The sequence below is a fragment of the Actinoallomurus sp. NPDC050550 genome, from assembly GCF_040655075.1.
Classification (GTDB): domain Bacteria; phylum Actinomycetota; class Actinomycetes; order Streptosporangiales; family Streptosporangiaceae; genus Actinoallomurus.
Genome location: NZ_JBFAJC010000002.1, coordinates 223,774 through 280,508, shown reverse-complemented (window position 1 = coordinate 280,508; position 56,735 = coordinate 223,774). Strand labels below are relative to the sequence as shown.

The 56,735-nt window shown below is 70.8% G+C and carries 50 protein-coding genes and 3 pseudogenes (2 of these 53 only partly in view); 20 read left to right on the top strand and 33 right to left on the bottom strand.

Features of this window, described 5'->3' with window-relative positions; translation table 11 throughout:
- Nucleotides 1-662 carry the 5' portion of a response regulator transcription factor gene (locus AB0I04_RS03630; protein WP_360878335.1) on the bottom strand. Its footprint begins 28 nt before the window's first position, so the window shows 662 of its 690 coding nt (coding positions 1-662); the start codon lies at nt 660-662; its stop codon lies beyond the left edge, outside the window.
- Nucleotides 659-1,900 (bottom strand): sensor histidine kinase, encoded by a 1,242-nt coding sequence (locus tag AB0I04_RS03625; protein ID WP_360878332.1) that lies wholly within the window; start codon nt 1,898-1,900, stop codon nt 659-661. Before AB0I04_RS03625 ends, AB0I04_RS03630 begins: the two co-directional genes overlap by 4 nt.
- Before the next feature lie 223 nt (nt 1,901-2,123).
- Here AB0I04_RS03625 and AB0I04_RS03620 point away from each other — a divergent pair, with 223 nt between their 5' ends.
- Nucleotides 2,124-3,524 carry an FAD-binding oxidoreductase gene (locus tag AB0I04_RS03620; RefSeq protein ID WP_360878329.1) on the top strand — a complete coding sequence of 467 codons (1,401 nt, stop codon included), beginning with the start codon at nt 2,124-2,126 and terminating at the stop codon, nt 3,522-3,524.
- Between the two features lie 186 nt (nt 3,525-3,710).
- Here AB0I04_RS03620 and dnaE read toward each other — a convergent pair whose 3' ends face one another.
- The 4 genes and pseudogenes from dnaE to AB0I04_RS03600 form a co-directional block, all read right to left on the bottom strand.
- Nucleotides 3,711-7,235: a DNA polymerase III subunit alpha gene (dnaE, locus tag AB0I04_RS03615; protein WP_360878326.1), complete on the bottom strand. Its 3,525-nt coding sequence runs from the start codon at nt 7,233-7,235 to the stop codon at nt 3,711-3,713.
- Nucleotides 7,236-7,713: 478 nt separating this feature from the next.
- Nucleotides 7,714-8,898: a transposase gene (locus AB0I04_RS03610; RefSeq protein ID WP_360878323.1), complete on the bottom strand. Its 1,185-nt coding sequence runs from the start codon at nt 8,896-8,898 to the stop codon at nt 7,714-7,716.
- Between the two features lie 535 nt (nt 8,899-9,433).
- On the bottom strand, nt 9,434-9,739 hold the full coding sequence (locus AB0I04_RS03605) for a chorismate mutase (RefSeq protein ID WP_360878819.1): 306 nt from the start codon (nt 9,737-9,739) through the stop codon (nt 9,434-9,436).
- A 117-nt stretch (nt 9,740-9,856) separates the two neighbouring features.
- Nucleotides 9,857-10,285 (bottom strand): annotated as a pseudogene (locus tag AB0I04_RS03600) (hypothetical protein); the annotation flags it as partial.
- Nucleotides 10,286-10,684: 399 nt separating this feature from the next.
- Between AB0I04_RS03600 and AB0I04_RS03595 the strand changes: the two are divergent.
- Both AB0I04_RS03595 and AB0I04_RS03590 read left to right on the top strand, forming a co-directional pair.
- On the top strand, nt 10,685-11,698 hold the full coding sequence (locus tag AB0I04_RS03595; RefSeq protein WP_360878320.1) for a sigma-70 family RNA polymerase sigma factor: 1,014 nt from the start codon (nt 10,685-10,687) through the stop codon (nt 11,696-11,698).
- Entirely contained in the window at nt 11,695-12,513 is an 819-nt protein-coding gene (locus tag AB0I04_RS03590; RefSeq protein WP_360878317.1) for an AraC family transcriptional regulator, read from the top strand. The genes AB0I04_RS03595 and AB0I04_RS03590 overlap by 4 nt, the downstream gene beginning before the upstream one ends.
- Nucleotides 12,514-12,673: 160 nt before the next feature.
- On the opposite strand, the gene AB0I04_RS03585 is transcribed toward AB0I04_RS03590, so the two are convergent.
- The 3 genes from AB0I04_RS03585 to AB0I04_RS03575 are packed head-to-tail and all read right to left on the bottom strand — an operon-like array spanning nt 12,674 to nt 14,420.
- Nucleotides 12,674-13,507 carry a helix-turn-helix transcriptional regulator gene (locus tag AB0I04_RS03585; RefSeq protein WP_360878314.1) on the bottom strand — a complete coding sequence of 278 codons (834 nt, stop codon included), beginning with the start codon at nt 13,505-13,507 and terminating at the stop codon, nt 12,674-12,676.
- 6 nt (nt 13,508-13,513) lie between these two features.
- Nucleotides 13,514-14,041: a DUF6879 family protein gene (locus AB0I04_RS03580; protein ID WP_360878311.1), complete on the bottom strand. Its 528-nt coding sequence runs from the start codon at nt 14,039-14,041 to the stop codon at nt 13,514-13,516.
- Nucleotides 14,022-14,420: a hypothetical protein gene (locus AB0I04_RS03575; RefSeq protein WP_360878308.1), complete on the bottom strand. Its 399-nt coding sequence runs from the start codon at nt 14,418-14,420 to the stop codon at nt 14,022-14,024. Before AB0I04_RS03575 ends, AB0I04_RS03580 begins: the two co-directional genes overlap by 20 nt.
- 175 nt (nt 14,421-14,595) lie before the next feature.
- Between AB0I04_RS03575 and AB0I04_RS03570 the strand changes: the two genes are divergently transcribed.
- The 8 genes from AB0I04_RS03570 (at nt 14,596) to AB0I04_RS03535 (ending at nt 22,714) form a co-directional block, all read left to right on the top strand.
- Nucleotides 14,596-14,955 carry a hypothetical protein gene (locus tag AB0I04_RS03570; protein ID WP_360878305.1) on the top strand — a complete coding sequence of 120 codons (360 nt, stop codon included), beginning with the start codon at nt 14,596-14,598 and terminating at the stop codon, nt 14,953-14,955.
- A gap of 552 nt (nt 14,956-15,507) precedes the next feature.
- Nucleotides 15,508-16,752, top strand: a complete 1,245-nt coding sequence (gene fxlM, locus AB0I04_RS03565) for a methyltransferase, FxLD system (protein ID WP_360878302.1) — start codon at nt 15,508-15,510, stop codon at nt 16,750-16,752.
- Complete coding sequence (gene fxlA / locus AB0I04_RS03560) at nt 16,752-16,871, top strand: FxLD family lanthipeptide (protein WP_360878300.1); 120 nt, start codon at nt 16,752-16,754, stop codon at nt 16,869-16,871. Before fxlM ends, fxlA begins: the two co-directional genes overlap by 1 nt.
- Before the next feature lie 82 nt (nt 16,872-16,953).
- Complete coding sequence (locus AB0I04_RS03555; protein ID WP_360878297.1) at nt 16,954-19,698, top strand: lantibiotic dehydratase; 2,745 nt, start codon at nt 16,954-16,956, stop codon at nt 19,696-19,698.
- Nucleotides 19,695-20,771, top strand: coding sequence for a lanthionine synthetase C family protein (locus AB0I04_RS03550; protein ID WP_360878294.1), 1,077 nt, complete (start codon nt 19,695-19,697; stop codon nt 20,769-20,771). The genes AB0I04_RS03555 and AB0I04_RS03550 overlap by 4 nt, the downstream gene beginning before the upstream one ends.
- Before the next feature lie 14 nt (nt 20,772-20,785).
- On the top strand, nt 20,786-21,607 hold the full coding sequence (locus AB0I04_RS03545; protein ID WP_360878291.1) for a thiopeptide-type bacteriocin biosynthesis protein: 822 nt from the start codon (nt 20,786-20,788) through the stop codon (nt 21,605-21,607).
- Between the two features lie 71 nt (nt 21,608-21,678).
- Nucleotides 21,679-22,389 (top strand): AzlC family ABC transporter permease, encoded by a 711-nt coding sequence (locus AB0I04_RS03540; RefSeq protein WP_360878288.1) that lies wholly within the window; start codon nt 21,679-21,681, stop codon nt 22,387-22,389.
- A 13-nt stretch (nt 22,390-22,402) separates the two neighbouring features.
- Nucleotides 22,403-22,714, top strand: a complete 312-nt coding sequence (locus AB0I04_RS03535) for an AzlD domain-containing protein (RefSeq protein ID WP_360878285.1) — start codon at nt 22,403-22,405, stop codon at nt 22,712-22,714.
- Between the two features lie 154 nt (nt 22,715-22,868).
- Here the strand turns inward: AB0I04_RS03535 and AB0I04_RS03530 are convergent, their stop codons facing one another.
- From AB0I04_RS03530 to AB0I04_RS03510, 5 genes are read right to left on the bottom strand one after another with little or no spacing between them, the layout of a single operon-like run.
- Nucleotides 22,869-23,870: a Xaa-Pro peptidase family protein gene (locus tag AB0I04_RS03530; protein WP_360878282.1), complete on the bottom strand. Its 1,002-nt coding sequence runs from the start codon at nt 23,868-23,870 to the stop codon at nt 22,869-22,871.
- The gene (locus AB0I04_RS03525; RefSeq protein ID WP_360878279.1) at nt 23,867-24,832 is read right to left on the bottom strand and encodes an ABC transporter ATP-binding protein; all 966 of its coding nucleotides are present in this window, start codon (nt 24,830-24,832) and stop codon (nt 23,867-23,869) included. Before AB0I04_RS03525 ends, AB0I04_RS03530 begins: the two co-directional genes overlap by 4 nt.
- Nucleotides 24,829-25,605 carry an ABC transporter ATP-binding protein gene (locus tag AB0I04_RS03520; RefSeq protein WP_360878276.1) on the bottom strand — a complete coding sequence of 259 codons (777 nt, stop codon included), beginning with the start codon at nt 25,603-25,605 and terminating at the stop codon, nt 24,829-24,831. Before AB0I04_RS03520 ends, AB0I04_RS03525 begins: the two co-directional genes overlap by 4 nt.
- On the bottom strand, nt 25,602-26,447 hold the full coding sequence (locus tag AB0I04_RS03515; protein ID WP_360878273.1) for an ABC transporter permease: 846 nt from the start codon (nt 26,445-26,447) through the stop codon (nt 25,602-25,604). Before AB0I04_RS03515 ends, AB0I04_RS03520 begins: the two co-directional genes overlap by 4 nt.
- Complete coding sequence (locus tag AB0I04_RS03510) at nt 26,444-27,469, bottom strand: ABC transporter permease (RefSeq protein ID WP_360878270.1); 1,026 nt, start codon at nt 27,467-27,469, stop codon at nt 26,444-26,446. Before AB0I04_RS03510 ends, AB0I04_RS03515 begins: the two co-directional genes overlap by 4 nt.
- 155 nt (nt 27,470-27,624) lie before the next feature.
- Between AB0I04_RS03510 and AB0I04_RS03505 the strand changes: the two are divergent.
- Nucleotides 27,625-28,821, top strand: a pseudogene (locus tag AB0I04_RS03505) (RNA-guided endonuclease TnpB family protein).
- A 54-nt stretch (nt 28,822-28,875) separates the two neighbouring features.
- Here the strand turns inward: AB0I04_RS03505 and AB0I04_RS03500 are convergent.
- Entirely contained in the window at nt 28,876-30,468 is a 1,593-nt protein-coding gene (locus tag AB0I04_RS03500; protein ID WP_360878267.1) for an ABC transporter substrate-binding protein, read from the bottom strand.
- Between the two features lie 143 nt (nt 30,469-30,611).
- On the opposite strand from AB0I04_RS03500, the gene AB0I04_RS03495 reads away from it, so the two are divergent.
- A complete protein-coding gene (locus AB0I04_RS03495; RefSeq protein ID WP_360878264.1) occupies nt 30,612-31,268 on the top strand; it encodes an Lrp/AsnC family transcriptional regulator in 657 nt (218 codons plus the stop codon).
- 36 nt (nt 31,269-31,304) lie between these two features.
- On the opposite strand, the gene AB0I04_RS03490 is transcribed toward AB0I04_RS03495, so the two are convergent.
- The 3 genes from AB0I04_RS03490 to AB0I04_RS03480 form a co-directional block, all read right to left on the bottom strand.
- Complete coding sequence (locus AB0I04_RS03490) at nt 31,305-31,655, bottom strand: hypothetical protein (RefSeq protein ID WP_360878817.1); 351 nt, start codon at nt 31,653-31,655, stop codon at nt 31,305-31,307.
- Between the two features lie 245 nt (nt 31,656-31,900).
- Nucleotides 31,901-32,512, bottom strand: a complete 612-nt coding sequence (dhaL, locus tag AB0I04_RS03485) for a dihydroxyacetone kinase subunit DhaL (RefSeq protein WP_360878261.1) — start codon at nt 32,510-32,512, stop codon at nt 31,901-31,903.
- 17 nt (nt 32,513-32,529) lie between these two features.
- A complete protein-coding gene (locus AB0I04_RS03480; RefSeq protein ID WP_360878258.1) occupies nt 32,530-33,534 on the bottom strand; it encodes a dihydroxyacetone kinase subunit DhaK in 1,005 nt (334 codons plus the stop codon).
- Between the two features lie 158 nt (nt 33,535-33,692).
- Here AB0I04_RS03480 and AB0I04_RS03475 point away from each other — a divergent pair, with 158 nt between their 5' ends.
- Nucleotides 33,693-34,466: an IclR family transcriptional regulator gene (locus AB0I04_RS03475; RefSeq protein WP_360878255.1), complete on the top strand. Its 774-nt coding sequence runs from the start codon at nt 33,693-33,695 to the stop codon at nt 34,464-34,466.
- Nucleotides 34,467-34,629: 163 nt separating this feature from the next.
- Here AB0I04_RS03475 and AB0I04_RS03470 read toward each other — a convergent pair whose 3' ends face one another.
- From AB0I04_RS03470 to AB0I04_RS03460, 3 genes are read right to left on the bottom strand one after another with little or no spacing between them, the layout of a single operon-like run.
- Nucleotides 34,630-35,559, bottom strand: coding sequence for an RluA family pseudouridine synthase (locus AB0I04_RS03470; RefSeq protein WP_360878252.1), 930 nt, complete (start codon nt 35,557-35,559; stop codon nt 34,630-34,632).
- The gene (gene lspA, locus AB0I04_RS03465) at nt 35,559-36,437 is read right to left on the bottom strand and encodes a signal peptidase II (protein ID WP_360878250.1); all 879 of its coding nucleotides are present in this window, start codon (nt 36,435-36,437) and stop codon (nt 35,559-35,561) included. Before lspA ends, AB0I04_RS03470 begins: the two co-directional genes overlap by 1 nt.
- Nucleotides 36,438-36,445: 8 nt before the next feature.
- Entirely contained in the window at nt 36,446-36,856 is a 411-nt protein-coding gene (locus AB0I04_RS03460) for a TraR/DksA C4-type zinc finger protein (protein ID WP_360878814.1), read from the bottom strand.
- A 612-nt stretch (nt 36,857-37,468) separates the two neighbouring features.
- Here AB0I04_RS03460 and ileS point away from each other — a divergent pair.
- The gene (gene ileS / locus AB0I04_RS03455) at nt 37,469-40,654 is read left to right on the top strand and encodes an isoleucine--tRNA ligase (RefSeq protein WP_360878247.1); all 3,186 of its coding nucleotides are present in this window, start codon (nt 37,469-37,471) and stop codon (nt 40,652-40,654) included.
- A 155-nt stretch (nt 40,655-40,809) separates the two neighbouring features.
- Here the strand turns inward: ileS and AB0I04_RS03450 are convergent, their stop codons facing one another.
- On the bottom strand, nt 40,810-42,201 hold the full coding sequence (locus tag AB0I04_RS03450; protein WP_360878244.1) for an amidohydrolase family protein: 1,392 nt from the start codon (nt 42,199-42,201) through the stop codon (nt 40,810-40,812).
- Between AB0I04_RS03450 and AB0I04_RS03445 the strand changes: the two genes are divergently transcribed.
- Entirely contained in the window at nt 42,191-42,469 is a 279-nt protein-coding gene (locus AB0I04_RS03445; protein WP_360878241.1) for a hypothetical protein, read from the top strand. The two genes, AB0I04_RS03450 and AB0I04_RS03445, sit on opposite strands and share 11 nt — an antisense overlap.
- Nucleotides 42,466-42,765, top strand: coding sequence for an Atu4866 domain-containing protein (locus AB0I04_RS03440; protein ID WP_360878238.1), 300 nt, complete (start codon nt 42,466-42,468; stop codon nt 42,763-42,765). The genes AB0I04_RS03445 and AB0I04_RS03440 overlap by 4 nt, the downstream gene beginning before the upstream one ends.
- A gap of 42 nt (nt 42,766-42,807) precedes the next feature.
- On the opposite strand, the gene AB0I04_RS03435 is transcribed toward AB0I04_RS03440, so the two are convergent.
- From AB0I04_RS03435 to AB0I04_RS03425, 3 genes are all read right to left on the bottom strand, one after another.
- Nucleotides 42,808-43,716 carry a helix-turn-helix transcriptional regulator gene (locus AB0I04_RS03435; RefSeq protein ID WP_360878235.1) on the bottom strand — a complete coding sequence of 303 codons (909 nt, stop codon included), beginning with the start codon at nt 43,714-43,716 and terminating at the stop codon, nt 42,808-42,810.
- Between the two features lie 89 nt (nt 43,717-43,805).
- Nucleotides 43,806-45,734: a 1-deoxy-D-xylulose-5-phosphate synthase gene (gene dxs, locus AB0I04_RS03430; protein ID WP_360878232.1), complete on the bottom strand. Its 1,929-nt coding sequence runs from the start codon at nt 45,732-45,734 to the stop codon at nt 43,806-43,808.
- Between the two features lie 62 nt (nt 45,735-45,796).
- Nucleotides 45,797-46,462, bottom strand: coding sequence for a GntR family transcriptional regulator (locus AB0I04_RS03425; RefSeq protein ID WP_360878230.1), 666 nt, complete (start codon nt 46,460-46,462; stop codon nt 45,797-45,799).
- 305 nt (nt 46,463-46,767) lie between these two features.
- Here AB0I04_RS03425 and AB0I04_RS03420 point away from each other — a divergent pair, with 305 nt between their 5' ends.
- From AB0I04_RS03420 to AB0I04_RS03410, 3 genes and pseudogenes are all read left to right on the top strand, one after another.
- Nucleotides 46,768-47,334: a PadR family transcriptional regulator gene (locus tag AB0I04_RS03420; RefSeq protein WP_360878227.1), complete on the top strand. Its 567-nt coding sequence runs from the start codon at nt 46,768-46,770 to the stop codon at nt 47,332-47,334.
- Nucleotides 47,335-47,336: 2 nt separating this feature from the next.
- A complete protein-coding gene (locus AB0I04_RS03415) occupies nt 47,337-48,116 on the top strand; it encodes an SGNH/GDSL hydrolase family protein (RefSeq protein WP_360878224.1) in 780 nt (259 codons plus the stop codon).
- Between the two features lie 287 nt (nt 48,117-48,403).
- Nucleotides 48,404-48,946, top strand: a pseudogene (locus AB0I04_RS03410) (DUF1707 domain-containing protein); the annotation flags it as partial.
- A 628-nt stretch (nt 48,947-49,574) separates the two neighbouring features.
- On the opposite strand, the gene AB0I04_RS03405 reads toward AB0I04_RS03410, so the two are convergent.
- The 8 genes from AB0I04_RS03405 to murC form a co-directional block, all read right to left on the bottom strand.
- The gene (locus tag AB0I04_RS03405; protein WP_360878221.1) at nt 49,575-51,227 is read right to left on the bottom strand and encodes a hypothetical protein; all 1,653 of its coding nucleotides are present in this window, start codon (nt 51,225-51,227) and stop codon (nt 49,575-49,577) included.
- Nucleotides 51,228-51,321: 94 nt separating this feature from the next.
- Nucleotides 51,322-52,260 (bottom strand): DivIVA domain-containing protein, encoded by a 939-nt coding sequence (locus tag AB0I04_RS03400; RefSeq protein WP_360878219.1) that lies wholly within the window; start codon nt 52,258-52,260, stop codon nt 51,322-51,324.
- Between the two features lie 50 nt (nt 52,261-52,310).
- Nucleotides 52,311-52,592, bottom strand: coding sequence for a YggT family protein (locus AB0I04_RS03395; RefSeq protein ID WP_360878811.1), 282 nt, complete (start codon nt 52,590-52,592; stop codon nt 52,311-52,313).
- 21 nt (nt 52,593-52,613) lie between these two features.
- On the bottom strand, nt 52,614-53,132 hold the full coding sequence (gene sepF, locus AB0I04_RS03390; RefSeq protein WP_360878216.1) for a cell division protein SepF: 519 nt from the start codon (nt 53,130-53,132) through the stop codon (nt 52,614-52,616).
- A 101-nt stretch (nt 53,133-53,233) separates the two neighbouring features.
- The gene (locus tag AB0I04_RS03385) at nt 53,234-53,932 is read right to left on the bottom strand and encodes a YggS family pyridoxal phosphate-dependent enzyme (protein ID WP_360878213.1); all 699 of its coding nucleotides are present in this window, start codon (nt 53,930-53,932) and stop codon (nt 53,234-53,236) included.
- 2 nt (nt 53,933-53,934) lie between these two features.
- Nucleotides 53,935-55,380, bottom strand: a complete 1,446-nt coding sequence (ftsZ, locus tag AB0I04_RS03380; RefSeq protein WP_360878210.1) for a cell division protein FtsZ — start codon at nt 55,378-55,380, stop codon at nt 53,935-53,937.
- 323 nt (nt 55,381-55,703) lie between these two features.
- A complete protein-coding gene (locus tag AB0I04_RS03375) occupies nt 55,704-56,528 on the bottom strand; it encodes an FtsQ-type POTRA domain-containing protein (protein WP_360878207.1) in 825 nt (274 codons plus the stop codon).
- Between the two features lie 140 nt (nt 56,529-56,668).
- A protein-coding gene (gene murC, locus AB0I04_RS03370) for a UDP-N-acetylmuramate--L-alanine ligase (RefSeq protein WP_360878204.1) crosses the window boundary here: on the bottom strand, nt 56,669-56,735 show its final stretch. Its footprint extends 1,331 nt past the window's final position; only the last 67 of its 1,398 coding nucleotides appear in the window; its start codon lies off the right edge, out of view — the gene reads right to left on this strand; it ends in the stop codon at nt 56,669-56,671.

The window sequence follows — 56,735 nt, the reverse complement described above, 5'->3', positions numbered from 1 at the left end:
GCGGCGTCGCCGGCTGTCACGAGGCCGGACTCGTAGGCCAGGACGACGAGCTGGGCGCGGTCACGCGTGCGCAGCTTGGTCATGGCGCGGCTGACATGCGTCTTCGCCGTGGTCGGGCTGATCACCATGTGCGCGGCGATCTCGTCGTTGGACAGGCCGCGGGCGACCAGCGCCGTCACCTCCCGCTCCCGGTTGGTGAGGGCGGCGAGCGCGTCCGGCGTGGAGATGCGCGGGCGCCGGGATACGAACTCCCTGATCAGCCTGCGGGTGATGGCCGGTGCGAGCAGCGCGTCGCCGCGAGCGGCGACGCGGACGCCGTGCAGCAGGTCGGCCGGTTCGGTGTCCTTGACGAGGAAGCCGCACGCGCCCGCGCGCAGCGCGTCGAAGACGTACTCGTCGAACCCGTAGTTGGTCAGCATCACGACGTGGACGCCGGCCAGGCGCTCGTCGGCCGTGATCCGGCGGGTTGCCTGGATGCCGTCGACCACGGGCATCTGAACGTCGACGAGGGCGACATCGGGCCCGTGCCGGAGGGCGAGTGCGACGGCCTCTTCGCCGTTCGCCGCCTCGCCGACGACCTCGATGTCGTCCTCGGCCTGGAGAAGGGCGCGGAATCCCGCACGGATGAGCGCCTGGTCGTCGGCGAGCAGCACCCGGATCACGGCGCCTCCCGCCGGACCCCGGCGGCACTCCCGGCCCCGGTGCCGGCGGCGACGGGCGTTGGCCCGGAAGCGGCGCCGTCCGCCGGGTGTTCAGGCGGCTCGCTCAGGGGGAGCTCGGCGCGTACGGTGAATCCCCCTTCCGGGCGGGGCGCGGCGCTGAGCCGCCCCGCGAGGGCGGTGACCCGTTCCCGCATGCCGGTCAGGCCGACGCCGGGCGTCGGGGTCGTCCCGGGCCGGGCCGTGCCGTCGTCGTCGATCTGGACGGTGAGCGTGTCCGCGCCGTAGTCGAGGCACACCGACGCGGACGCGGCGCCGGCGTGCCGGGCGACGTTGGTCAGCGCCTCCTGCACGATGCGGTACGCCGCGCGGTCGACGGCGGATGGAAGTTCGCGGGTCCGGCCCACGATGGTCAGGTCGGCCTGCAGGCCGGCGGAGCAGGCGCGCCGCAGGAGCTGCGGCAGCCGGTCCAGTCCGCTGCCGTTGGTCTCGCCGTCGGACTCGCGCAGCACCTCGAGCGTCGCTCGCAGCTCGCGCATCGCCTCGCCACTGGCCTCCTGGATGGCCAGCAGCGCCTCTGGGACGTCCTCGCCGCGTTTGCGGGCGAGGTGGATCGCCACGCCGACCTGGACCTTCACGATGGAGATGCTGTGGGTGAGCGAGTCATGCAGTTCGCGGGCGATGCGCAGGCGTTCCTCGCCGGCGCGGCGCAGCGCCATCTCCTCCCGGGTGCGCTCGGCCTCCGCCGCCCGCTGCTGTGCCTCGCGAACGTAGGCGTCCCACTGCCGGATGGCCCCGCCCATCATCACGCTGGCGACCAGCCAGCCGGCGAGCAGGAACCGGTCCTGGAGCACCTGCCGGAATGGTTCCCCGTGGTGCAGCGTCAGGTCCGTGATCACGACGATGACGAGGGCGACCATGGGCGCCGGGGCGGCGGCCCGGTGTCCGGCGCGGGACGCGGTGAACAGTGCCACCATCACCGGCTCGGCGGCTGCGATGCCCGGATATCCGCGGACGAGGTAGACGAGAACGCACGTGGTGGTGACGAGGAGGACGGCGACCGGCCACCGGCGGCGTACGAAGAGCGCGGCCGACCCGGACAGTAGGAGCAGGTAGCCGAGGGCGTCCAGGCCGGTACGCCCGGGAGGCGCGATCGCGGCGCCGATCAGGGCGACGGCGGCCACGGCGGTCGAGACGATCAGATCGGAGGCCGGCGGACGCAGCCGGTGCTGGATCCCCATTCGGGCAGCTTAAACCGCGGACGTCGCCCCGCGGCTCCTCCGAGAAGCGGAGCCGCGCGCTACTCCCCCGGGAGTACGTGGGCCGTCGCTGCGCCGCATGGGGCAGCGCGAGTGCCGTCCCCCGGCCGACGACGGCGGGGCGGCTGGGCGGCGAGCATCGGAGACGACCGATGACGGCCGCCGTCACGCCGGTGACGGCCGACACTCCCGGGGAGCGAACGACATGACGTTGACTGCGACGACCGCGGAACGCATCGCGCGCACGCTGCGTGAGGCCTTCGCCGGACCGGTGCACCTGCCCGGCGACGCGGCGTACGACGAGGCGCGGACGGCCTGGAACCTCCGGGTCGACCCGCACCCGCTGATCGTCGCCGAGGCGACCTGTCCCGACGACGTACGCGCCGCGGTCGTCACCGCACGCGAGCACGGCCTGCCGTTCGCCGTCCAGGCCACCGGGCACGGCACGATCGTGCCCGCCGACGGCGGCCTCCTGCTCAAGACGTCACGGATGGCGGACGTCCGGGTCCACCCGTACCGGGGCGTCGCCCGGGTCGGCCCCGGCGCGCGCTGGTCGGACGTGATCGCCGCCGCCGCGCCGTACGGCCTCGTGCCGGTGTCGGGCAGCCCGTTCGTCGGCGTGACGGGGTACACGCTCGGTGGCGGGGCGGGGTGGCCGTCCCGCAAATTCGGTTTCGCCGCCGACGGCCTGGTGCGAGCCGACGTGGTCACCGCCGAGGGCGAGCACGTCACGGCGGACGCGGACCACCACGCCGACCTGCTCTGGGCGCTGCGCGGCGGAGGCGGGAACTTCGGCGTGGTCACCGCGCTGGAGGTGCGGTTGCACCGCGTCGGCCGGGTGTTCGCGGGCCTCTCCCTCTACGACGCCGAGCGTGCCGCCGACACGCTCGCCCGCTACCGGGAGTGGGCGGCCGATGAGCCCGACGAGCTGAACACCGCCGTGGTGCTGATGCGGATGCCGGACGCTCCGGGGCTCCCCGACGCGGTACGCGGCCGGCCGGTCGTCGGCGTCCGGGTGTTCCACCTGGGCGCGTACGAGGAGGCCGAGCTGCGACTCGATCCGCTGCTGGAGGCGGCGGGGCCGCCGCTGGTCGACGGTTTCCGGGCGATGACGTTCGGGGAGGCGAGCACGGCGATCTCCGGGTCGCCGCCGCCTCCGATGGCGGTCCGCCAGCACATCGACCTGTTCCGCGACCTCCCCGGCGCGGTGCTCGAAGCGCTGCCGGACGCGGTGTTCGGCGGAACGCCGGCACCGGCGGTCGAGGTCCGGCACTGGGCCGGCGCGATGGCGCGGCCCGCGCCGGACGCCGGGCCGGTGGGCCACCGCGACGTGCCGTTCTCGGTGCTCGCGAGCGCACCGTACGGGCCCGGCGGCACCGGGTACGGCGACCCGGCCGAGCGGTCCCGCGTCGACGCGGCCGTCGACGGCCTGGCCGGCCGGCTGCGGCCGCACGCCACCGGCGGGTCCTTCCTGAACTTCCTGGCCGACCCGGACCGGACCGCGACCGCGTACACGCCAGAGAACCACGCGCGCCTGGCCCGGGTGAAGAAGACCTGGGACCCGGACGACCTCTTCCGCCCGGGCCACCACATCCCCCCACTGTGACGAAGCCACGCAACGGCCCGGACGGCCTGTCGCGCCCCCGCTGTGACGCGCGGCATGGGACCCGGACGACCTGTCGCGCCCCGGCTGTGACGCGCGGCGTGGGACCCGGACGGCCTGTTGCGTCCGGGCCACCGCCCCCCGCCGTGACGAGGCCGCGGGGGCCCGCCGCTGGGGCGGGCCGGCCGATCAGACCAGGCAGGTGGGGCCGAGGAGCTGCTTGAGGTCGCCCATCAGCGCCGGGGAGGCCGTGACCCGGAGCCTGTCGTCGAGACGGACGACGGTGGTCCGGGGGCCGTTCTGCAACTGCAGGTGGACCTCGGTCTGACCGGGGTGGGCGCCCAGCACCTCCCTCAGGCTCTGCACGACCGGCGGGGTCACCCGGGTCACCGGCATCGAGACGGTGAGCGGCCTACCGGAGTCGCTCACCGTGAGGTCCGGCTGGGTGACCTCCATGGCGATCAGCTTCGGGGTGTCCTCGCGCTTGTCGAGGCGTGCCTTGACGACGAGGATGGCGTCCTCGGCCAGCAGCGTCGAGCACAGCTGGTACGCCGACGGGAAGATCATCAGCTCGATCGCGCCCTCGAGGTCCTCGAGGGTGGTCAGCGCCCAGGAGTCGCCCTTCTTGGTGACCTTGCGCTGCAGGCCCGACACCAGGCCGCCGACGGTGACGATCTGGCCGTCCGCCCGCTCGTCGGCGGTGAGGGCGGCGATCGAGCAGTCGACGTTCGCGGACAGGATGTGCTCGATGCCGAGCAGCGGGTGGTCGGAGACGTAGAGGCCGAGCATCTCCCGCTCGAAGGCGAGCAGGGTGGTCTTGTCCCACTCCCCGTCCGGGATGGCGATGTCGAACGTCGTGTCCACCGCGTCTTCGCCCCCGCCGAACAGGGAGTCCTGCCCGATCGCCTCGTTGCGCTTGATGTCGATGATCGCGTCGATGGCCTGCTCGTGGACCATGACCAGGCTCTTCCGCTCGTGCCCGCGGCTGTCGAAGGCGCCCGCCTTGACCAGGGACTCGACGACCCGCTTGTTGCAGACCTGCGGCGGCACCTTGCGCAGGAAGTCCTGGAAGTCGGTGAAGCGGCCCTTCTCGTTGCGGGCCTTGACGATCGCGTCGACGACGTTCTCGCCGACGTTGCGGATCGCGGACAGGCCGAACAGGATCTCGGTGTCGCCCTTCGGCGTGAAGTCGGAGTCGGACTCGTTGACGTCGGGCGTGAGCACCTTGATGCCCATGCGGCGGCACTCGTTGAGGTAGAGCGCGCTCTTGTCCTTGTCGTCCTTGACCGAGGTGAGCAGCGCCGCCATGTACTCGGCGGGGTAGTTGGACTTGAGGTAGGCCGTCCAGTACGAGACCAGACCGTACCCGGCGGTGTGCGCCTTGTTGAAGGCGTAGTCGGAGAAGGGCAGCAGGATGTCCCACAGCGCCTTGATCGCCGCGGCGGGGTAACCGCGCTCCTGCATGCCGGACTCGAAGGTGGCGTACTGCTTGTCCAGCTCCGACTTCTTCTTCTTGCCCATCGCGCGGCGGAGCAGGTCCGCCTGGCCGAGGCTGTAGCCCGCGACCTTCTGCGCGATGGCCATGACCTGCTCCTGATAGACGATCAGGCCGTAGGTCGTGTCGAGGATGTCCTTGAGCGGTTCTTCCAGCTTCTCGTGGATCGGGGTGATCGGCTGCTGGCCGTTCTTGCGGAGCGCGTAGTTGGTGTGGGAGTTCGCGCCCATCGGGCCGGGGCGGTACAGCGCGAGGGCCGCGGAGATGTCCTCGAAGTTGTCGGGGCGCATCAGCCGCAGCAGCGAACGCATGCCGCCGCCGTCCAGCTGGAAGATGCCGAGCGTGTCGCCGCGGGCCAGCAGCTCGTACGCCTTCTTGTTGTCCAGCGGAAGCTTCAGCAGGTCGAGCTCGACGCCCTTGTTGGCCTTGATGGCCTTCAGCGCGTCCTGCATGATCGTCAGGTTGCGCAGGCCCAGGAAGTCCATCTTCAGCAGGCCGAGCGTCTCGCAGGTCGGGTAGTCGAACTGCGTGATGATCACGCCGTCGGAGTCACGGCGCATGATCGGGATGTGGTCGGTCAGCGGCTCCGCCGACATGATCACACCGGCGGCGTGCACGCCGGTCTGGCGGATCAGGCCCTCGAGGCCCTGCGCCAGATCCATGATCTGCTTGACGTCGGTCTCTTCCTCGTACAGCTTGCGCAGCTCGCCGGCCTCGCCGTACCGCGGGTGCTTGTCGTCGAAGATCCCCGACAGCGGGATGTCCTTGCCCATGACGGCGGGCGGGAACGCCTTGGAGATGCGGTCGCCCAGGGCGTACGGGAAGCCGAGGACGCGACCCGCGTCCTTGATCGCAGCCTTCGCCTTAATGGTGCCGAAGGTGGCGATCATGGAGACCTTGTCGGCGCCCCACTTCTCGGTGACGTAGCGGATGGCGTCGGCCCGCCCACGCTCGTCGAAGTCGACGTCGATATCGGGCATGGACACGCGGTCGGGGTTGAGGAACCGCTCGAAGATCAGTCCGTGCGGGAGCGGGTCCAGGTCGGTGATGCCCATCGCGTACGCGACGAGCGACCCGGCCGCCGAGCCACGGCCCGGGCCGACCGCGATGCCGTTGTTCTTCGACCACATGATGAAGTCGGCGACGACGAGGAAGTACGACGGGAACCCCATCTGGCAGATGACGTCCATCTCGTACTCGGCCTGCTTGCGGTGCTCCTCGTCGATGCCTTCGGGAAAGCGCCGCTCCATGCCCCGCCAGACCTCTTTGCGGAACCACGACTCCTCGCTCTCGCCCTCCGGCACCGGGAAGCGCGGCATGAGATTGCGGAACTCGAACATGCCGGACGCATCGACGCGCTCGGCGACGAGGAGGGTGTTGCGGCAGCCCTCGGCCCAGATGTCGGAGGTGTCGATCGCCCGCATCTCGTCGGCGGTCTTGAGGTAGTAGCCGGAGCCGTCGAACTTGAAGCGGCCCGGATCGGACAGCTGCTTGCCGGTCTGGATGCACAGCAGCGCGTCGTGGGCGGACGCCTCGGACTCGCGCGTGTAGTGGGAGTCGTTGGTGACGACGGGCGGGATGCCGAGCTTCTTGCTGATCTCGATGAGCCCGTCGCGGACCCGGCGCTCGATGTCGAGACCGTGGTCCATGACCTCCAGGAAGTAGTTGTCCTTGCCGAACAGCTCCTGGTACTTGGCGGCGGCCTCCAGGGCCTTGTCGAAGTGGCCGAGGCGCAGCCGGGTCTGGACCTCGCCGGAGGGGCAGCCGGTGGTGGCCATCAGGCCGGCCGAGTGCTCGGCCAGCAGCTCGAAGTCCATCCGGGCCCACTTGCGGATGAACCCCTCGGTGTAGGCGCGGCTCGTCAGCTTGAACAGGTTGTGCAGGCCCTCGGCGTTGCGCGCCCAGATCGTCTTGTGGGTGTAGTGGCCGCCACCGGAGACGTCGTCGCCCTTCTGGCTGGGCTCGCCCCAGCGCACCGGCTGCTTGTGGAACCGGGATTCCGGGGCGACGTAGGCCTCGATGCCCACGATGGGGGTCACCCCGGCGGCGGTGGCCTGTTTGTAGAAGTCGTACGCACCGTGGGTGTTGCCGTGGTCGGTCATCGCGACGGCCGGCATCTTCTGCCGCTCGACCTCGGCGAACATCTCCTTGAGACGGGCCGCTCCGTCGAGCATGGAGTACTCGGTGTGCACATGCAGATGCACGAACGAGTCACTCATGCGCGATGCGCCTCCTTCAGGCATGCGACGCCCCGCGCACCTACGGCGCGCGCCGCGTCGGAAGTCGTCGTCTGGGGGTGAGAGCCGGCCGGAAGCCGGGTCCCCTGAGCCTAACGGTGCCACCGGGACCGCCGGGGCTCGACACTCCGGATGTCCGGTTTATACCTGTTTTCGGTCGGCGACGCCTCTCCCCTTCGGGCGACGCGCACCCGTACGCGGCCGGCGGGCCGGTCGGCGACGGCTGCCTCACCTATCAGGGTCTACCTCATTTTCAGCGGGGAATCGACCGACTTCGTGTCGCGGCTCGACCACGCTCCGCGAGCTTTGAAGGTCGGTGGCCGTATTGCGATTTTGGGGGAGCGACAAACCACTGCAGTTCGGAGTGTGTGTCGACAGCAGTCAGCTTCTCGGTCCTCAAAGGACCGAGCATGCAGCTGGAGCCTCACTGGCTGGGAGGTGATCCGCCGCGTCTTGGCCGTCAGCTTCGCAGGCTGGTGGCCGGGACGTGTGACGTCCGCCCCGCATCCCACGCGTCCTGGCCCCTTCGGGCCAGAACACGGGAAGCGTTCCGGTCCGCGTGCGCAACGACGCCGCAGCCCCGGCAGATGAACAACGCTTGAGAAACCCGATTGAGCCGGTCGACATGCCCGCACTCGGCACACTGCTGGGAAGAGTAGGCGGAGTCGACGAACACGACCGGGACACCGGCTCGGCGTGCCTTGTAGACGATGAAGTCTGCGAGCTGGGCGAAGGCCCAGGAGTGCAGCGCGACCCGTTGGGGCTTGCGGAGCCGTACCCGGTCACGGATCCCCGTCAACTGTTCGAGGGAGATGCCGCGTCCGGTGCGTTCAGCCTCGGTCACGATCGTCTTGGAAACACAGTGATTGATGTCTTTGGCCCGCCGCGATTCCTTCCGGCGCTGCTTCCTCAACAGGCGTTTGGCGGACTTGGTGCCCTTCTTCTGCAGCTTGGCCCGCAGCGCGAGCTGCCGCCTGCGGTAGCGGCTCACTTTGCGTCCGGCGGCCCGGTAACCGGTGGAGGTGGTCGCGATGTTGACGATGCCCAGATCCACCCCGATGAACCCATCTGGCTCACCGGTCTCGGCCTCGGGCACCTCACAGGTGGCGACCAGGTAGAACACGCCGTCGCGTTCGACCAGATCCGACTCACCCTTACGGTCGGCGATCAGCTGCTTGAGCGCGCTCGGTGAACAAGCGAACCGCACGCCCTTCAACCGGCCCGCCATCGTCCAAATGCTCACCGTCTGGGCGTCGTACTGCCAGCTGAGACACCGATCGTCGTACGGCTGCGCGGCCTGAGGTCGGAAGGTGATCGGCTTGGACTCGGCCTTGACCCGCCGCTTGGAGCCCTTCTTGCCCAGGTTCCCGGCCCGCAGGTTGGCGTGCAGGCTGGTGTAGGCGTCCCGGACCTTCTTGATCACATGCTGCGCCGCCTGCGCACCCAGACCACGCTTCCTGAGCTCGGCGTAGGTGTGCTTACGCAGTTCGTACTCACGGGGCACCCCGCGCTCGAACGCCACACCAGACACCCAGCACGCGGCCTCGTTGACCGTGCGCAGGGTGTGCTTGAGCGCCGCCGCCTGCACAGGCGTCGGTGCCAGCTTGACCTGGACCACGACCTTCACGAGTCGTGACGATATCATCGCTTTACGTCACCGAATTGAAGAACTGAGCCCCCGCTATTCGCAGAGGACTCAAGAACTCCCTGGCGACACTCCCACGTACCCGCGGGGCGGCCTCCTCCGCCCCCTCTCCGTCCCCACTTCGCCTCCTCGTACGAGCGCGTCCGCTGCCGATCATCAAGGCACCGACCAGGAGCACTCCGCCTGAGCGGAGCGGGCGGCCTTCCAGAACGCTGTTGCGGCGCTGCGCGCCGCAGAGGTCGGGATGCGATTCCTCCCGGGCCTGAAGGCCCGGGGTTCCTCGCAAGAACATGCTGAATCACCAGGACACGACGTCCGAGGACGAGAACGCCGGTTACGCCCACTCCCTGGGCAACCGGCAGGTCGAGATGATCGCCATTGGCGGGGCGATCGGCGTCGGCCTGTTCCTCGGGGCGGGCGACATCATGAACGCGGTCGTCCTCACCGCCGTCCTGTCCTCCTGCGACTCCCGGCCATTGTCACCAGCCGACGCATCCGACCGCGGCCATGGTCGCCGGCCGAGGTCCATCAGCGCTCAGGCCGGGGAGAGGTCGCGTTCCTCGGACGCCTCGAGACCGGCCTCGATGACGGCCGTCATGATCCGGGCGAGCCGGTCGGCGCCCAGCCGGGGGGCGCGCCGCGCCATGGCCTCGACGATCTCGCGTTCGCGTCGCGGGTCCCGGCCGGCGAATCCGCCGACCGGCTTGAGCCGCTGCACGGTCGCCGCGAGTTCGGCGCGGCGCTCCAGCAGTGTCGCCAGCGCCGCGTCGATCCGGTCGATCGCCGCGCGCGCGTCGGGGATCGTCTCCGGCTCCTCGTCACGGACGAGCGGCCCGAGCAGGGCCGCCTTGGCGCGCACCTCGGCCACCAGGTCCGGCTCGGCGTCCTCGCCGAGGAACAGCCCGCACGCACCCACCGACAGCGCCGCGACCGCGAGGTACGGGGCGGCGGAGACGTCCACGAACACCGGACGGCGGCGCCCGGCCTCCCGGACCAGCTCCAGATCGATGGTGGCGTGCGGCAGGTGCGTGCGGGTGCCGGTCTCGCAGAGGACGACGTCGCGGTTGCCCTCGGCCACGCAGTACTCGGCCGCCGACAGCCACTCCTCCAGCGTGGCGGCCGTGGCCCGCTGCACGACGACGGGGAGCCCGGTACGGGCCGCCGCTCGCAGGAGCTGGAAGTCCTGCATCCAGGCCCCGCCGACCATGACGCCGTCGGCGTGCGTCACGACGGCCGGGAGGTCGCGCGCGGAGAACGGCTCCACCAGCAGCGGCCCCCGGTACGAGCGGCGCACCCTCGTCAGCTCGCCGGCCGCGTCCACGCGACCGTGCAGGCGGCGCAGGCTGACCACGGCGACGTCCGGCGCGGCGGCAGGGCCGGCGATCATCACGGGCTGGTCCGGATCGTGCAGGTCCATCGGTCTCTCCCTCCGGGCGGGCCCGGAGCCGAGCCGCCCACTCACGCTGGAAAACGCGAAAGGCAGAGCCCTTGGGGCTCTGCCTCGGCCGGCTCGGGGGTCGTCGCTCAGGTCACGTCGACCGGCTCACCCGAAGCCGGCTGCATAAACGCGAAATAGCGACGATCCACGTGCCCAGGGTAACCGCGACGATTCCCTGCATGCCACCCTGCGGGACCCTTGTCTCGGTCAATGAGACGAGAGCCGCTCTGTTGGAACGTTCACCTCCGGTCATGCTCCAGGTCACGGCCGTTCTGTCAGCGGTGTGCCGTATACAAGGAAAACGGCCTGCGGACGGTCGCCGGTCGCCCGGCACGATGAGGGGGCACCATGAGCACGGACAACGCCGTCAAGGAAGACTTCCTGCGCGAGGCGGCTCCGTACCGCCGTGAGCTGCTGGCGCACTGCTACCGCATGCTCGGCTCCGTGCACGACGCCGAGGACCAGGTCCAGGAGACCTACATCCGGGCCTGGCGCTCGTACGACTCCTTCGAGGGCCGGTCGTCGCTGCGCACGTGGCTGCACCGGATCGCCACCCGCACCTGCCTCACCGCCCTGGAGAGCCGAGGTCGCCGGCCCCTCCCGACCGGGCTCGGCAGCCCGAGCGCCGACCCGTACGACGCGCTGGTCGAGCGGTCCGACGTGCCCTGGCTGGAGCCCGTTCCCGACGCCATGGCCGGCGCCGAGCACGCCGACCCGGCGGCGATCGTCGCCTCCCGGGAGAGCATCCGCCTCGCGCTGATCGCCGCCCTCCAGCATCTGCCGCCCCGGCATCGCGCGGTCCTCATCCTGCGCGACGTGCTGAAGTGGCGGGCCGCGGAGGTGGCGGAGGCCCTCGACACGACGACCACCGCGGTCAACAGCATCCTGCAGCGCGCCCGCGCCCGGCTCGACGAGGTCGCTCCCCCGCAGGACGATCTGGCCGAGCCGGCCTCGCCGGAGCAGCGCGAGCTCCTCGCCCGTTACGTCCAGGCCTTCGAGGAGTACGACGTCGCCGCCATCGAGCGGCTGCTCACCGCCGACGCCGTCTGGGAGATGCCGCCCTTCACCGCCTGGTTCCAGGGCCGGGAGGACATCGGCCGCCTGATCAAGAAGCAGTGCCCGGCCGACGCCCCCGGCGCGATGCGGCTCGTGGAGACACGCGCCAACGGCCAGCCGGCGTTCGCCGTCTACATGCACGCCGCCGACGGGGCGCACCACGCGTTCGCCCTGCAGGTCCTCACACCCACGCCCGAGGGCGTCGCACACGTCGCGATGTTCTTCGACCTGCGCCTGTTCACGCTCTTCGGCCTGCCCGCCGTCCTGCCGCCCTCGACGCCGCGGTCGATAGCATCGGAGCCATGAGCCGGGAGGTGGCGCACTATCGGCGGCACCCTGCGGAGCCGGGTGTCGACCTGCTGAGCGCCCGCTACGTCACCCACCGCTACGCCAGGCACGCCCACGCCACCTACACCGTGGCCCTCATCGAGTCCGGAGTGGAGGAGTTCGAGCACGCCGGGTCGCTCCTGCGGGCCGCCGCCGGCCAGGTCGCGCTGCTCAACCCCGAGGTCGTGCACGGCGGGCACGCGGGCGTCCCCGAGGGCTGGCGCTACCGCGTGCTGTACCCCACTGTGGACGTCGTCGCGGAGCTCGCCGCCGAGCTGGGCGCTCCCGGCGGCACGCCCTACTTCCCCCACACAGTGGTGGACGACCCGGAAGCGGCCCGGCTGCTCCGCGCCGTTCACCGCAGCGCCGAGGCCGGTGACGCCCTCGCGTCCTCCTCCACGCTGCACCACGCCCTCGCCGGGCTCCTTCGCCGCCACGCCGCCCGGCCGCCCCGCTCGATGCCCGACGGCGCGCCTCCGCGCGCGGTCCGCGCCGCCCGCGAGATCCTCCACGAGCGGCTGCCCGACCCGCCGTCCCTCGACGACCTGGCCGCCATGGTGGGCACCGGACGGTTCGCCCTGCTGCGCGCCTTCCGCGCCGCGTACGGCCTGCCGCCGCACGCCTACCTGACGAACCTCCGCGTTCAGCGGGCCCGCTCGCTCCTGGACGCCGGCCGGCGCCCCGCCGAGATCGCCGCCGACCTCGGCTTCACCGACCAGGCGCACCTGACCCGGCATTTCAAGCGAATCGTCGGCGTCCCACCCGGCGCCTACCTCCTCGGCCGCCCCACCTGATCGGTCCCGGACGCGTGGCCTTCGCCCGCGGCCCGGAACCATGCCCGTCAAAACCGTCCACGGCTACCGCTACCGAAGCTTGCACGGACACCCGACGGAGCTCCTCCGCCAAGACGGGCGTAGACCGATCGCTCTGCCGGTGGGTTCCTGATCGGTGTGCTCAGCCCCAGGAGATGAGCGCCGCGTCGATCAGGTCGCGGGCGGTCTGGCCGTAGACAGCGGACCGCCGTAGCCAGCTGAACGCCTTGGTGTACAGGGCGATCTCTCGAGGCTGGTTGATCGTAATCTCTGCCGAGTACGTCTCGACCATGACCCGGTCGTCGAACATGACGAACGAGTTCTGCGGCCAGATGTCCATCTGCGCGCTGGCGGGAATGATGCCGAGGCTAAGCCGCGGTAGCGTCTGCACGGCAAGGAGCCGGTCCATCTGGCCGCGCATCACCTCTGAGTCGCCCACGTTAGTCAGCAGGGCCTGCTCGCCGAGGAGCACGTTGAAGCGACGGTCGCCCTTGTACAGGTACTGCTGGCGCTCCATCCGGGCGGCTACGCCGGCGTCGACGTCGTCGGGGATCTCGTAGAAGTCGATGACCTGGCGGAGCATCGCCGCAGCGTATTCGGCGGTCTGCAACGCTCCCCAGACGACGCTCGGCGCGTAGACGCGGAACAGGTGTGTCTTCTCGTACAGGTTGATGGACTGCTGCTGACGAACTCGGGTGCCGGTGCGGAGCGTGCGCCGCCAGTCCAGCCACATCGCCTCGACGTTCCGGGCCGTCGCGATCAGGTCCGGGATCTGGTCCTCGACGCCGCAGTGCAGGCACCACGCACGGATATCGTCCTCGCTGGCGTTTCGCCGCCCGTGCTCGATCCGGCTTACCTTGGACAGCTGCCAGTGAGTCAGGTTGGCGAGCGCGCGCCCGGTGAGCCCGGCGTCCTTGCGGAGGTCACGCAGGCGGGCGCCGAGTGCCTCGCGTGCCTGCTGGGCCTGATTGGACACTGCGGCTCAGGCAGGCCGGTACTCGCGGTGGGGGATGGCCAGCGACCACAGTTGGTCGCGGATCCGGATGCAGTCGGCGACGACGGCAGGGTCCGTGACTAGTTCGGAGCCCAGGACGCGCATGTCGCCGTCGAAGTGTCCGACCGTGACAAGACGGTCATCGAGCAGCCACCAGTCGTTGCCATCGGCGGGGAAGCTGATCCATTCCGGGACGAGGTGGCGGGGTAGCCAGCGGATGTCCTCACCGGCGCCGACATTGAGGTGGGTGACGCTGTGCTCCCACCGGATGTAGTCGCTGAGCGGCTCGGTGATGACCCGCACTCTCCGGAACGTCTTGCCAACCTGGGTGGTACGCCGAATGCGGTCCAGCCACGGGGTCATCCACGCGAAGTCATCGGGCTCTCCACGGAGCCATTTCGCGACCGGCCCCTCCTCGTAGGCCGTCCGGTAGTCGTCCCGCAGTTCGAGGTGGAAGGCGTCTTTCGCGAAGGTGTCGAGTAGTTCGTTGCGCTGCTCAGGAGTCATCAACCCCATGATCGTTCTCCTCCATGAGAGACCTCAAGGCCGCCGTGGTCACCTCCACGCAGTCCTCGCCGGCTGGTAGGGCAATCTGTGCCAGGGCGTCGGCATCGGTGACCCGTTTGCCTTGGACGATCAGATCCCCGTTGGCCTTGACGTGGACGATCGGTGGCCGCCAACTCGTGATTGTCCCGCGCAAGCCGTCCTTGGCGAGGTGCGACAGCAGCCGCGCGTAGATCTCGACGCACGTCTCACTCTCCGGTATCTGCAGCTTGGCGAGGACTTCTGGATCGGTGACGAGGTATCCCTGGACGACGTAGCTCTCTCGGTCGGTGGCGTACAGGGTAGGGCTGTCGCCCTGTGAGGATTCTTTACCGAGGAACCGTAGGTGCATGGCCGTGCTCCCGTCTGCCGAGTTGCCCCTGTTTGCCGATCCAGCCGATAGTCCGCCCGCTCGCACAGCCTGTCAAGAGCAGTTGGCAAACAGTGGCAAACATCTTCAGTCCGATCTCCGGACGCTCTTAAGCTCCCGGCACATCTCCAACCACAGAGTGTGAGAGGCGGCGGCGATGCATACTCCGACGAACACCCAGGGGTGCGCACAGGACACGAATCCTTCACCCTCGGTCGAGACCGTCAGAGATCTGGTGCTCGAGATCGCGCCGCTGCTCATGCGGCAGGGCTTGAACATCACCGTTGGCCGAGACGGAAGCGTCGAGGTCCAGAACCCCCGTGACACTCGGATGAAGCAGCCACTCGTGCTCCGCGAGCACCAGGTCAGCATCTGGTGGCACTGGGTGTGGTCCGGGCCGACCGGCGACGCGCCCCCGGAGTACGAGCCGATGGTGCCAGCGAACGACGTCGACGAGGCGGCCCGCCGGATCATAAACGTGCTCCTCCTCGACGAGCCCGCCGGGGCCGAGCGATGATTCGGGGAATCCGTCTCGTGGGCCAGCCAGCCAAGCCGGCACGGCGCATGGTCACCCCGGACCCGAGTCCTCAGGATCTTGCCGCGGTTCAAGCGGCCTGCCGAGGCTGGGCGGTGATGTGGTCACGCTGGCGAGGCGCCTACACCGCTTTCGCCACGTTCACGAGGGCCTCTGTGATCATCGACGAGCCCGACCCCGCGCGCCTGCTGCAACGGTGCCGGGAGATCCAGGCGGCAGCCATATGAGCCTCAACGACAAATCGGGGACTTCCGGCGCCTGCTCAATGAGGGCCGTACGGGCCAGACGGGCCGCCGGGTCGAGCGACGGTCCGGTGTGTTCACACGCTCCCCGGCCGCCCACCACAAGACGTCCCGACCGAGCTGAGACGGCCGGGACCGCCGCCGGGTCCGTGAGAGGGAACGGGCCCGGCGGTACCAGGACGGCGGACCGCCGAGAGAGGCCTTCGGGCGTTGCGACCTCTCGGCGGCCCGCGCGAAACCCAGGGACCGCCCGAGCTGCGGCATCCCACACACATCGGGAGAGGACACCGTCATGAGCGTCGGCACCATGGGCAGCGAGAGCCTCCGTCACGAGATGGTCGACCGGCTGGCCGCCGATCATGCGGCGAAGGGCCTCAAGCTGCGCCCCGACGTGGAGGCGGCGATGCGGGCCGTTCCCCGCGAGCTGTACGCCCCGGGTCTCCCGATGGAGGAGGCGTACGAGAACACCGCGGTCATCATCAAGCGACGCGGTGAGGAGAACATCAGCTCGGTGTCAGCGCCGTTCCTGATCGCGGAGATGCTCGGTCAGGCAGCGGACGCACTCAACGGCCTGGAAGGCCGTCACGTACTGGAGATCGGCAGCGGCGGCTACAACGCCTCACTCGTGCGGGAGCTCGTCGGCCCGGCCGGATCGGTCACGACCGTCGACATCGACCCCGACGTGACCGATCGGGCGGCCACCTGCCTGGCGGCAGCGGGTTACAACGACGTCACTGTGGTATGCGCGGACGCCGAGCAACCGATCGAGTCGGGCCGCCGCTACGACCTGATCATCGTCACGGCCGGCGCGTGGGACATCCCGCCAGCATGGCGCGACCAGCTCACCGACGACGGCGTCCTCGTCGTGCCGCTGCGGACGTTCGGAATGAGCCGATCGTGGGCGCTGCGACGCTCCGGAGACCGGCTGGACAGCGTGAGCCACCGCCAGTGCGGGTTCGTGTCCATGCAGGGCACCGGAGCCCACGAGATGCGGTACGTCGACATCGCCGACGGCGTCCACCTTCGGCTGGATGAAGGGCAGCAGGTCGACGCCGCTGCTATCACGGACCTGCTCACCCAGCCCCGGCAGGAGGCGTGGGCCGGGCTGAGCCTGCCGCCCCGCACCGTCCTGTCCGACCTGGACCTGTGGCTGGCGACCCACCTCGCGCGCGAGGTGAGCGAGTTCGTGGTGCTGACGGCGCAGGAGGAGGCCGTCACCTCCGGCGTCGTCGCACCGGCCTGGCGGTTCGGCACCCCCGCGGCCGTACACGGCGGCACGTTCTCCTACCGGTCGGCGCTGCGCTGGACCGACCGGAGATTCGACCTCGGCGCATACGCCCACGGATCCGAAGCCGCCGCGGCGGCCGGGCGGATGGTCGAGCACATGCGCGCGTGGGTGGACGCGGACAGCCCTTCGCCGGTGCTGCACGTCCTGCCCGCGGCGACCCCCGACGGCGACCTGCCGGACGGGGCGGTCCTGGACAAGCGGCACAGCCGCATCGTCCTCGCCTTCACCCCCGAGAAAGGAACCCTGTGATGGAACCCCAGCTGAACCTGCGCCTGGTCGATGCCGGGCCCTCCGCGAGCGGCTACGCCACCAGCACTGACGACGGCTGCGGATCGGGCAACACCGGCTCGGACGCCTGCTCGGGCTGACCCTCGCCACCCGTCGGGCCCGGCCTCTCGCGGGGCCGGGCCCGACCTCTTCTTCCCTACCGCCCCTGGAACGGTGAGAACAATGTTCCGCGTCGCCGACGCCGCGTTAATCAGGGCCGCCGCCTACCCCCACGACCTGCCCCTGCCCGCCTGGCCCGATCTGACCGCCGACCAGCCCAAGGAGTGGCTGGAATGGCTGCGCCAGGTGTGGGCGCTCCCGGCTTTCGCAACGGCTGTCACGACCGCCGCGCCGCAGCTGGCCGGCCAGATCACCCGCGCCCTGGCCGACGAGCTGCCGGAGACGCGCAGGCTGCGACGTCTGATGGAGACGACAGTCCGATACCTGCTGAGGTGGACGACCCGCGCGACCCCGTTCGGCTACTTCGCCGGGGTGGCACCAGTTGAGCTTGGTCCCCGCGCGGCGGTCCGCTGGGGCGAGGGGCATAACGCCGTCGCCCGCCCCGACGAGGAGTTCATCGCCGAGCACACGGCCTCGGCCGAGCAGGATTTGGCCACGCTCCGCGCAGTCGCGGTAGTCAGGAACTCGCTGGGGCATCGGCGCGGCGAAGTCTGGGTGCTGCCCTGCTCCCGTGCCGAGGGCGGCCGGATATGGGATGTCGAGATCGATCTGACCGGACCGGTCCGGGTGGCGGTGGAGACCGCCGGCTCTCCGATCATGTTCACCGAGCTCGCCGCGAAGATGGCCGAGAAGCTGCCCGTCAGCGTGGCGGCGGCCGAGCAGCTACTTGCCGAACTCGTGCACGCCGGAGTACTGCTGTCAGCGGTCCGGCCGCCGATGACCGAACCCGCCCCGACCACGCACCTCACCCGCCACCGCGACCTGCCCGACCCCGGCGAGCAGATCGCGGTCGATCTGCGGGTCGACTGCTCGGTGACGCTGCCCCCGGCAGTCGTCGATGAGGCGCGGAAGGCCGCGTCCGCGCTCGTCGCGCTGGCACCACACCTGCCCGGCTGGACCGCCTACCATCGCGCGTTCATCGACCGGTGGGGGCCGGGCGCGGCCGTGCCGCTGCGCGAGATCCTGCGCGTCCTGGGATTCCCCGCCGGATACCGGGGCGCATCCCGCCGGTGTGACCCGGCGGTGTTCACCGCCCGCGACGGTGTGCTCGCCGAACTCGCCCAGCGCTCCGCCCTGGACGGTTGCGCCGAGGTAGTGCTCGATGACGAACTGATCGGCCGGCTGCGCGGCGATGATGACCGGCCGCCGATCCCGCACACCGAACTGCGGTTCACCCTCGCCGCCGAAACCATCCATGATCTGGATCGGGGTGCGTTCACGCTGACGGTGGTGAGCGGGGCCCGCCACGCCGGCGTCGCGGCCGCCCGGTTCCTGCACCTGCTCGCCCCTGCCGAACTTGAGCGTTTCCGCCGCGTCTACGCGAGCCTGCCGACCGCCCTGCCCGGCGCGGACACGGTGCAGCTGTCCGGTCCTCCGTTGGAGACCCGCTTGGCCACCGTCGCTCGCACGCCCGAACTGCTGCCCGTCCTACCTGCCGGCGGCTTCTGCCCCGACCCGCAACAGACGCTGGAGGACCTGGCGGTCGTCGGCGACGGGCAGCGGCTGTGGCTGATGTCTTCCGCCACCGGCCGACCGGTCGAGCCGCTGCTGCTCAACTGTGTGCTGTCGACCGTTCAACAGCCGCTCGTCTGGTTCCTGACCGAGATCTGGACGGCATGGACGGCTCCGTGCAGCAGGGTCGACTGGGGGCATGCTCGTGATCTGCCGTTCCTGCCACGGCTGCGCCGGGGCCGCTCCATCCTGCACCCGGCCCGCTGGAACATCGGCCAGGCCATGCTCCCCGCCCGCACCGCGACGTGGCCGCAGTGGCGGGACGCCTGGCAGCGACACCGCGAACGCCACCGGCTACCGCGCCAGGTGCTCATCGGCGACGACGATGTGCGGCTACGCCTCGACCTGGACGAGCCCGCCCACCTGGCGGTGCTGCGCAGCCACCTGGACCGGCAAGGACACGCCGTCCTCACCGAGGCCCCAAGCCCATCCGGCTGGATCGGCGGCAGACCCGCCGAGCTCCTGCTCACCCTCACCCACACCCAGCCACGTCGGCCCCCACGCGCCGTACGGCCCGCCAGCACCCTTCACCACCGGCCCGGACATTCGCCCTGGCTGGACGCCCGCCTCTACGGGCGGTCCGACGACATCCTCGCCTGCCTGGCCGGACAGTCCGATGAGGCCCTGCCCGCAGGCTGGTGGTTCCTGCGCTACCCCGACCCGGCCCCCCACCTGCGGCTGCGAATCCCGCTGCGCACTGCCACGTTCACCGACGCTGCCCAATGCCTCGCCCGGTGGGCGGAGCGTCTGCACGACGATGGCCTGCTGGCCGACTACACCCTGAACACGTACCGGCCCGAGACCCGGCACGGGACCGGGCCGACCCTCGCCGCCGCCGAGGCAGTGTTCGCCGCCGACTCCCGCGCCGCCCTCCGCCGGCTGTCCGGCGACCGGCACGCCGCCACGGCCGCGGGGATGATCGCCATCGCCGAGGCCTTCACCGGCGCGGGTCTGCGCTGGCTCGTCGAACACGTTCCCCGCCGCAGCGGTCCACGCCTTCAGCCCGCCCAACTCGCCCTCGCCCGTGCCTCCTACGGCGACGACGGCCTGTCCGGGGCGCTGGTCACCTACCGATCCCTGGCCGACCGCGACGGCCTCGATACCGACCAGGTGCTCGCGGATCTGCTGCACCTGCACCACGCCCGCATGATCGGCGTCGACACCGCCTCCGAACGGCACTGCCTGCGTCTGGCCCGCGCCATCGCCCACACCGATCTCGCCCGGAAGACCCCATGACGGCGGGACAATCCCTTGCCGACGGGGCGGCCGGCATCGCCCTCCTCTACCTGGAGACCGGCCGGTGGGAAGCGGCGTATGCTGCGCTGGAGCAGGCCGTCGACGACGGCGTCAGCATCGCCGGAGGCGCCAGCCTCTACTACGGCGCTCCCGCCCTCGCCTTCGTCCTCGCCGGATCCGACCATCCGAGCCTCGCCAAGGCGCGGGCGGTCGCCGCTGCCGGGACCGCGACGGTGACACGCCACCGGCTGGAGGCCGCCCACCGCCGCATCGACGAACGCCGCCGGCCGCACTACGCCGAATTCGACCTGATACGCGGGCTGACCGGACTCGGCGTCGCTCTGCGCCGCATCGGCGACCTCGATCTGCTCAGGGACGTGCTGGTCTACGTGGTCCGGCTCACCGAGCCCATCGGCGGGCTTCCCGGCTGGTGGTGCCCGACCGGCCCCAACCATGAGCATCCGCCGCCGATCGGAGGCCACAGCAACCACGGGATCGCGCATGGCATCACCGGCCCGCTCGCCCTTCTCGGCCTCGCGCTGTCCGATGGCGTCACCGTCGACGGGCACACGGAGGCGATCACATGCATCTGCCAGTGGCTGGACGCCTGGGAACAACGGACCGGCGGCGACGCCTGGTGGCCGGAGATCATCACGCTCGACGATCTGCGCCGCAGCGAGCCGAGCCAGCCAGGCCCGCTACGGCCGTCCTGGTGCTACGGCACCCCCGGCATCGCCCGCGCCCAGCAACTCGCCGCCCGCGCCCTCGACGACACCGCCCGTCGGCGCAAGGCCGAAACCGCGTTCACCGGCTGCGTGAACGACCCCGCGCAGACAGCCCGTCTCATCGACCGCAGCCTGTGCCACGGAACCGCTGGGCTCCTGGCAACCGGACGCCGGATCGCCGCCGACGCCCTCACCCCCATACCCCTCACACCGCTGCTGCGCCGGCGCCACCAAGCCATCGCCGCAGCGGACGAACCCGCCGGATTCCTCGACGGCTCGGCCGGCGCCGCCCTGGCCGCCGCTGGAACAACGGCGACGTCGTGGGACTCCTGCCTCCTGCTCTGCTGACCGAAAGGCCCACCGTGCAAGAGACGCCTTGGAAACAGGTCAACATCACCTACGTCGGCTCGGACCCTCACCAGCGTGAACGCCACGCCATCAGCCACCTCGCACCGGTCCTGCCCGCCGCCGAGGCCTACGGCCTCATCACCTCCTGGTGGTTCATCCGCAAACACCGCTGGCGCGTCCGCTACCTCCTCACCGAGAAGACACACGACCACGACCGCAGCGACCCACTGCACCCGCTCCTCACCGCCGGAGTCACCTGGACCGACGACATCTACGAACCCGAAATCCACGCCTTCGGCGGCCCCGACAGCATGAACGCCGCGCACGCCCTGTTCCACCACGACAGCCGCCACCTCCTCACCTTCCTCCACAACGACCCCGCCGACCGGCGGGAACACTCGCTCGTACTGTGCACCGCGCTCATGCGGACCGCAGGACTGGACTGGAACGAGCAAGGCGACGTATGGGCACGTGTCGCCGAGCAGCGCGCCGGGCTGCCCGGCCAACCATCCGGCCCAGCCCCCCAGGTGTGGGCATCCTTCACCAGCAACGTCCGCCACCTCCTCCTCGGCACCGCCCGCACGGACACCATCACGGGCGACTGGCTCACCGCGTTCGAGGACACCGGCAGAGCACTCCGAACCCTGCGCGAAAACGGCGAACTCACGCGAGGCCTACGCGCGGTGATCGCACTACACGTGATCTTCCACTGGAACCGCATCGGACTCCCCGCGACCACCCAGGCCACCCTCGCCCGGGCCGCGAAGGAGGCCGTCATCGGCAGCACCCGTCGTGGGTCTACGACAACAACCCGAACCAGTCGAAGTCCACGTTGACGCGGCAACACGGAACGGACCCCGCAATTTCATGCAAGACCACCACACTCCGGGCCTCCTAACCTGCGGATATGGATTCGGACATACGCTCCGCCGTTCGTGACGGGCTGGGGGTCGGCCTGGCCGTCGGCCTGTCGGGGCTGGCGTTCGGGGCCGCGTCGGTCGCGGCCGGGCTGGGGGTGGCGCAGACCTGCGTCCTGAGCCTCGTGGCGTTCTCAGGGGCGTCGCAGTTCGCGCTGATCGGAGTGGTCGCCGGCGGCGGCAACCTGATCGCGGGGGCCGTCGGCGCGGTCCTGCTCGGCGGCCGGAACGCCCTGTACGGCCTGCGGCTCGCGCGGACGCTCGACGTACGCGGATGGCGCCGGTTGCTGACCGCCCACGTCGTCATCGACGAGACGACGGCCGTGGCCACCGCGCAGCCGGGCCCACAGTCGGCCCGCGCGGGGTTCTGGGCCACCGCGATCAGCATCTACACCACCTGGAACCTCGCCACCCTGCTCGGCGCGCTCGGCGCGGCCCGGCTGGGCAACCCGGAGACGTACGGCCTCGACGTGGTCGGCCCGGCGGCGTTCCTCGCCCTGCTGTGGCCGCGGCTGACCTCCGGGGGCACCGAGCGCGTCGTCGCGCTGCTCGCGATGGCGATCGCGGTCGCGACCACGCCACTGGTGCCCCCGGGCGTGCCGGTCATGCTCGCCGCCGTCGCCGCGCTGGCCGGGATCGTACGGCGCCGGACGCCCCCGTCCCGTCAGGACGGCGAGCGCCGGGAACTCTCGGAAGTCTAGAAGGAGGAAGATCATGGCCGTCTGGATCGCCGTGGTGGCGACCGGGCTGGGCTGCTACGCGCTCAAGCTCACCGGGCTGGTCGCCCCGCAACGTGTGCTGGACGACGAGCGGGTGCGGCGGTTCACCGCGCTCGTCCCCGTCGCGCTGCTGACCGCGCTGGTCGCCGTGCAGACCCTCGCGCACGGCCGCGCCCTGGAATTGGACGGTCCCCGCCTGGCCGGCATGGGCGCCGCAGTCGTCGCGCTGCTGCTGCGCGCCCCGTTCCTCGTCGTCCTGGTGGTCGCGGCCGCCGTCGCCGCCGGCCTCCGCGCGCTCGGCGTCTGAACGGGATGACGGCGGTCTCGCGAGTCCGGCGGCCGCTGCGGGTGCCGGAGATCCTGCAGCAGGCGGCCGTCCCTCCGGCCGGGACCCTGCGCCGCTCCGCTCGTCGAGCGGCCGGGGAGATCCGGGGGGCATCCGGGGGTGAGTCCCCGCGCCCCTAGAGGTCGACCACGGAGAGCAGGCGGGGCGTCTGGTTGAGCCGGCGGGCGCCGATGTCGGTGCAGACGACCACGTCCTCGATGCGCGCGCCGTACAGTTCGGGCAGGTAGACGCCGGGCCCGATCGACATGGTCATGCCCGCGTCGAGGGCGGTTCCGTCCTCGGGCGTGAGGTAGGGCGGCTCGTACTCGTCGAGGCCGATGCCGTGGCCGGTGCGGTGGAGGATGAACGCGCCGTACCCGCTGTCGACGATGACCGCGCGGGCGATCGCGTCGATCTCGGCGGCCGTGACGCCGGGGCGCACCGCCTCGCAGGCGGCGGTCTGGGCGGCGAGCACGACGGAGTACATCGCCTCGAAGTCCTCCGGCGGCTCGGCCACCACGAACATCCGCGCGGTGTCGGAGCAGTGACCGCCGTACCGGCCGCCGAGGTTCACCCGGACGGCGTCACCGGGGTTGATCACCCGGTCGGACGGCCGGTGGTGGGGATCGGCCGAGTTCTCCCCCGCCGCGACGGCCACGGACATGATCTCCTCGTGCCCGCTCTCGAGCAGCAGGATCCGCAGCCGCCGCGCCATCTCGCGCTCGGTCGTGCCGGACCAGGTGAGGTCGCGCGCCGCGACCAGCGCCCGGTCGGCCGCGATCGCCGCGCGTTCCATCAGCTCGATCTCCTCGGCGGACTTGCGCATCCGCAGCGGCGCGAGCAGGGGCACGGCGGAGGCGATCGGCGTCTCCGGGCCGAGCGCCTCCTGCAGGGCGAGCAACTCGTGGGCCGGCATCTGCGGATCGACCGCCACCCGCGCACCGGCGGGGATGCGCGAGACCGCCTCGCCGAACGCGTCGGCGACGTGGACCGGCGGGCCGTCCGGCGTGACGACGAGGAACCCGTGGAGCGTCGCCCCGGTGAGGTATCGCAGGTTCGACGACGGCCGCAGGACGAGTACGTCGACGCCGTGCGCGGTGAGCAGGGCACGGAGCCGGTCCAGGCGTTCTCCGCTCACTCGGCGGCCGAGCCGGCTGTGTCCGAGCCCGCTGTGGCCGAACCCTCTGTGTTCGAACCCGCTGTGTCGTAGAGCCAGCAGGCCACCCCGCCCAGTTGCACCGGTTCCCGGACGGAGCAGACGTCCATCGCGCTCGGGCAGCGTGGGTGGAACCGGCAGCCGGAGGGCGGCGCCGCGGGGTTCGGCACGTCGCCGGGGAGCTCGGCGGGCAGCGTGCCGGAGCCGTCCGGCGCGGGGATCGCGGCCAGCAGCGCCCGGGTGTAGGGGTGCTTCGGGTCGTCCCACACCTCGGCGGTGCGGCCGGTCTCCACGATCTTGCCGAGGTACATCACCGCGATCCGGTCCGCGATGAGCCGTACCACCGACAGGTCGTGGCTGATGAACAGCAGCCCGGCGCCGGATTCGACGGCGAGGGACCGCATCAGCCCCGCGACCTGCGCCTGTGCGGAGGCGTCCAGCGCCGAGATGGGCTCGTCCCCGATCAGCAGGGACGGCCGCGCGGCGAGGGCACGGGCGATGGCGATGCGCTGCCGCTGGCCGCCGGAGAACTCATGCGGGTAGCGGCCGGCCATGTCCGCGTCGAGGCCGACCCGCTCCAGGAGCTCGCCCGGTGTCGCCTTGTCGCTGATCCCGTCGGCGATCTGCCTCCCCACGCGGCGGCGCGGGTTGAGCGAGGCGTACGGGTCTTGGAACACCATCTGGATCCGGGTCAGCTCCGGGTCGCGGCGGCGCAGGCCGAGCGGGCGTACCGGGCGGCCCTCGAAGGCGACCGAACCGGCGGAGGGAGCGGTGATCCCGCAGATCGCGCGGGCGAGCGTCGACTTTCCGCAGCCGGACTCGCCGACCAGGCCGACGACCTCGCCCGGGGCGACGGTGAGGCTCGCCCCTGCGACGGCCCGGACCGGCGGCCGGCCGGGGGTGCGGTGGTCGACGACCAGGTCCTCGACGGACAGAAGAGTCATGGGGTGCTCCGGTCGGGCAGGGCGTCCAGCAGGGCACGGGTGTACGGGTCGGCCGGCTCGCGCATGACCCGCGCACGCGGCCCGGTCTCGACGAGGCGGCCGTCCCGCATCACGCTGATCACGTCGGCGACCGACGACATGACGCCGAGGTCGTGGGTGATGAGCAGCACCGCGAGGCCCAGGTCGTCGCAGAGGCCGCGCAGCAGCCGGAGGATGCCGGCCTGCACGGTGACGTCCAGGGCCGTCGTCGGCTCGTCGGCGATCAGCACCCGCGGATCGCAGGCGAGCGCGATGGCGATCGCGATGCGCTGCCGCATTCCGCCGGAGAACTGGTGCGGGTACCGGTCGAGCGCGCCCTCCGGGTCGGGGATGCGGACCTTGCCGAGGAGTTCCGCGGCCCGTTCCCGTGCCTGGCGCCGGCCCAGTCCCAGGTGATGGCGGATGGGGTCGGTGAGCTGACGTCCGACGGAGAGCATGGGGTGCAGGCTGGTCGACGGGTCCTGGAACACCATGCCGATCTCGCTGCCGCGCCGCTTGTTCATCTCCTTCGGCGCGAGCGTCAGCAGGTCGGTGCCGCCGAGCGAGATGGTCCCACCGGTGCGCGCGCCGTGCGGCAGAAGGCCGAGGACGGCCAGGCCGGTCATGGTCTTGCCCGAGCCGCTCTCTCCCGCCAGTCCGTGCACCTTCCCCGCCTCCAGGGCGAGGTCGATGCCACGGATGAGGCGTCGGCCGCCCAGTTCGACGGTGAGTTCGTCGATGGCCAGGATCGTCACAACGCCCGCTCCTTGATCGCCCTGGCGGTCCGCGGGTCGAGCGCGTCGCGCATGGTGTCGCCGAGGAAGTTGAACGCCAGCACCACCGTGAGGATGGCCAGTCCGGGGAAGACCCCGACCCACCACTTGTCGAACACCTGCGTGGCCGACGCCACCATCGCCCCCCACTCCGCGGTGGGCGGTTTGGCGCCGAGGCCGAGGAACGACAGGCCGGACAGCAGCAGCAACTGGGTGCCGATGTCGAGGGTGGCGAGCACGAGGACCGGGCCGGTCACGTTGGGCAGCACGTCGGTGCGGAGCGAGCGCCACACGGAGAAGCCGAGCAGCCGCCCGCTGAGCACGAACTCGCGGGACCGGATGCCGAGCACCAGACCGCGGGTGACGCGCGCGTACGCCGGCCAGGAGACGACGAGGACCGCCAGCACCGCGTTGCGCAGGCTGGCGCCCAGCGACGCGGCCACGGCCATCGCCAGGATCACCGTCGGGAACGCGAACACCAGGTCCGCCACCCGCATGATCGTTTCGTCCACCCACCGGCCGAAGTAGCCGGCGCAGGCGCCCAGCAGGCCACCGATGACCACCGACAGCACCACCAGCAGCAGGGTCAGCGGGATCGACAGCCGCGCGCCGTACAGCACCCGGCTGAAGACATCCCGGCCGAGGTCGTCGGTGCCGAACCAGTGCGAGCCGCCGGGCGGGCTCAGCCGGGGGAACTTCTGCGCGAGCGGGTCGTACGGCGCGAGCAACGGCGCCGCGACCACGACGATCAGCCACGCGATGGTGACGATCAGGCCGGTCACGGCGAGGGGCCTCCGCCACGCCTCCGGAAGACGGCGGATCATGTGCTCCTCACTCTCGGGTCGATCACGCCGTACAGCACGTCGACGATGAGGTTGACCACGACGTAGATCGCGCCGACCACGAGGCCGACACCCATGACCGCGGGCAGGTCGAGATTGGTCGCGCTCTTGTACGCGTACTGCCCGATGCCGGGCCAGGCGAAGATCGACTCCACCAGCACCGTGCCGGACAGCAGGCTGCCGAATGCCAGGCCGGCCACCGTGATGATCGGGACCAGCGCGGCACGCAGCACGTACCGCAACAGCACCACGTGTCCGGGCAGCCCCTTGGCACGCGCCGCCCGTACGTAGTCCTGGCCGAGCACCTCCAGCACCGCCGAGCGGGTGAACCGGGTCAGCAGCCCGATCGTGTACGCGGCGAGCACCAGCGCGGGCAGGGCCAGGTGGCCGACGGCACTGGCGAACACGTCCCACTGGCCGGCCAGGGCCGCGTCCACCGTGTACAGGCCGGTGACGTGCGGTGGCGGTGTCATGGTGGGGGCGATGCGGCCGGAGCCGGGGGCCAGCCGCAGCCGGTAGAAGACGAAGTAGAACGCGAGCAGCGCCAGCCAGAACGTCGGCACCGACACCCCGGCGAGGCTGAACACCCGCAGGAACTGGTCGACGATCCGGTCCCGGCGCAGCGCCGCGATCACCCCGAACGCGACGCCGACCACGAGCGACAGCAGCAGCGCCGCACCGGCCAGCTCGAACGTCGCGGGCACGAACTCCGACAGGTCCGCGTCGACCGGGCGGTGGCTCTGCTGTGACTCGCCGAGATCGCCGTGGGCGAGCTTCCGCAGGTACGTGACGTACTGGACCGGCAGCGGCTTGTCCAGGCCGTGCTGCTCGCGGAACTGCTTCACGATCGCCGGGTTGCCGAGGGCCTGCTGCCCCAGGTTGGCCGCGGCCGGGTCACCCGGCACCAGGTTGGTGAGGGTGAAGGTGACCAGCGTGACCCCGACGGCCAGCAGTACGGAGACCGCCAGCCGCCGGGCCAGAAAGCGGATCAGCTGGTGCTTCACCTGAACCTCCGAAGGACGCCGCGGCCGTCAGGCCGCGGAGGAATTCGGACTTCGCCAGGACCGGCCCGGCCCAGCCGGGATGGCCCAAAAACGGAATTCACCGCAATTCGACGAACCGCCTTACGTATACGTACGCTAGCTGTAAGGTCGCGCGCATGCGGACGGCGTACAAGTGCCGGGCCTACCCGGACCCCGAACAAGCGGCGGTGTTCAACCGCACGTTCGGATGTGTGCGCCTGGTGTGGAACAAGACCCTCGCCGAACGTCACGCGGCGTATCACCAGCGGGGCCAGAAGACCTCCTACAAGCAGACCGACGCGGCGCTGACCGCGTGGAAGAAGACCGAGGACCTGGCGTTCTTGTCTGAGGTGTCCTCCGTGCCGCTGCGGCATCAGCACGCGGCGTTCGCGAACTTCTTCGCAGGCCGCGCCAAATATCCGCGTTTTAAGACCCGCAACTCCCGGCAGACCGCGCATTACACCCGCTCGGCGTTCCGCATGAAGAACGGCGAGCTGTACATGGCCAAGACGACTACGCCGCTGAAGTTCGTGTGGTCTTTTGAGGACGTCGATCCCGCCACGCTCAACCCGACCATGGTCGTCATCTCCCGGGATCCGGACGGCCGCTGGTACGTGACGTTCGCCATCGACACCGACGCCCCCGACCCGCTGGAGACGGCCGGGCACGCCATCGGCATCGATCTGGGCGTGAAGGACTTCGCGGTCACCTCTGACGGGGAACACATCGCCAACCCCCGACACCTGGAGCGCAAGGCCCGCAACCTCGCCCGCTACCAGCGTCGCATGGCCCGCTGCCAGCGCGGGAGCATGAACCGCCGCAAAGCCAAGGCCAAAGTCGCCCGCGCCCACCGCAAGGTCCGCAACGCCCGCGCCGACTTCCTGCACCGCACCAGCACCAACCTGATCCGCAGGGCCGACACCATCGTGATCGAAGACCTCGCGATCAAGAACATGGTCAAGAACCACAAGCTGGCGCGCGTCATATCCGATGCAGGATGGGGGGAGTTCCGTCGGTAGCTCGAATACAAGGCCGAACGCGGCGGACGCACGCTGGTGGTCATTGACCGCTGGTGCCCCTCGTCCAAGACGTGCTCGGCCTGCGGGCACCTGCTGGCCAAGCTGAGTCTTTCCACCCGGCACTGGACGTGTCCGGGCTGCCGCACCCGGCACGACCGGGACATCAACGCGGCCAAGAACATCCTTGCGGCTGGTCAAGCCGTAACCGGGCACAACCCCGGTGATGCCTGTGGAGCTGGTGTAAGACGGCAAGGGGCCTCCCTTCCGCAGTCGGCGCTGAAACAGGAACCCCGCGCCGCGAGGCACCCGGCGTAAACCGGATCGGCCGTAAGACCGATGGGACTCCCCCTCCTTCAGGAGGGGGAGCAGTCAATTGCTGCCGAGCGCCGCGAGGTCGATGGTCCACACCGGGTTCAGCGCCACGCCGGTCACCGAGGCGGCGCTGACCACGTGCTGGCTCGGCTGGAACAGCGGAACGATCGGACCATTCTGGTTCAGCTGCGTCTGGATCTGCTGGTACTGCTGTGCGCGAGCGTCACCGATGGTCCGCGCGGCCTTGTCACCGGCGCTTTCCAGTGCGGAGTCGTCGCCCTTCTTCCAGCCCGCGCGCAGGCCGATGAGCTTGCCGGGCAGGAAGGCGAGGTAGTCGCTGGCGTCCGGGTAGTCCGGGCTCCACCACCACAGGCCCATCTCCTCCTTGCCGTCGCGGTAGTTCTGCAGCGCGGTCGCGATCGGCGCGGGAGCCAGGTCGACGGTGATGCCGACCTCCTTCAGGTTCGCCTGGATGCGCTCGGCGAGCGGCTGGAACGACAGCCCGTTCAGCGTGAAGTCGCTCGGGAACTCCAGCTTGACCTTCGGGTTCGGGACGCCGCTCGCGGCGAGCGCCGCCTTGGCGCCGGCCACGTCGCGCCCGGTCGCCTGGCCGGCGGGCAGCGCGCCGTTGATCATCGACGGGACGATCCCGGCCGCCTGGACCGAGCCCTCGCCGGCGAGCTGGAGCAGCCCCTGGTAGTCGACGCCCTTGCGGACGGCCTCGACGAACTTCGGGTTGGACGTGACCTTGCTGACGGCGCTGCTGTGGTTGGCCAGCAGGAAGAGCACGTTGGCCGAGGCTCCCTTGGCGACCTGCAGCCCGCCGCCGATCCCCTGGGCCTGGTCGGGCGAGAGGTCCAGCGCGATCTGGCTGTCGCCACGCTGCACGTTCAGCTTCTGCGTCGGCGCCTGGACGTTGCGGATCACCACCTTGCCGTACGTCGGCTTGGTCGTGCCCCAGTACTTGGCGTTGGCCTTGAGCACGACCTGCGTGCTGGCGTTGAACGAATCCAGGACGTACGGGCCGGAGCCCGCCGACTGGCCGTTGAGGAACGACTCCGCCTTGTCGTCGGCGCCCTCGGTGCCGCCGTGGGCCTTGACGACCTTGGAGTTGACGATGCCGAGCGCCGGGTTGGGCAGGATGAACGGCAGCGCCGGGTTCGGCTGCGCCGAGTGCAGCTCGATGGTCGTGTCGTCGACCTTCTTCACGGTCACGCCGTCCAGCAGGAACGACGGGTTGCCCTTGAGGTCGCGGACCCGGTTCAGGGAGAACACCACGTCGTCGGCGGTGACGGGGCTGCCGTCGGAGAACGTCGCCCCCTGCCGCAGCTTGAGCGTCAGCGTCTTGCCGTCCTTGGACTCCTGGTACGACTCGGCCAGCGCGGGCACCGGCTTGCTGACGTCGGATCCGGTGAAGGTCAGCAGCGTGTCGTAGAGCGCCCGGTCGACCAGCAGGCCGGTCTGCTCGTACATCCGGCCGGGGTCGGCGGTCTTCAGGTTGAAGGACGTGTCGAGGACCAGCGCCTTGCCTCCGGACCCCGAGGAGGACGAGGAGGAGGAGCCGCCGCCGGAGCATGCGGTCAGGCTGATCGCGGACGCCACGAGGACGGGCAGGATCGCCCGCCGGGGCGCGGAGCGCAGGCTCGGCATGTACAGCCTCCGATGATTTAGGTCAGGGCAAATGCGACATTCGGTAGCATCTAGACGATTAGGTAGTGATAGTGCAGTGTCGTGCCCAAGCTGTCCACGACCGCCGCAAAAGTCGAGATGAACTGCTTCGGGAGCCTGCCTCAATGGACGAAACGTCGGACGGACCGTCGACTGAAGAGTGGCGGCCTGGACGAATCCCCACCGACCTGGACGTCATCAACCTGCGGATACTGGACGTCCTGCGGCAGGACGGCAGGATCTCGATCTCCGCTCTCGCGCAGCGGGTGGGCATCTCCCGCGCGAACGCCTACACCCGGTTCGAGGCGCTGCGCGCGAACGGCGTGATCGTCCGATTCACCGCCCAGGTCGACCCGGTCCGCGCCGGGCTGGGCGTCTGCGCGCTGGTCTTCGTCACCGTCCGCCAGCAGATGTGGCGGCAGTTCCGGAGCCAGCTGGCGCTCATGCCCGAGGTGGAGTACTGCGCGATCACCACCGGCCAGCACGACGCGATGATCCAGATCAGGGTCCGCGACGTGGCCACCGTGCACCATCTCGTCACCCATCGGCTGGCGAGCATCCCCGCGGTCAAGGCGACCGAGACGGTGTTCATCCTCGACGAAGTGCTGCGCCGCCCCTACATCCTTCCCTCGGACGAACGGCCGCTGCCCGCCCCGTCACCCGCCGCCGAGACCGGCCCGATGCCGCTGGGCAGCATGCGATTCGTCCGCGCGGACGCCGGACGTGCCGACCTGGGCGGGCTGCAGGACCTGTCCAACGAGCCCGCCCGGCGAGAGCCTTAGGGCGTGTCCGGTAGATCTTCGTCCGGACACGCCCTACTAGGCGGGGAGTTCCTCGCACACGCTGACCTGGGGCGTGTCGTCCCCGTCGAACTGGAACTCCTCGACCAGCCGGAACCGCCCGTCCGGCAGCGGCTCGATACGGCTCGTGCTGCGCCCCGCCACCGGACTCCCGCCGTCCTTGGTCACGTGGACGTAGCTGAGCTCGATCTCGTCGTGGCGGCGGGTTCCGACGAACCTGCCGTGCGCGACCGTGTCACCGTCATAGCTGCCCCAGATCACGCCGTCCGCCTCCTGGTAGAGGAACCGCGTGGGCGAGTCGGGGTCCACCCGGCTCGCGGTCGAGCTCACCATGGCGAACCGCCGACCGTCCAGGTTGAGCTGCGTCATCTCGTTCACGGGGTGCATCGTGCCGGGTTTCCCGCCATGCGCAACCGGCGCTGAACGTTTCGGCCGATCCCCCGTCCCCACTTGGACGAACCACACTTCTTCCGGCAAACACCCGCCCATACGTCTCGGCGCCGGACCGGGCGGCGACCGCCGGTGGCCGGCGGTGGCCGCGGCCGGCCGCCGGCTCTCCCGGCGGCCGGCCGGGTCGCGTCCCGACCGGCGTCACCCGCCCGCCGCGACTCCGTTCACGCGGTCGCCGCGTCGAAGAACCAGGCGATGGTCAGCGCGCCGGGGTCAACGACGCCGCGCGCGTGCTCGCCGACGTAACTGGCCCTGCCGCGCCGGGCGAGCAGGTCCTCGGTGGACGCGGCACCCTCGTGGGCGGCCGCCGCCGCCTCGCGGAGCGCGGTGGCGACATCGGCGTCCCGTTCCGCCGCCTCGGAGAGGACCCGGGCCGCCGGCACCATCGCGTCCACCATGGTCTTGTGCCCGACCTCCGCCTTGCCGAGCCACTGGACGACGGCCACGGCGTTCCGTGCGGCCTCGCTCAGCGCCTCGGTGGTGATCTCGGGGCCGAGCGCCTTGGCGAACTCCCGGAACCACATGCCGAACAGCGGGCCGCTGGTCCCACCGGTGTTGAGGAAGGCGTTCGCGACGGCCGTGAAGACCGCGCCGGGCGTGTCCGCGACGCCGGTTTCCAGATTGGCCGTGGCTCGGCGAACGGCGGAGCCGAGGTTCGTGCCGTAGTCGCCGTCGCCGGCCCGGCGGTCCAGTTCGGTGAGCTCGGCGCCGCGGCGTTCGACCTCCGCGATGAAGCGCTCGATCCAGGCCCGGGTGTCGATGGTGGTGGTCTCCATGTCAATGCTCCCGTCTCTCACCAGCTCAGCGCCGGGGTACGGACCGGCGCGTCCCACAGGTCGACCAGTTCGTCGTCGGCGCGTACCAGCGTGATCGAGCAACCGCGCATGTCGAGCGACGTCACGTAGGAGCCCACGAGCGACCGGATCACCGCGACGCCGAGGTCGTCCAGGATCGCGGTCAGCTCGCCGTGGACCGCCGACAGCTCCAGGTCGTGCGTCGATCCGAGGCCGTTGACGATGGCGATCACGGGGTCGCCGTGGCCGAGTTCCAGTGCCTTGGCGATCGGGCGGGTGAGCTCGCCGACGAGGTCACGGACCGGCCCGTACGGCCTGCGGCCCACCCCGTGCTCCCCGTGGATGCCCACACCGAACTCGATCTCGTCGTCGGCCAGGTCGAACGACGGCCGACTCTGACCCGGCTGCGTGCAGGACGCGAGAGCGAGGGCCAGGGTGCGCGCCGATCCGGTCACCCGCTCGCCGAGCGCGGCGAGGTCGGCCAGGGAGGCTCCGCGCTCGGCCGCGGCGCCGCAGATCTTCTCGACGGCGACGACCGCGGCGGTTCCCCGGCGTCCCGGGCCGCCCTCCTCCTGCCCGTCCGTGGCCAGGTCGTCGTCCACGAGGACGGTCCGCGTCTCGATGCCCTCGTCGGCGGCCAACTCGGCGGCGATCTGGAAGTTCAGGACGTCGCCGGTGTAGTTCTTCACGATCAGTAGCACGCCCTGGCCGCTGTCGGCGGCCTCGATCGCCGCCTTGATCTGGTACGCGGTCGGGCTGGCGAACACCGCCCCGGGCACCGCCGCGTCGAGCATGCCCACTCCGACGAAGCCGACGTGCAGGGGCTCGTGACCGGAGCCGCCGCCCGATACGAGGGCGACCTTCGCGCCGTCCCTCACGCCGGCGCGCACCACGAACGCCGGATCGTCGTGGTAGCGGACCAGTTCCGGATGGGCGCGGGCGAACCCCCGCAGCGCCTCCGGCACCAGGTCGGCCGGATCGTTCACCAGTTGCCGAACGGGCATGGCTGCTCCTTCACGCGTCAGGTCGGCCGGGAGAACCCGTCATTCGACATATACGAAAATGATTCGATAATGCCGAATGGCCTGAATGTAAGGTGTCGGCCCGCTGTTGTAAAGTGCGATCGGCAGGCGGGCCGGGCGACGACCGGAAGAGGGCGCGGATGATCCAGTCCGTCGATCGGGCGATCCGGGTCCTGGGGGTGCTCCAAGCCGAGCGCCACCTGAGCCTGTCCGAGATCGCGGCCCGGCTGGAGCTGGCGCCGTCGACCGTTCACGGCATCATCAAGACGCTCCAGACGCACGGCCTGGTGCTGCAGGAGCAGGGCTCCGCCCGCTACCGTCTCGGCCCCGCCGTGCTGAAGCTGGGCAACGTCTACCTCGACACGCTGGAGCTGCGTTCCCGCAGCCTCACCTGGGCCGCCGAGCTCGCGCGGACCACCGGCCACGCCGTACGCACCGCGGTGCTGCTCCCTGACGAGGTCATGATCGTTCATCACGAGCCGCGGCCGGACGGCTCACGGCAGATGCCGGAGGTCGGCATCGTCATCCCCGCGCACGCCAGCGCACTCGGCAAGGCGATCCTCGCCTACGCGCCCGATCAGGCCCGGGCGCTCATGGCGGGCGGCCCATTGCGCAGCATGACCCGTGACACGGTGACCGACCCGGCCGAGTTCCGCGCAGGGCTCGACCGCGTACGCGCCGACGCCCTCGCCACGGAACAGGAGGAGGCCGTCATCGGCGAGTGCGGGCTGGCGGCGCCGATCTTCGACGGCTACCGGACGGTCGTCGGCGCGATCAGCGTGGTCGTCCCCATACCCGAATGGCCCCCCGGCGAGACCGTCGCCGGCGCCGTGCGGGAGGCCGCCCGCCGGATCTCCCGGGAGCTCGGCGCGGCCGGCTGGCCCATCCCGCCGGCCGACCCTCCGGCCCGGTGACGCCCCTGTGCCCGGTGGTCGTGCCAGGCCGGGCGTCCGCCGCTCGGCGACGGTCGTGTCCCCACCGGGCCGACGGCCGCAGCGACCGACCCGCGGTGCGGGCGGCGCCCTGACCGGGGGCGCGGGAACGCGCCTCCGCGACGGGAGTCGCGGCGCGGTGGGCTCAGGATTCGCCGGCCACGACGTCCAGGGCATGCGCGAGGTCGTCCGGGTACGGGCTCTCGAACTCCACCCAGTGCCCCTGCGTCGGGTGCTCGAACCCGAGGCGTACGGCGTGCAGCCACTGCCGGGTCAGCCCGAGCCGGGCGGACAGGGTGGGGTCCGCGCCGTAGAGGAAGTCCCCGACGCACGGGTGCCGCACCGCGGACATGTGCACGCGGATCTGGTGGGTACGCCCGGTCTCCAGCTTGATGTCGAGCAGGCTGGCCGCCCGGTACGCCTCGATCGTGTCGTAGTGCGTGACGGACGGGCGGCCTCCGGCCACCACGGCCCACCGCCCGTCGCCGGAGGGGTGCCGGTCGATCGGCGCGTCGATGGTGCCGCGCAGCGGGTCCGGGTGGCCCTGGACGAGCGCGTGGTAGCGCTTGTCGACGGTCCGGTCCTTGAACGCCCGCTTCAGCCGGGAGTAGGCGATCTCACTCTTGGCGACCACCATCGCCCCGGTGGTGTTCGCGTCGAGGCGGTGCACGATGCCCTGGCGCTCCGCGGCGCCGCTGGTGGCGATCGTGTGCCCGGCGCCGAGCAGGCCGCCGAGCACGGTCGGGCCCGTCCAGCCGGTCGTGGGATGGGCGGCGACGCCGATCGGCTTGTTGACGACGACGACGTCGGCGTCCTCGTACAGGATGGTCATGCCCGGGACCGGCTCCGCCTTCGGGGCCGGGGCGGCCGGCGGCGCGGGCAGGGTCACCTCGAGCCAGGTGCCCGCCTGCATGCGGTCGGACTTGGCGGCGGTATGCCCGTCGACGAGGACGTCACCGGCCGCGATGACCTCGGCCGCGCGGCTGCGCGACAGTCCGAAGAGCCGGGCCAGGGCAGCGTCGAGGCGCTCTCCCTCCAGGCCGTCGGGCACGGGGAGGCTGCGATGCTCGCTCATCAGTGCTTCGCGTCCCGAACGGAACTCCCGTCGGCCGCGCGGCCGTTGTCCTTCGGCGCGCCACCCTCGGTCACGGCGTCACCCGAAGCGGTGGTGCCGTCGGAGGTGGTGACGCCGTCGGAGGCGCTCTCGGCGTCCAGGCGACCGCCGTCGGCGTCGTCTTCGCCGCCGGAGCCGGCCGGACCGCTGGGTCGCTCGCCCTCGTCGTTCGCTCCGCCGGCGGCCTTCGTCGTGCCGAAGGCGCGCTCGGCAGGCGCGTCCGGCTTCGTCGTGCCGGAGGCGAGCGCGTCAGGGCCTGACCCGTCCGCCGCCGAGGCGCCGCCCTCGCCGGTCTCGGAGTCACGCCCGGCCCGCGCGTCCTTCTTCTCGTCGCGGTAGACGGTGCCGTCCACCTGCAGCCCGCGCGAGGCCAGCACCACGGCCAGGGCCCCGCCGCAGACGATCGCCGAGTCGGCGAGGTTGAACACGGGCCAGTGCGGCAGCTCGATCCAGTCGACGACGTGCCCGCGCAGCGGACCCGGGGACCGCAGCAGGCGGTCGGCCAGATTGCCCAGCGCCCCGCCGAGCAGGAGACCGAGGGTGACGGCCCACGGCAGGCTGCGCAGCCGCCGGGCGTACCGAAGGATCGCCACGACGACGCCGGTGGCGATCACGGTGAAGACGTAGGTCATGCCGATGCCGATGTTGAAGGCGGCACCGCTGTTACGGAGCACCCGCAACGTCAGCAGCCCGTTGATCAGCTCGACGGGCGGCCGGTCCTGCAGCGTCGCCACGACGATGACCTTGCTGATCGCGTCGGCGGCGAGGGCGGCCGCCGCGACGGCGACGAGCACGCCGATGCGCCGCGGTCGTTCGGCGGCTTCCTGCTCTGGGTTCATGGCGTCGCTCAGCGACGCTCCTCGCGCTGTTTGCATCTCACACATAGGGTCGCACGCGGAAACGCCTGCAGGCGCGCCTTACCGATCGCCTGACCGCACGACTCGCACACCCCGTAGGTGCCCTGATCGATCCGGATGATCGCGCGTTCGTTCTGGGCGAGCAGGTCACGGGCGTTGTAAGTCAGCGCCATCGCCTGCTCACGCTCGAACGTCTTGGCGCCGGCGTCGGCCTGATCGTCGCCGGCCCCCTCAGCGGCGTCGTTGATGCGCTCGGCGATCTGCGACTCCGCCGTCGCGATCTCGGCGGTCAGCTCCCCCGTCTCCGCCTGCAACCGGCCACGGACCTCGGACAGCTCCGCACTGGTCCACAGGTCCTCCCCCTCGCGGACCGGAAGCCGTTGCGCGGTGGCCGTGGAGATCTGCTGAGCCTTGGCCGACCGGTGACGCGGCCCGGTGCGCGATGTGCGGGGCGCCTCGGCTGTGCGATTCTTATCTCCCGCACCAGTGGTACCGTCCATATGGGCCCCCTCGCGCTGATCATGTTTTTCGGCAGTGCGGGCAGCATAGGTCGCGGTTCGCCAGACGGCAAATGACCAGGGGTTGTCACACTCCGCATATCGCCCATTACGCCACCAGAGCGTCTAGTTCCCTTGGCGTGTCATTGCCCGTTCTTGACCGACGCGCTCTGTCCGAAACCCCCTCCTGCCCGCCTCCGCTCCGTTAACGGGAAGAAGTCACGTGCCCTGGTGCGTTATCGTCGCTATCGGCAAGGCGTTGATGGGGACACCTGCCGCCGTACGCAGCCTTGAGCGACCCGGAGACGGTGCGAGACCGGGGGCGTGCCCGGCGGTCTGATCACCCCTGAGCCGTCGGCGGAACGGCCAGCAGGCCCAGTAGATCCGGCAGCCGACCGTAATGAGCGGGTCGTTCCTTCTTCCCGGAGCGGCCAAGGAGGGTGGTACCGCGGGGTTTAGCCACCTCGTCCCTCCGGTTTCCACGTACAGGTTCGTGACGCCGGAGGTGCACCCGAAATGCCCGACAAGCCGCAGGCCACGCCCGAGACGGGGCGCGGCAGGCTGCGTACCCTCCCCGCGCAGGTCGACCTTCCCGCGCTGGAGCGGGACGTCCTGGCCCGCTGGCGGCAGGGCAAGGTCTTCCAGCGGTCCCTCGACCAGACCGAGGCCGGGCCGCAGTGGGTCTTCTACGAAGGACCGCCGACCGCCAACGGCATGCCCGGCGTGCACCACGTCGAGGCGCGCGTGTTCAAGGACATGTTCCCGCGGTTCAAGACGATGAAGGGCTACAGCGTCCGCCGCAAGGCCGGGTGGGACTGTCACGGCCTGCCCGTCGAGGTGGCCGTGGAGAAAGAGCTCGGCATCTCCGGCAAGCGCGACATCGAGTCGTACGGCGTCGCGGAGTTCAACGCGCGCTGCCGCGAGTCGGTGCTGCGCCACGTCGACGCCTTCGAGGCGATGACCGAGCGCATGGGCTACTGGGTGGACCTCGCGCAGGCCTACCGCACGATGGACCCCGACTACGTCGAGGCCGTCTGGTGGTCCCTCAAGACGATCTTCGACAAGGGCCTGCTGGTCCGCGACCACCGCATCAGCCCGTACTGCCCGCGCTGCGGCACTCCCCTGTCCGACCACGAGCTCGGCCAGCCCGGCGGCTACGAAACCGTCGTCGACCCCTCCGTGACCGTCCGGTTCCCGATCACCGACGGCCCGCTCGAAGGCACCGACCTCCTGGTCTGGACGACCACGCCCTGGACGCTGGTGTCCAACACCGCGATCGCCGTCCACCCGGACGTGACGTACGTCGTCGCCGCCCGCTCCGGCGAGCCCGGTCGCGTGGTGGTGGCCGAGCCGCTGTTCGCCCGGGTCCTCGGCGAGGGCTGGCACATCGTCTCCCGCGTCGCCGGCGCCGACCTCGTCGGCACGTCGTACCGGCGGCCGTTCGACCTCGTCGAGATCCCCGACGCGCACCGCGTGCTGGCCGCCGACTTCGTCACCACCGAGGACGGCACCGGCCTGGTCCACCTGGCGCCCGCCTTCGGCGCCGACGACTTCGCGGCCACCCGGGCGGCCGGCATGCCCGTCGTGAACCCGATCAACCCGGACGGGAAGTTCGACCTGTCGGTGCCGCTCGTCGGCGGCGTGTTCTTCAAGGAGGCCGACCAGCGCCTCACCGAGGACCTGAAAGAGCGCGGCCTGCTGTTCCGCTCGGAGCGCTACGAGCACAGCTACCCGCACTGCTGGCGGTGCCACACGCCGCTGCTCTACTACGCGCTGCCCGCCTGGTACATCAAGACCACGGCGATCAAGGACCGGCTCCTGGAGGAGAACGAGCGCACCAACTGGTTCCCCGCCACGATCAAGGAGGGCCGGTACGGCGAGTGGCTCCGCAACAACGTCGACTGGTCGCTGTCGCGCAGCCGCTACTGGGGCACGCCGCTGCCGCTCTGGCTGTGCGAGGACGACCATGCCACCTGCGTCGGCTCCCTCAAGGAGCTCGGTGAGCTCGCCGGGCAGGACCTGAGCGCGCTCGACCCGCACCGCCCGTACGTCGACGACGTCGTCTTCGCCTGCCCGGACTGCGGCAAGGAGGCCCGCCGCGTCCCCGACGTGATCGACGCCTGGTACGACTCCGGCTCCATGCCGTTCGCCCAGTGGGGCGCGCCGCACCGGCAGCAGGAGACGTTCGAGGCGTCCTACCCGGCGCAGTACATCTGCGAGGCCATCGACCAGACCCGCGGCTGGTTCTACTCGCTGATGGCCGTCGGCACGCTCGTCTTCGACCGCTCGTCGTACGAGAACGTCGTCTGCCTCGGCCACATCCTCGCCGACGACGGCCGGAAGATGAGCAAGCACCTCGGCAACGTCCTTGAGCCGATCCCGCTCATGGACAAGCACGGCGCCGACGCCCTGCGCTGGTACATGGCCGCGGCCGGCCAGCCGTGGGCCGCCCGCCGCGTCGGCGACGCCCCGCTCGAGGAGATCGTCCGCAAGATCCTCCTGACCTACTGGAACACCGCGTCGTTCTTCGCGCTGTACGCGAACGCCTCCGGGTGGACCCCGGACACGCCCGCGCCCGCGCACGCCGACCGGCCCCTGCTCGACCGCTGGGTGCTGGCCGAGCTGCACCGTACGGTCCGTGAGGTCGACACGGCGCTCGAGGGCTTCGACACGGCGGCCGCCGGCCGTCGCCTCGCGGAGTTCATCGACGACCTGTCCAACTGGTACGTCCGCCGCTCCCGCCGCCGCTTCTGGGAGGGGCCCGAGGCGTCCGGCGAGAACGCCGCGGCCTTCGCGACCCTGTACGAGTGCCTGGAGACGCTGACGCGACTCATGGCGCCGATCGCGCCGTTCGTCACCGACTACGTCTGGGACGTCCTGCGGCGCGACGGCGACCCGGATTCGGTGCACCTGGCGACCTGGCCGGAGGTGAACGAGACGCTCCTCGACGCCGAGCTGTCCGACCGGATGGCGCTCGTCCGGCGCCTCGTGGAACTGGGCCGGTCCGCCCGGGCCGCGTCGGGCGTCCGCACCCGCCAGCCGCTCGGCCGGGCCCTCGTCGGCGCCGCTGGCTGGGCGTCGCTCCCCGACGAACTGCGCGCCCAGATCGCCGATGAGCTGAACGTCCAGGGCTTCGACACGCTCGCCTCGATCGGCGGCGAGCTCGTCGAGTACCAGGTCAAGCCCAACTTCCGCGAGCTGGGCAAGCGCTTCGCCAAGCAGACCCCGAAGGTCGCGGCGGCCGTCACCGCCGCCGAACCGGCGGGGCTCGTCCACGCCCTGCGCGACTCCGGCTCGGTCACCGTCGAGGCCGACGAGGTCGGCAAGGTGGAGCTGACGCCGGACGACGTCATCGTCACCGAGCGGCCGCGCAGCGGCTGGGCGGTGGAGAGCGCCGCCGGGGAGACGGTGGCGCTGGACCTGACCGTCACGCCGGAGCTGCGTCGCGCCGGGCTGGTCCGCGAGGTGATCCGCCTGGTCCAGGAGGCCCGCAAGAACACCGGCCTGGACATCAGCGACCGGATCGACCTGTGGTGGCGCACCAGCGACGCCGAGCTCGCGGCGGCGCTGCGCGAGCACGGCGACGAGGTGGCCGGCGAGGTGCTCGCGAGCACCTGGCAGGACGGCGAGCCGGACGCGGACCTGACCCCCGTCCAGGACGAGGAGCTGCGTCTCACCTTCTGGCTGCGCCGCTCCGCCTGACCCTCCGTGCGCCCCGGCGGATCAGCGCCACTCCACCTGATCCGCCGGACGCCGAGACCGTGCGTTCGCGCGCGACACGATCGGCCGATGGCACCGCCGGGGCAGTGGGTCCCCCGGCCGGGGAGGACTGGCGGTGGGACGATGTAGGGCGATACTCAGGCAGTCGGGGTGTTCAGCACGTACTCGCGCGAGGCGTGGACCTCGCCACGCAGGGCGGGCAGGTCGACGTCGAGGACGTGGCCGTTCCACTTGCGGGGCTCGCCATTGATGAAGACGGCGCTGATGTTGCGGGCGTCGGAGCCCAGCACGACGGTGCCGATCGGGTCGTTGAGCGGCATGTTGTTGAGGTCCTCGGCCTGGATGACCAGGAGGTCGGCCTTCTTGCCCGGGGTGAGTGAGCCGGTGACGGCGGCCAGGCCGTTGGTGCGGGCGCCCTGGAGGGTGGCGAAGTCCAGGACGTCGTGGGTGGTGATGCGGTGGGGCTGCTGGTCGGTGCCGTAGCCGGCGTTGACGGCGCGCATCCGCTGGATGGCGTGCAGGGCCCGCATCTGCGTGAACATGTCGCTGGCGAGGGCGACTTCGACGTCGATGCTCAGTCCGGGGCGGATGCCGACGGACAGGGCCTCGTCGACGGCGGGGATCGCGCTCTCCAGGCCGATCTGTGCGTCGGAGGTGGGGGCTAGCGCCACGGTGGTGCCGGTCTCCCCCATCGCCTTCCATGCCTCCGGGGTCAGTCCGGTGGCATGGATGAGGGTGGTGTCGGGGCTGAGGATGCCGTCCTTGGCCCAGCGCAGAATTGCCTCGGAGGAGGACGTGCCGAAGACGGCGTCCACACTCACCCCGATACCCAAGTCCTTCGCGAAGCGGGCGAGTTCAGAACCGTACGCGAGAGCAGGACCTGCGATCTCATCGGTGGCGAGCGTCGCAAGGCGCAGGGTCAGCAACTGATCGTCGCTGCTGAAGTACTGGTCCGTGATGCGGGTCAGGTCGCCGGGCCACTGCCGGTCCCAGTCGCCGAAGTGCGGGCCCATGGAGGCGTGTACGCCGCGGATGCCGGTGTCGCGGAGGGCCTCGATGGCGGCGTCGGAGTGCGCGCGGGTGCGGGAGTTGTGGGAGAAGTCGAGCATGGTCGTGATGCCGCTGTCAATCGCGGTCAGGGCGGCCAGCCTGGTGCCGATGTACATGTCCTCGGGCCGGTAGACCGTGGCGTAGCCGGCCAGAGTGGACATGACGTAGCCGCCGAGGTCGTCGACGTCCGGCATGATCCGGCGCAGCTGGGCCTCCCAGGCGTGCCGGTGGGCGTCGACGAAGCCGGGGGTGAGGATGGCGCCGGTGGCATCGACGACCACGGCGTCGCCCCCGCTGAGGTCGGGGCCGACGGCGGTGATGGCGCCGCCCTCGACGAGGAGGTCGCCGTGGTCGATGACGCCGAGGTCGGGGTCCATGGTGACGATGGTCGCGCCGGTGAACAGGATGCGCCGTTGATCGGCGGGGCGGCGCCGGAGCTGTTCGAGGACGGCGGCGCTGGTGGTGTCGTTGACGTTCATAAGGGTCTTCTTTCCGTACGTCGGAGAGGGTGGTGGTGGGCTGTCGGGGGCGTCGGTGCTGCTCGGCTTCCAGCCTCGAGCCGCTCCCGCTACGGCAACCAGGCCGCCGTTCTCCCAGGTGTCGCGCACCCAGGATCAGGACGTGCAGGAGACGCTCGGCAGTTACAGCAGCGCTCGCGACGGTGGGTGCGCCGCCCCCAGGAAGCCCGCACCTGGGGAGACGGCGGCCTGGTTGCCACCGTCCGCCGGGCTGACCATGGAGCCATGACCAGCAACGACACGCCCCGCGCCCCTCACCCGTACGTCGGGATGTGGGTGACCGCGGACGGATTCATCCGCCAGGAACTGCTGCCGAACGGCCGCTACGACGAGGCCCGCGGAACTCGTCAGAGTGCCTATACCGGCCGCTACACCGTCACCGGCAACCACATCGACTACGTCGACGACACCGGTTTTACCGCCACCGGCGACATCCGCGACGGCGTTCTCTTCCACGAGCACCTGGTGCTCTACCACGAAGGCGACGAGCGCCCCCGGCAGGGAGGCATCCGGTCGCGCGGCTGACAGGTCACGCGGAATTCTTGTCGGGGCTGTTCCTTCCAGGCACTAGCGCCGGGAACGGGATGCCGACGGCGCGGCTTGCAGGTCGCTGAGAGCCCGGCCGGATTCTTCCGGCACCACCTGCGCGGGTTCCCCTCGGGCGGCGCGGGAACGGAGTTCGGCGAAGGCAGCCGCGGTGGCACTGGCCGGCTCGGCCTGGTAGACGACCAGCTGCTGATGCGGGGCGCCGTTGACCGTGAAAGCCGAGAATCGGATCTCCAGAGCGCCGACCTCTGGGTGAGCGAGGTTCTTCGCCTGCTGAGTCTTGCCCCTCACCTCGTGCCGCCCCCACAGCTCGGCGAATTCCGGGCTCTTCGCATCGAGCGCGTCGACGACTTCGGTGATCCGCGGGGAATCGGGGTCGTACCCGTACGCCGCGCGCAGTTCGGCCACGCAGGAGTTCGCGGCCTTGTCCCAGTCCTGGTAGAAGGTACGCCCGGCCGGGTCCAGGAAGATCATGCCGGCCAGGTTGTCGAACTGCTGGAATCCGCTGTGCAGGGCCGCAGCGAGCGCGTTGTGCGCCAGAACGTCCAAGGCAGGTCCCAGGACGAAGGCGGGGGTGTCGGGCCAGCTGTCGAGCAGTTGCAGAAGCTGGGGGCTGATCCGGTCGTGACCGGCGGGAACGCTGCGGCGCGCCTGGGACGCCCGGGTAAGTCTGCGCAGATGGTCGAGTGCCTCGTCGTCGAGGTGGAGGGCGGCAGCGACCGCATCGATCACCTGGGGCGATGGGCTGGTCTCCCGGCCCTGTTCCAGGCGCATGTAGTAGTCGGAGCTCACGCCCGCGAGCATGGCGACCTCCTCGCGGCGCAACCCCGGCACCCGCCTGCGCCCGTACTCCGGCAGGCCCACGTCCTGCGGCTTGAGGGCTTCGCGCCGTGCTCTGAGGAACTCGCCCAAAGGAGTGCTGCCACTCATGACCCCAACCTAGTGGAGGGGAATCCGGGCGGGTTGAGATCACCCTCCGACGGGGCGTGATCGACCTGCTGGACGTGCTTTACGCAGAGTCAGCGAAGAGTGGACGGCGCGTCCTGTGGCAGTCGCGAAAGCCGGGTGAGGGTTTTCTCGACCTGGCGGACGATGTCGGCTGCGGTCAGGCCGACGCGGGCGAGCACCCGATCGCGCGCGGCGTGGTCGAGGAATTCCGCCGGCACGCCGAGGTCACGCATCGGAACGTCGACCCCCGCGTCGCGCAGGGCCTGCGCGATGGCGGAGCCGACGCCGCCGGCCCGTACTCCGTCCTCCACCGTCAGCACCATGCGATGCCGGGCGGCGAGGCCGGGCAGCGTGTCATCGACCGGCTTGACCCAGCGCGGATCGACGACCGTCGCGGTGATGCCGTCGCCGGCGAGGCGATCGGCGACCTCCAGGCACAGCGGAGCCAGCGCGCCGACGGACACGATCAGTACGTCGGTCTCCGGGTCGGTACCGCCGGTCGCCGTCGCGGTGGTTCCCCGAAGCACGTCCATGCCGCCGATTCGCCCGACGGCCGGGACCGGTGCGCCGACGGGTCCCTTCGGAAAGCGCACCACCGTCGGCGTGTCCTCCACCGCCGTCGCCTCGCGCAACTGTTCCCGCAGGCGTTCGCCGTCCCGGGGGGCCGCGATCCGCAGCCCCGGCACGACCTGGAGGAGGGACATGTCCCACACGCCGTTGTGAGAGGCACCGTCGTCCCCGGTGATACCCGCCCGGTCCAGGACGAACGTCACCCCGCACCGGTGCAGGGCCACGTCCATCAGCAACTGATCGAAACAACGGTTCAGGAATGTGGCGTACACCGCGACGACCGGATGCAGCCCGCCCAGGGCGAGTCCGGCCGCGGAGGCGGCGGCGTGCTGCTCGGCGATGCCCACGTCGAACACCCGGTCGGGGTAGCGCCGGGCGAACGGTTCCAGCCCGGTCGACCGCAGCATCGCGGCTGTGATCGCCACCACGTTCGATCGTTCGGCACCGATCCGCACCAGTTCCCCGGCGAACACCGAGGTCCAGTCCTCCCCGGCCACACGCAGCGGCACTCCGGTGTCCGGGTCGATCACCTTGACCTGGTGGAACCGCTCGTCCGCCTGCTCGGCCAGTGGATATCCGCGGCCCTTCTCGGTGATGCAGTGGACGATGACCGGGCCGGAGAATCGTTTGGCCCAGTGCAGCGCCTGCTCCACCGCCGCCCGGTCGTGACCGTCGACCGGGCCGACGTACTTCAGGCCCAGGTCTTCGAACATTCCCTGCGGCGCGACGAAGTCCTTGAGCCCCTTCTTGGCGCCGTGCAGAGCGTCGTACAACGGGCGCCCGATCACAGGGGTGCGTCCGAGGACGTCCCGGGTGAGTCGCAGGAACCGTTCATAGCCGTCGGTAGTGCGCAACGCCGCCAGGTGGGTGGCCAGGCCGCCGATCGTCGGTGAGTACGAGTGCCCGTTGTCGTTGACGACGATCACCAGCGGCAACGACGGGTCGGCGGCGATGTTGTTCAGCGCCTCCCAGGCCATTCCGCCGGTCAGGGCGCCGTCCCCGATCACCGCGACGACGTGCCGATCACCCTGACCGTTGAGTCGGTGCGCCTTGGCCAGCCCGTCCGCCCAGCTGAGGGCGGTGGAGGCATGCTGGTTCTCAACCACATCGTGCGGGGACTCGGCCCGGCTCGGATAGCCGGAAAGCCCGCCTTCCTGCCGTAGGCGCGCGAAGTCCTGCCGCCCGGTCAGCAGTTTGTGCACGTACGCCTGGTGACCGACGTCGAAGATGATGCGGTCGGCCGGAGAGTCGTACACCCGGTGCAGGGCGATGGTCAGCTCCACGACGCCGAGGTTCGGACCCAGGTGGCCGCCCGTACGGGACACCGCGTCGATCAAGAACTCACGGATCTCGGCGGCGAGCCGGTCCAGCTCTGCCGCGCTGAGCCCGTTGAGGTCCGCGGGACCGCCGATCGACGACAGAACGCTCATGGACGACCACTGCTCCTTCGGGAAGTCTGCTTACGTGCGGTTGGTGAGCGGCCCGCGAGACCTCAGGCGTCCGGGCCGCGCTTCGACCAGTCCCCCGGGATATGCGACAGGTGCCGGCGCATCAGCTTTTCGGCGAGCGTGCGGTCGCCCCGCAGGACCGCGTCCAGCAACGGCCGATGTTCGGCTGCGGAGTCGGCCAGGTCGCCGTCCGCGGTGAGGGAGCGCAGGTTGTGCAGGCGCGTCTGGTCACGCAGGACCGCCACGGAGTCGACCAGTCGCCGGTTACCGGTCGCCTCCAGCAGGAGGATGTGGAAGTCGCGATCGGCCTGGAGGTTGCCGGCCAGGTCGCGTTCCTCGGCCGTCTTCTCGATGAGGTCGACGAGCTGCGACAGCCGCTCCACGCGGTCCCCCACGCCCAGCTCGGCGGCCCGGCCCACCCCGGGAACCTCGAGCATCATGCGCAGCTCGAAGATCTCGGCGAAGTCCTGCTCGGTGAACGACACCACCCGGAATCCCCGGTTGGGCAGCGCCTCGAGCAGCCCCTCATCGACCAGCGCGAGCATCGCCTCACGCACCGGACTCGTGGACACCCCGAATCCCGTCGCCAACGACGCCGCCGAATACACCTCGCCCGGCGCCAGGTCACCTGTGACCAGCGCCTCTCTCAGCACTGAGAGTGCCTGATCGCGCAGACTCATCCGCCGCAGCGAACCACCCGCCAAAGCCATGGGGAGTAAAATATCACCGGTTACCCGTCACCCGTCAGAGGCCACGCCACCATGCTTACTGAGTGGTCTGCGCCTCACGCTGGATGCGGTCGAACTCCGCGCCCACGGCCTCGGCCGCCGCCAGGTCTCCGTTCTCCACGGCCCGCCGGAAGGAATGCATGTCCGGATCACCTCTACTCAATTCGTTGACCAGGCGCGGGTGACGCTAACGACGCGGGCCCGCACGGTCCAGGGGTGCCACTCGTGGCAATAATCACCTAGTTGACTATTCGCGCATATGACTACATCGCAGCTATGTTCAGGGCATGTCATTGCGCAATGCCGTCTTGGCCGTGCTTCTGGAGGGTGAGGCATCCGGGTACGACCTGGCCAAGACCTTCGATGCGTCGGTGGCCAACTTCTGGATGGCCACTCCCCAGCAGCTCTACCGGGAGCTGGACAAGATGGCGGCCGATGGCCTGATCCAGGGCCGGGTCGTTCACCAGGAGCGCCGTCCTGACAAGCGGCTGTTCTCCCTCACCGAGGCCGGCCGCCGCGCACTGCACGAGTTCACCGCCGCGCCCCCGCGCCCCGGCGCGATCCGCGACGAACTCATGGTGCAGGTGCAGGCGGTCGACGCGGGCGACGCCGAAGCCGTGAAGAACGCCCTCCGCGAACGCATGAGCTGGGCCGAAGCCAAGATCGCCCGCTTCGAACACCTCCGCGCACGCCTCCTGGACGGCCGCACCGAGGAGGAGCACCTCACGCAGGCCGCCCGCATCGGCCCGTATCTGACCCTGCTGCGCGGACTGGCGTTCGAACACGAGAACGTCCGCTGGACCCGCGAGGCCTTGGTCATCCTCGATCAGCGCACCAGAATCCCCACGGAGTGACCATGCCGTACCAGCGCTATGTCGCGGTGGGCGACAGCCAGACCGAGGGCCTGAACGACGGCACCGAGAAGACCGGTTACCGGGGCTGGGCCGATCGCCTGGCCGAGATCCTCGCCGATCAACATCCGGACTTCCGGTACGCCAACCTCGCGGTCCGAGGCCGCCTGGCTGCTCGGATCAGGGCCGAACAGACCGAAGCCGCCCTCGCCCTGAACCCCGACCTGATCACCGTCATGGCGGGCATGAACGACCTGGTCCGTCCCGGCTTCGACCCCGCCGCGGTGGCAGCCGACCTGGAGGCCATGCTGAAGGCGTTCACGGCCTCCGGCGCGACCGTGGCCACCTTCACCTTTCCCGACGTCGCCAAGATCGCGCCGCTGGTACGCCACCTACGTCCCAGGGTCCTCGACTTCAACGACCGCATTCGTGCCATGGCCGAACACCACGGCGCCACCCTGGTCGATACGTTCCACCACCCGGTCACCACGGATCCGCGCCTGTGGAGCGATGACCGCATCCACGCGACCCCACTCGGTCACGCCCGCATCGCCGCGGCCGTCGCGTATGCCCTGGAGCTCCCCGGCGCCGATCCGAGCTGGGCCGATCCCCTTCCACCACTCCCGCCCATGCCGATCTGGCGACGCACGGCGGTCGAGCTCACCTGGGCCGGCACCTTCCTGGGTCCGTGGATCCTCCGCCGCCTCCAGGGCCGCTCCTCCGGCGACGGCCGCACTGCCAAGCGTCCCGAGTTGCAGCCCGTCAACACCGCGAACATGGGTTGAGGATCGATCGACGCACAACACGCCCCGGGACGGTGGGGCGGCGCGGGAGGATCCAGCCTTCCAGCGTCCACAGATGATCTTCGCCTGCTGAGCCGCGCCGGGAGCTGCACCGCCTGATCCGTTGAGACGCCCACGCGTCGGTGTCGGTCCGGTGTGGCGGATTCCTCCGGCCCGCCGGGCCCCGGCGGCAGCTTCTGACCGTGGGGCGGCTGGTCCTCACCGGGCGGGTGCGGAATGATACTGGCGTGGACCTTCCCGACAAGTCCGTTGAGGCCGACCCCGGGCGCATGCGCGCCTCGGACGCCGACCGGGACCGGATCGCCGACCAGTTGCGCGAGGCGCTCGCCGAGGGCCGTCTCACGCCGGATGAGCACGCCGAGCGTCTCGACGCGGTGTACCAGGCGAAGACCTATGCCGAGCTGGCGCCGATCGTGGCGGACCTCCCGGCGACAGGGGGCACCGCTCCCGCGGCCACGGTCCGCGACGACCTGCCGGCCCCGCAGGCGGGCTCCCCCAACATCGTGGCGATCTTCAGTGGCGCCGAGCGGAAGGGACGCTGGCTGGTCGAGCCGCAGACCAACGTCGTCGCCGTGTTCGGCGGAGTCGAACTCGACCTCCGCCAGGCCGTGCTGGCCCAGCGCGAGGTCACCATCAACGTCTCGGCCATCCTCGGCGGCGTCTCGATCACCGTTCCGCCGGGCGTGCGGGTGCTCAGCTCGGTGGCATCCATCCTCGGCGGCTGCCAGCTGCCGTCCGACGACACCGTCGGACCGGACGCCCCGGTCATCCGGCTCACGGGGATGGCGTTGCTCGGCGGGGTCGACGTCAAGCGCGCGGCGTCGGGCGAGAGCACGGGCGCTGCGGCATTCGACCACCGTGACTTCCACGAGCGCCAGCGGCACCTGCACAGGGAATTCCGGGAGAAGCAGCGCGAGGTCCACCGCGAGTTCCGGGACCAGCAGCGAGAGCTCCGCCGTCAGCGGCGATCCCGCTGAGGCCGTTCGTTCCGTACCGCACGTCCGGTCCCGCCTGAGAACCGGACGTGGCCGCGTCCGTCATGTTCCGGCCCGGCCACACGCACGTCCGTGAACCCCCGTCGGCTGCGGACCGGTCGGCCGCTTCCGGCCATGTCGCGACCTGATCGGAAACACCCGTTCGTCCCGCCCCGCGCCACCGGACGCGCCCCGAGGGCTTTCGCCGAACCCGGCGCCGACTGAGATCCGACGGCCACATGGAGGACGGCGGAGGGCCGGCGGCACCGTCAAGGCATGGCAGGCCGGTGAAGGCGACACCGTCGGAACGGCCGACCTGTCACAGGAACCGCGCGTCGCTGGAACCAACCTGAGGGCTTCACCGGACCCGGGGCCGACTGACATTCGGCGGACCCGTGGAGGACCCGCGGAGATCCAGCGGACCTACGGATGCCCGGCGGGCCCGCGCAGGACCGACGGCGTCGGGTCAGTCGTCGTCGGGCTGGCAGACCAGGCAGGGAGTGCAGCCGCGCTCCCGCGCCTCCTCCCGCGGCAGGCTCTCGAGGTCGTCGGCGTCGTCGGCGATGTCCTCGATCAGTGCGCAGTCCGGCCGGTGGTAGCGCTTGGTGCCGCTCAGGATGCGTACGGTCGGGCCGGCTGCGGACTCCGTGTCATCGGCCTCGTCCGCGGGCTCTGCGGGCTTCTCACCGGCCGTCTCGGCGGTGGCGTCCGCCGACGACTCGGCGGCCTCTGCGGCCTCGGTGGGCCGGTCGTCCGCGGTGTCCTCCGGCGCCGGCTCGGTCGCGGCCTCGTCGTCCTCGATGTCCTCGGCGTCCTCGGCGTCCTCGTCCGACGGGGCCGCCTCGGGCTCGGATCCGGCCGTCGCGGTCTCGTCGGCCTCGGTGTCCGGAGCCTGGGTGTCCCGCGCCTGGGCATCGGCATCCGGCGCCTCGGCGTCCGACGACGCGTCCTCGGAGCTGGCGGCCTCGCGCTCGGAGTCGGCGGGCTCGGTGGTCTCACGCGGCGACGCGTCCGCTTCCGCGGCATCCGTCTCGTCGGCGTGCAGATCGTCCTGCGGCTCGGCCGCCTCGGGCTCATCCTCGGCCTGGACCGTGTCGGACTCGACGTCGTCCCGCTCATCGGCGTCCGGGGACGCCGTCTCGGCCTTCGCGGACTCGGGCTCGGCGTGCTCCGGCTCAGGCTCGGCGGCGATGACCTCGTCGGCCCGCTCGTCCGTCGCGGTGGCGTCCGTCGCAGCGGTGTCGCTCTCCGTACGCTCCCGGCTCTCGGTGCGCTCCACGGGCTCGAACAGCGACCGGCCGCGCCGCCTCGATCGCTCGACGAGCGACTCGGAGGCATCGGCCGTGGGGACGGCGCCGGGCTGCTCGGCCGGCTCGACGGTCGTGGTCTCGGCGGCGTCGTGGGCGTCCGTCGCCGACGGCTCGGTCGCCGTGCTCTCGCCGGCCGTGGCCGCGTCGGCCGTGAGGGCCTCTCGCTCCTCGGCGGGCGCATCCCGCGTGACGGGGATGTCGAACCGGGTCACCTCGACCGGATCGAGGGCCGCGCGCTGCGGCCTGGTGTCGGTCGCCGTGGCCGTGCGCTCCTCTGCGGGCCGGTCGTCGGCCGGCTCGATGTCGGTGAGGGCGGCACGCGCGGCGAGCGCCGTGTCGGGCAGGCACGCGGTGCAGGCGGTGAACCCTTCCTCGCGCGCCTCGACGAAGGTGAGCTCCTCCTTGTCGCGCCCCGCGAGCTGGCGGCAGGTCTCCAGGTGGTACCTCTTGCGCCCCGGGACGATCCAGACGGTCGTCTCGGCGGGCACGTCGGCCGGGGACGCGGACGTCGCCGGGACAAGCGGGGCGTCCTCTCCCGCTCCGACTCGTGCCTTGGCCTTGACCGGCCTGGCGGTCGTCCGGCCGGCGGACGTCTTGGCGTTCGCCGGGGCGGTGCCGAACAGCTCCTTGCGGCGCAGGAACACGCCGACGGCGAGGAAGAGGGCGGAGACGATGCTGATCCCGATGGAGATGTAGATCAGCTTCAGCCCGTCAAGACCGAGAATCTCATGCCCGGTGTTACCCGTGACGATGCCCGTCACTAGAAGAGCGATCGCCAGGACGACGAGCACGCCACTCAGGATGATCACACAGGTCTCCCTCTACCGACCGTCGTACCGGAGGTGCGCAGCCACGCTAGCGCAACTTCGGCCGGTTCGGCCGCCTCCAACCGGCTAGATTCACTCAGCGCCGGTCGTGCGGATTGTCGGCGGTGTGAAAGCTCCCGGTGGCCCCGTGCTGAGCGTGCTGCGGCTCGCCCTGCGGCGGCTGCGGGAAGGGGTTCGCTCCGGTGTTGCCCGGTCCGACGCTCGGCTGCCCGTTGCGCGGCACCTCGGGGTGCGGCGGCGGAGGGGGGACGGCGGGCTGCGCCGGCTGCGGGCCCGTGTTGCCCGGTCCGAACGGCCCGGCGTGACTGCCGGCCTCCAGCTCGCGCAGCTGACCCTCGAGATACGCCTTGAGACGGCTGCGGTATTCGCGCTCGAACGCGTTCAGGTCGTCGACCATGCGCTCCAGCTCCTCGCGCTGCTGGACGAGGGAGCCCATGGCCTGGCGGTGGCGCTCCTGCGCGTCGCGCTCGAGCGACTCGGCGCGGGCGCGGGCCTCGCTGACGATCTGCTCGGACTGCCGGCGGGCCTTGCCGAGGATCTCCTCGGCCTCGCGCCGGGCACGCCCCAGCGTCTCGTCGGCCTCGCGACGGGCGTCGGCGATCGCCTGGTCGGCGGTCTGTTGGGCCAGGGCGAGCACGCGCGCGGCGGTGTCCATGTTGTCCTCGCCGGGCGTGGCCATCGGCGGAGGCGGCGGAGGCGCCTGCTGCGGGGCGGGGGGCATGCCGAGACCGCCCATCATCGGCTCGGGCTCGAGTTTGGGCTCCGGCGGCTTGGGCGGCTCAGGCAGATGCGCGATCTCCGGCTTGGGCTCGACGATCGGAGCGGCCATCGCCGGCACCTTGCCGCGAAGGCACTCGGCCAGCTTGGCGCGCAGCTCCTCGTTCTCCTGGATGAGCCGGTCGAGCTCGGCCTCGACTTCGTCGAGGAACGCGTCGACCTCCTCTTCGTCGTAGCCCGGCCGGAGCCGGGTGGTACTGAACTGCTTGTTCCGCACATCCGCGGGTGTCAGCGGCATCTGGTCTCCTTGGCGCGCTTGGAGTCTGTCCCCGAACGGACGGTACCCGATCAGAGTGCCTGGACAATTATGATCAAGAACCAGACCATGAAGAAGAGAACCGTGAAGCTCAGGTCGAGTGCAACGTTACCCAGCCGGACGGAGGGGATGAAACGGCGTAGGAGCTTGAGAGGTGGGTCGGTGACGGTGTATGTGGCCTCCGCCAGCACCAATACCACCCCTCTGGGCCTCCACGACCGGGCGAACGCCTGGAGCGTCTCGAAGACCATCCTGCCGATGAGGAAGAGCAGGAAGAGGTACAGCGGGATGCTCAGGTAACTTCCAAGATTCACGAACACTCTCGCTTGTGACTGTCAGCTCTGATTGAAGAACCCTCGTTCTGCCATACGTGCCTTGTCTTCGGCTGTCACCTCGACGTTGGCTGGGGACAACAGGAACACCTTGTTCGTAACACGCTCGATGCTTCCGTGCAGGCCGAATATGAGACCAGCGGCGAAGTCGACAAGACGCTTCGCGTCGCTGTCGACCATCTCGGTGAGATTCATGATCACCGGGGTCCCCTCCCGGAAGTGCTCTCCGATCGTGCGGGCCTCGTTGTAGGTCCTGGGGTGAAGCGTAGTGATACGAGCGAGGTCGGACACGGCCGACTCCCCAACTGGGGGCCGCCGCTCCGGCCCGAACGGCTTCGGCTCCTCCTCAGCGGGCGCCTGGACTGCGGCGGGCTGGCCTGCGGAATCGTCGGTTCCGCGCTCAGCCCGACGCCGCTCGACGGCTTCGTCGTCGTAGACGTCGTAGTCGTCGTAGTCGTCGTCGTAGCGGTCGTCCTCCACGAGGCCGAGGTAGACCGCCATCTTGCGCATCGCGCTGGCCATACGCCCCCTCCGTCGTCCGCCGACAGGAGAATCCCTGCGGGAAGCTTCCGCTCGCCGATCGTTACGTTTGAACGCGGACGCCAAGGTCCACGGTGGGGACATTACCTGACGATTGCCCGTCGTCCTCCGAGCAACGCCGTACCGACTCGGACGTGTGTCGCACCACACGCGATCGCTTCTTCCATATCGCCGCTCATTCCGGCAGAAATCATGTTCGCCTCGGGGTGAGACTTCTGCACCGCGGCGGCGACGTCGGCCAGCCGGGCGAACGCCCGCGCCGGGTCTCCGCCCAACGGCGCGACCGCCATGACGCCCCCGAGGCTGAGGCCGGGAGCCGAGGCGAGCGCGTCGGCCAGCGCCGGGACTCCGTCGGGACGGATCCCGCCCCGGCCCTCGGCGTCGTCGAGCGCCACCTGGACGAGACAGCGGATCGACCTGTCGGCGCGGACCGCCGCGCGCGACAGCGCCGTCACGAGGCGCTCCCGGTCGATCGAGTGCACGACGTCCGCGTAGGACACCACCGAGCGGGCCTTGTTGGTCTGCACCTGACCGACGAAGTGCCAGGTCAACGGCAAGCCGCGGCATTCGTCCGCCTTGGCGGAGGCCTCCTGGTCGCGGTTCTCGGCGACGTCGGTGATACCGAGCCCGGCCAGCAGGCGCACGTCCGAGGCAGGGAAGGTCTTTGTCACCGCGATGAGCGTGACCTCGTCGGCCGACCGGCCGACGGTGGCGCATGCCTTGGCGACGCGTTCGCGGACCGCCGCGAGGTTCGCGGCCAGTTCGGCTTCGCGGCTCGGCATCACTACTTCAGGAAGTCCGGGACGTCCAGGTCGTCGTCCTCGTCGAAGACGACGGGGCGGCGGCGGACCGGGTCGGTGCCGAGGCGCGCCGCGGTCGGCTCGGTGGCCGGCCGCGGCACCTTAGGGCGCGCCGCCGCCTCGGCGGAGGCCGCACGCGACGTCGTGTCCGCCGGGCCCTCGGCCGACTTGTCGGCCGACGGCTCGGGCTTGGATCCCTCCGCCTTGGACGGGTCCGCCTTCGGCTGGTCCTGCTTCGCCTCGGCCGGCTTGGCCTCTCCCAGGCCGGACTCCCGGTGCGGAGCGGCCGTGCCGGACGGGGCCGAGGCCGGCAGCGGGGCGGGCGTCGGCGCGGGGACCGCGGCGACGCGGGGCGGCGCTGGTGGTGGTGGCGACGGTGGCGTCACCGGGCGTGGCGGGGTCACGTGCGTGGGTGCCACGGCCGGGCGGGCCGGCGGCGACATCCGCTTGGGCTCCGCCTGGGGCGCCGGGGCGTTCTGCGGCCGGATCTCGTCGAAGCCCGCGGCGATCACGGTCACCCGGACCTCGTCGCCCAGGGCGTCGTCGATGACCGCGCCGAAGATGATGTTCGCGTCGGGGGCCGCGGCGTTGGACACGAGCTGCGCGGCCTCGTTGATCTCGAAGAGCCCGAGGTCGGAGCCACCGGAGATCGACAGGAGGACGCCGTGGGCGCCGTCGATGCTGGCCTCCAGCAGCGGGCTGGAGATCGCCATCTCGGCGGCGGCGACCGAGCGGTCGTCCCCGCGCGCGGAGCCGATGCCCATGAGCGCGGAGCCGGCGCCCGACATGACCGACTTCACGTCGGCGAAGTCGAGGTTGATCAGACCCGGCGTGGTGATCAGGTCGGTGATGCCCTGAACACCGGAGAGGAGCACCTGGTCGGCCGCCTTGAACGCGTCGAGCACGCTGACCTGGCGGTCGGAGATCGACAGCAGCCGGTCGTTCGGAATGACGATCAGCGTGTCGACCTCGTCGCGAAGCGTCTCGATGCCGGCCTCGGCCTGCATCGCGCGCCGCTTGCCCTCGAAGCTGAAGGGGCGGGTCACCACGCCGATCGTGAGGGCGCCCAGGGAGCGGGCGATGTTGGCCACCACCGGAGCGCCTCCGGTGCCGGTGCCGCCGCCCTCGCCGGCGGTGACGAAGACCATGTCGGCGCCCTTGAGCACCTCTTCGATCTCCTCGCGGTGGTCCTCGGCGGCCTTCCGCCCGACATCGGGGTTGGCGCCGGCGCCGAGGCCACGGGTGAGCTCGCGGCCGACGTCGAGCTTGACGTCGGCGTCGCTCATCAGCAGCGCCTGGGCATCCGTGTTGATCGCGATGAACTCGACACCCTTGAGCCCCTCTTCGATCATCCGGTTGACGGCGTTGACGCCGCCGCCGCCAATGCCGACGACCTTGATGACCGCCAGGTAATTCTGCGGTGCTGCCACGACGAGGGGCCCTTCCGCTCGCTCTATCGAACCGGCCGGCGTGACACCGCTCCGGTGTTTCTTACTGAAGTCACGTACATCGTTGGGCCGGAACCCTCACCCTCAAGTTGAGACTTAGAGTTATGTCAACCTAGGGCTGATACGGACAGTAGGGGCGGCCCACTGCAGGGTCAACTAACCCGGCCCTGAGCACACCGGCGTGTCGCGCGACACCCCAGACATCCCATTTCATCCGATCCGGTGCGCGCCGTTCCCACCCGTCGCGCGAAGACAAGTGTCCCGCGCCAGAGGATCGTTCGCTACTCGGCCGCTTCCAACCCCCGTCACTTCGTGGTGACGACCTCCGGAGAGCTGACATCGATCGTCGTCACCCCCCGCTGCGGCGACTCGCTCAGCAGGCCGTACAACAGCCGGAGTTTCTCCGGGCCGCGCTCCGGGGCGCCCCAGACCACGGTGACCCCGTCCTGCAGCCGCAGCGTGACCGCCTCCGGCGACATGACCTCCACGCCGACCACCCGCCGCCCGAACCACGAAGGCAGGGCCCGGACGACGGACAGGCCGGCGCGCAGCGCCGGATCGCTCTGCGTGGGATTCGCCACGTCCAGCACCGGCAGCCCCCGCGGGCGGGCCGCGGACGTGAGCACCGTCACCCCGTACCGATCGATCTGGAGGAACCGGTTGTCGCGCTGGGCGACGACGATCGGCGTCCGTTCGCGTACGACGATCCGGACGGTGGTCGGCCACTGCCGCTCCACGCGGGCGGTCTCGACCGCCTGAACCGCCTCCACCCGGTCGCGGACGACGTCGGTGTCGAGCCTGGCCATGGGCTCCCCCACCCGCACCCCCGCCGCGGCGAGCACCTCGCCACGCGGGACGAGCCGCTCCCCCGTGACGTCGATACGCCGGACGACGAGCAGCCGGGATCCCAGCAGGACCCACGTCGCCGTGCCGAGCACCGCCGCGACGAAGAGCCCGACGAACAGGACCTTCCACCGGCTCGTGCGCCGGCGGGACGGCGTCCCGTCCGGCACCTCCGCGCTCGAACCGGATATGTCGGTGCCGGATGAGCCCGTAACTGACGTGCCCGTGCCGGGCATGTCCGTCAAGAAGGGGTCCCCCGCTCCCCGCGACGTGCCGTCGGGGTCCATGGCCGCGCCTCCTCACTCGCTCCAGGCGACGCCGGACGCGCCGCGCGGAACGCCCCGAGGGCCCGCCCGGCACCCGCACTGCCGCCGAGGCCGGGAGCCCGGTGAGCAAGGCGCGACGCGACGCCGCCGGAACCGGTCGCTCAGGCGCCGAGCAGCCGCAGGATCTCCGGACCGAGCCGGGTCACGTCGCCGGCGCCCATGGTGATG

Coding starts and splice junctions, on each gene's coding strand:
- lspA (WP_360878250.1), bottom strand. CDS start 36,437: ATGAACCCAGAGCAGGAAGCCGCCGAACGACCGCGGCGCATCGGCGTG.
- AB0I04_RS03450 (WP_360878244.1), bottom strand. CDS start 42,201: ATGAACGTCAACGACACCACCAGCGCCGCCGTCCTCGAACAGCTCCGG.
- AB0I04_RS03490 (WP_360878817.1), bottom strand. CDS start 31,655: ATGACGCAGCTCAACCTGGACGGTCGGCGGTTCGCCATGGTGAGCTCG.
- AB0I04_RS03525 (WP_360878279.1), bottom strand. CDS start 24,832: ATGACTCTTCTGTCCGTCGAGGACCTGGTCGTCGACCACCGCACCCCC.
- AB0I04_RS03375 (WP_360878207.1), bottom strand. CDS start 56,528: ATGGACCCCGACGGCACGTCGCGGGGAGCGGGGGACCCCTTCTTGACG.
- AB0I04_RS03495 (WP_360878264.1), top strand. CDS start 30,612: ATGGACGAAACGTCGGACGGACCGTCGACTGAAGAGTGGCGGCCTGGA.
- fxlM (WP_360878302.1), top strand. CDS start 15,508: ATGAGCGTCGGCACCATGGGCAGCGAGAGCCTCCGTCACGAGATGGTC.
- AB0I04_RS03425 (WP_360878230.1), bottom strand. CDS start 46,462: ATGGCTTTGGCGGGTGGTTCGCTGCGGCGGATGAGTCTGCGCGATCAG.
- AB0I04_RS03550 (WP_360878294.1), top strand. CDS start 19,695: ATGACGGCGGGACAATCCCTTGCCGACGGGGCGGCCGGCATCGCCCTC.
- AB0I04_RS03420 (WP_360878227.1), top strand. CDS start 46,768: ATGTCATTGCGCAATGCCGTCTTGGCCGTGCTTCTGGAGGGTGAGGCA.
- AB0I04_RS03470 (WP_360878252.1), bottom strand. CDS start 35,559: ATGAGCGAGCATCGCAGCCTCCCCGTGCCCGACGGCCTGGAGGGAGAG.
- AB0I04_RS03435 (WP_360878235.1), bottom strand. CDS start 43,716: ATGAGTGGCAGCACTCCTTTGGGCGAGTTCCTCAGAGCACGGCGCGAA.
- AB0I04_RS03385 (WP_360878213.1), bottom strand. CDS start 53,932: ATGCCGAGCCGCGAAGCCGAACTGGCCGCGAACCTCGCGGCGGTCCGC.
- AB0I04_RS03610 (WP_360878323.1), bottom strand. CDS start 8,898: ATGATATCGTCACGACTCGTGAAGGTCGTGGTCCAGGTCAAGCTGGCA.
- AB0I04_RS03440 (WP_360878238.1), top strand. CDS start 42,466: ATGACCAGCAACGACACGCCCCGCGCCCCTCACCCGTACGTCGGGATG.
- AB0I04_RS03580 (WP_360878311.1), bottom strand. CDS start 14,041: ATGGGGTTGATGACTCCTGAGCAGCGCAACGAACTACTCGACACCTTC.
- AB0I04_RS03590 (WP_360878317.1), top strand. CDS start 11,695: ATGAGCCGGGAGGTGGCGCACTATCGGCGGCACCCTGCGGAGCCGGGT.
- AB0I04_RS03475 (WP_360878255.1), top strand. CDS start 33,693: ATGATCCAGTCCGTCGATCGGGCGATCCGGGTCCTGGGGGTGCTCCAA.
- ileS (WP_360878247.1), top strand. CDS start 37,469: ATGCCCGACAAGCCGCAGGCCACGCCCGAGACGGGGCGCGGCAGGCTG.
- AB0I04_RS03535 (WP_360878285.1), top strand. CDS start 22,403: ATGGCCGTCTGGATCGCCGTGGTGGCGACCGGGCTGGGCTGCTACGCG.
- fxlA (WP_360878300.1), top strand. CDS start 16,752: ATGGAACCCCAGCTGAACCTGCGCCTGGTCGATGCCGGGCCCTCCGCG.
- AB0I04_RS03540 (WP_360878288.1), top strand. CDS start 21,679: ATGGATTCGGACATACGCTCCGCCGTTCGTGACGGGCTGGGGGTCGGC.
- AB0I04_RS03415 (WP_360878224.1), top strand. CDS start 47,337: ATGCCGTACCAGCGCTATGTCGCGGTGGGCGACAGCCAGACCGAGGGC.
- AB0I04_RS03400 (WP_360878219.1), bottom strand. CDS start 52,260: ATGCCGCTGACACCCGCGGATGTGCGGAACAAGCAGTTCAGTACCACC.
- AB0I04_RS03480 (WP_360878258.1), bottom strand. CDS start 33,534: ATGCCCGTTCGGCAACTGGTGAACGATCCGGCCGACCTGGTGCCGGAG.
- AB0I04_RS03500 (WP_360878267.1), bottom strand. CDS start 30,468: ATGCCGAGCCTGCGCTCCGCGCCCCGGCGGGCGATCCTGCCCGTCCTC.
- AB0I04_RS03570 (WP_360878305.1), top strand. CDS start 14,596: ATGCATACTCCGACGAACACCCAGGGGTGCGCACAGGACACGAATCCT.
- dnaE (WP_360878326.1), bottom strand. CDS start 7,235: ATGAGTGACTCGTTCGTGCATCTGCATGTGCACACCGAGTACTCCATG.
- AB0I04_RS03555 (WP_360878297.1), top strand. CDS start 16,954: ATGTTCCGCGTCGCCGACGCCGCGTTAATCAGGGCCGCCGCCTACCCC.
- AB0I04_RS03515 (WP_360878273.1), bottom strand. CDS start 26,447: ATGATCCGCCGTCTTCCGGAGGCGTGGCGGAGGCCCCTCGCCGTGACC.
- AB0I04_RS03620 (WP_360878329.1), top strand. CDS start 2,124: ATGACGTTGACTGCGACGACCGCGGAACGCATCGCGCGCACGCTGCGT.
- AB0I04_RS03595 (WP_360878320.1), top strand. CDS start 10,685: ATGAGCACGGACAACGCCGTCAAGGAAGACTTCCTGCGCGAGGCGGCT.
- AB0I04_RS03625 (WP_360878332.1), bottom strand. CDS start 1,900: ATGGGGATCCAGCACCGGCTGCGTCCGCCGGCCTCCGATCTGATCGTC.
- dxs (WP_360878232.1), bottom strand. CDS start 45,734: ATGAGCGTTCTGTCGTCGATCGGCGGTCCCGCGGACCTCAACGGGCTC.
- AB0I04_RS03575 (WP_360878308.1), bottom strand. CDS start 14,420: ATGCACCTACGGTTCCTCGGTAAAGAATCCTCACAGGGCGACAGCCCT.
- sepF (WP_360878216.1), bottom strand. CDS start 53,132: ATGGCCAGCGCGATGCGCAAGATGGCGGTCTACCTCGGCCTCGTGGAG.
- dhaL (WP_360878261.1), bottom strand. CDS start 32,512: ATGGAGACCACCACCATCGACACCCGGGCCTGGATCGAGCGCTTCATC.